This is a genomic window from Micromonospora sp. NPDC049004, from assembly GCF_040649315.1.
Classification (GTDB): domain Bacteria; phylum Actinomycetota; class Actinomycetes; order Mycobacteriales; family Micromonosporaceae; genus Micromonospora.
Genome location: NZ_JBEZFG010000003.1, coordinates 691765 through 748845 on the forward strand (window position 1 = coordinate 691765; position 57081 = coordinate 748845).

Consider the following 57081-nt stretch of genomic DNA (forward strand, 5'->3'; position numbering starts at 1 on the left):
GCTCACCGGCCTCGATGCCGACGCGCTGATCCTGCGGATCCAGCCGAACGAGGGCATCTCGCTGCGCTTCGGTGCCAAAGTGCCGGGCCACTCCTTCCGGGTCCGCACCGCCACGATGGAGTTCTCCTACGACCAGACGTTCGTCGAGGAGTCCCCGGAGGCGTACGAGCGTCTGCTCCTGGACGCGCTGATCGGTGACGCGTCGCTGTTCATCCGCAGCGACGAGGTGCAACAGTGCTGGCGGATCGTCGACCCGATCATCGAGAACTGGGAGAAGGACAACTCGCCGATCCCGACCTACGAGGCCGCCTCCTGGGGCCCGACCGACGCCGATCGGCTCATCGGCCGGAACGGCCGCAAGTGGCGCAACTCCGCGTGACCCTGCCACAGTGCCGATGCTGCCCTCCCCGCAGTGGATGGGCAGACCAGAGAAACATCCCCGCCGGGCCGTCCTCGACGCCATCGTGTCGAGCGTGAAGGGCACCGGCACCGCGCCCGGACAGGCAAAATGACGAGGGAGCACTAAAGTATGGAAATGCACGATGAACTCCGGCTCGCCCCGACAGATGGCACTGACGGCACCACCGAGCAGCGGCTGATCGCGTTGCTCGACGAGGGACGCGCCGACTACCGTTCCCTCGATCACCGGCCGGAGGGGCGCACCACCGAAGTCAGCGCCTTGCGGGGCCACCCCGCCGGGCAGGCGGCCAAGTGCATAGTCGTGCGTCTCAAGATCACCAAAAAGGAATCCCGGTACGTCCTGGCGGTCGTGCCCGGGGACCAGCGCCTGAACCTCGACCGGCTGAAGGAGCAATACCAGGCGCGGCACGCCATGTTCGCCGATGCGGCGACGGCCGAGCGGTTGACCGGGTCGCCAAGCGGCACCATCGTGCCCTTCACCTTCGGTGCGGCGCTGGACCTGATCGTCGATCCCGGGCTGCTGGAGCACGAGAAGATTTTCTTCAACGCGGGCGCGCTGGAACGCTCCGTCAGCCTGCGGACCGCCGACTACGTCCGACTGGCGCAGCCTTCGGTGCACGCCATCGCCGAGCCGGAGCCCGGGGTACAACGGAACGGCGAGCCGTCCTTGTAGAGGGCGGCCTACGGCAGACGCCGCGCCGTGAGAACCGGAACGGCGTCGTCGGTTCCGCCGACCGGCACGATGGCTTCGGACGACGCCTGCCGCGGGAGGCGCACCGCACCGACCGCGACCCCGGAGATGACCAGCACGCTGGCCAGGATCGTGACGGCGGTAAGGGGTTCACCCTGGAAGACGGCCGCGGCGCCCAGACCGAACACCGGTATCAGCAACGCGTAGGGGGCCACCGAGGTGGCTCCGTGGATCCGGATCAGGTATCCCCAGATCGCGTAACCTAGCAGGGTCGCGACCCAGGCCACGTACACGGCGGCGACCACACCGGACACCGACATCGAGCGCAGCGCGGCGAGGTCGTCCTGAACGCCCTCGAAGACGGCCGAGAGGATCAGCAACGGAAGGGGAGGAACCACGCTCACCCAGACCATGAACCGGAACATGTCCGGCGGGTTGGCCTTGCGGGTCGCGATGTTCGCCAGTCCCCAGCAGGCGGCAGCAGCCAGCACCAACAGGAACCCGGCGACCGGCGTCGTCCCACCGAGCCGCGTGCCCACCAGGACGATCCCGGCCATGGCGACGCCCAGGCCGACCAACTGCACCGCCCTGGGCCGCTCGCGCAGCAGCAAAGTGGCGAGAACAATGGTGAACGCCGCCTGACTCTGCAACACCAGGGAAGCAAGTCCGGCGGGCATGCCGACGTGCATCCCGATAAAGAGGAAACTGAACTTCAGCACGCCGAGCACTATTCCGACGATGAGAACCCACCGCCAGGCGACCCGCGGCGAACCGACGAAGAAGACCGCCGGTATCGCGGCGAGGATAAAACGCAGTGCGGAGAAGAGCAGCGGCGGGAAATCTTGCAGACCTACATCGATGACAACGAAGTTCACGCCCCAGACCGCCGCGACGAAAACGACCAGCCCGACATGAGTCGGCTTCATCGTTATCTCCTCACCGCCCATCCTCCTACCCGGCACGCGCCACCGGACCGGACCCATGATGTCTCATCCGGCGCCGCCGCCAAGGACCCGAAGGCTGACACTTTCTAATGGGAGTTCGTTAGCATGGCTTCACTACACGATCTGGGCCGGCTGCGTGCGCTGCACGCCGTGGCGACCTTCGGTTCCATCAGCGGGGCCGCGTCGGCGCTCGGCTACACGCCGTCCGCCGTGTCACAGCAGATCGCCAAGCTGGAGCGGGAGGCCGGCGCCCCCCTTCTCGACCGCGAGGGCCGCCGGGTGGCGCTGACCCCCGCTGGGCAGATCCTCACGCAGACGGCGGGGGAGGTGCTGGCGGCCCTGGAGCGGGCGGAGACCCGACTGAAACTCCAGCACGGAACGCCGACCGGCCGCCTCACGCTCGCCGCCTTCCCGACGGCCTGCCGAGGACTCCTGCCGGACGTGCTGGTGGAGCTGACCCGCCGGCACCCCGGCCTGGACCTCCGCGTGTCGGAGGTGGACCCGCTCCGCGGCGTCGACCTGGTGGCCGAGGGAGAGGTGGACGTCGCCGTCGTGCACGACTGGCACAACACCCCGCTGGTCCTCCCCGACGGCTTGCGGTGCACCCCGTTGGGCGACGACGTCGCCGACGTGCTCCTGCCGGCCGGGCATCCATTGGCAGGCCGGGACGAGGTCTCCGCCGATGACCTGGTCGCCGAGCGGTGGATCAGCCAGCGTCCCGGATCGATGTGTCACGCGTGGCTACTGCGGACTTTCGCCGAGCGGGGCCGGCAGCCCGACATCACCTGCCAGGTGGACGAGTACCAGTCCCAGGTGTCGTTGGTGGCCGCCGGGCTGGGCGTCGCGTTGCTGCCCCGGCTGGGCCGTGGGCGCCTGCCGTCGGAGGTCGTGGCACTGCCGCTGCGGCCAACCAGCTCCCGGCAGATCATGGCCGTGTGGCGGGCGAGCACCAGCGACCGGCCGGCGATCACCGCCGCCCTCGACGCGTTGCACGAAGCATCCGCTGCTCGGACCGCCCACTCTGATTCCCCGAATGTCGCGACGTCCGCACGACGTTCGACGACTGGCTGACCAGGAGCCTTTCGGCCATTTCCGATAGGTCGAAGTGATGCGCTTGGGCGGGGCCAGGTTCAAACTACGAGATTGCGGCTTGACCACCTGGCACCCCCTCCCCCATTGTAGGGATCGAACGGGTTGCCGGACGGGGGCGCAATTGAGGTTCAATCACAGGGCCGCTCCATGGTGGGCCGCCGATGTCATTGCCGATGCTAAACGAAGTCTTATCCGATAGCTGTTCGGCTTCTCATTTCCCGGGTCCGGTCGTGACGGACGACGACAATCACCCGATGCCAGGAACACAGTAAAGGCACGCCATATCCGTACGCCTGGGCAATTCCACCTTCGCCCGGTCGTCGGTCATATGCGCCTGCCCTATCGCGTGCGGTCCCTGACGGGACGGCCACAGGGAAGGTGATCGATCTCAATGGTGACTCCGACAGTCGAGCGCTCCCCCAGCCGGGTCGCAACCCGGCGGGACGCGTTGACCGCCCTCCGCTCCGCGATGTCCCGCGAGAACCTGACCAGCGCGGCGCGTTGCGCGATGCGCCTGTACGCCGCGCTGCCCGAGCCGGCGTCGCTGAACCGCAACGTCGTCCTCGTCGCCTACGGCGGCGGCAAGGACAGCTCGTACACCCTCGCCTTCGTCCGGGCGATGCAGCTCGTCCTCGCCGAGATCTACGGCAGCACCTTCCGGATGCGGGTGGCGACGAACCGGCATGCGGGTATGCCGCGCGCCGTCATGGAGAACATCGACCGGGCGTACCGGGCGCTGGGCCTGCTCGACGACCCCGACTGTGAACTACTGGTGGTCGACGGGTCGGTGGTGTCGACATTCGACGTCGACCTGCCGCAGCGGCGCGAGGTCGTCGAGCGCAATCGGGTCGACATCCTGATGACCGGCCACCGCACCGCCGCGGACGCCAGGCCCACCTTCTGCAACGCCTGCAACCTCAGCATGGTCAACGCCTTCGGGCTCGCCGCCGCCCACGACGGCGGGGTCAACGTGATCATCACTGGTGACTCGCAGACGGAGCAACGGGACTACTTCCTGTGGGTCACCCGCCTCGCCCGGCGCTTCGGCCTGCAACCGTCGCCCGACCACCGGAGCGGCTTCAAGGGCTTCCTGTCCTCCCTCGACAAGATCTCCGGTGCCTACTTCGCGGACATCCACGGTGCGGACGCGACGGCCACCATCGCCGAGCGGGCCATCACCACCGACGTCCGCACCGATCTTCAGTTCTTCTCCATCTACGACGACACGGCATACGCCTCCGGGGACCACTGGGATCTGCTGACGGAGTTCCTCGGCTTCGTCTTCGACGACGTCGCCTTCAGCTTCACCGAGTCCGACTGCGGCAACCCGGCGCTCATGGCGCACCTGCGGGCACTGAAGACCGAGCGACGCCACGGCCGGACGTACGCCGAGGGCCTGGCCGAGTACGTCGACTTCGCTCTGGGCCTGATGCACCAGAAGGAGTTCCCCGACCGCCTCATCACGGTGATGCGGGAGCGCTACGCCGGTGCGGCAGCCGTAGCCCGGATGCGCTCGGCGATGCAGGCGTACGCGATGGAGGCGTACGGCCTGACCGACGAGCAGCTCGTCGCCATGGTGTACGCGCCGTTCACGGAGAAGGGCCTGCACCTGGACCGCTACCTGAGCAATGAGCAGCCGGATCTGGTGAGCTCGACCGAGACCATCCACGATCTGCTCGCCGAGGACGTGGTGCCGCCGGCCGGGGACGTGGCGGCCCTCGCCGGCCGGCTTCAGCGCGTCACCGGACTCACCCTCGCACAGCTGCGGTTGCTCTATCGCAGCTCGCTGCGGCTGCCGTCCACCACGCCGGTCAAGGGCGAGCTGATCGACGCGATCCTGGAGGGCGATCCGCACAAGAAGGTCGTCCTCAGCCTGCGGGGAGCCGACGGCCACGCGGTTCCCGAACTGCTTTCCGGGCGATGACCGGCGTGGCGCCGCAGTCGGGTGGATCCGACTTCGTACAGGTGGGGGCCACCCGGGACGGGCTCGACCCGTACCTGGACTGCGCCCGGTCCCGGCGGATGCGGGCGGTGCTGGTGGAGACGGCCAGCTACCTGCGCCGACGCCGCGACCTCGGCCGCCGGCAGTTCGACGTGGAGCTGGCGGTGTCGCGCCCGGAGGACCCCCGGCAGGTCATCGCCGCGTTGGCGGAGGCCGGCATCGCACCGGCCCTGCTGCTCACCGGTTTCGAGCGTTACGTCGACGCCGCGTTCACCGCGGCGCGGTCCCTCGGCACGGCGCCGTGGCCGCGGATGGGAGCCACGTTCGAGCCACTGCACAAGCAGGAGCAGCGGGCCGCGCTCGCACGGGTCGCGCCGGAGCTGCCGCAGCCCCGCAGCGCTGTGCTCGCCGCCGACGGTGGCGTGTCCCGGACCGACCTGGCCTACCCGCAGGTGGTCAAGCCGGTTGACGGCGGCGGCGGCCTGGGGGTGTTGCTGGCCGCCGACGAGGCTCAGCGTCGGCAGGCGTTGTCGGTGATCACCGGCTTGCGCAACTACGGCGGCGCCTCGTTCGAGGCGGTCATCACGGAGGAGTTCGTACGCGGTCCCGAGGTCTCACTTCAGGGCGTGGTGCGGGCCGGACGCGTGTACCTGCTCAGCGTCTGCCACAAGTTGACCGCTGTGGAACCGCAGGACGCCCCGGGTGCCACCGGGCTGTCCGGATTCCGCGAGATCGGCCACGTCGCCGAGCATGGTGACCACGCGGACGCCGCGCTGCACCGGCTGGCGCGGTCCGCCGTCGAGGCGGCCGGCTACCGGGAGGGCCCGTTCCACCTCGACGCCATCCTCGGCGACGCCGGACCGGTGTTCGTCGAGATGGGTTTCCGGCTCTCCGGTGGCGGGCTGGTGGCGCTCGTGGCCGCCTCGACCGGCATGGACTGGGCCGACATCGCCGTCCGGTGCCATCTGGACGACACGCCACCGGCCCTCCTGCCGCCGCGCTCGCGTCGCGGGGTGGCCGGTCAGGTGTCTCTCACCTCGCCGCAGGAACTCGCCGTCGCGGAGGCGATGGCCGACGTCGACCCCGATGTACGGATGCTCCATCTGCCCGCGCCGCCCGAGCGGGACCTGCCGGCGGTGGACCGCGCCGCCCTGGCCTCGGACGTGCTGCGGCATGCCGGCGCCCTGGGCCGCCTGTTGATCACCGGCGACCACGTTGACGAGGTGCTCAAGAACCTGCGGTCCGTCGTCGCCGACCGATGGGAGGGCTGATCGCTCATGTGCCGACTACTGCTCTGCGTGGGAGACTTCGACGTCCGTGAGATGGTGGACGCCGCCGTCGCGATGGCCTGCGGGCGCACCGCCACGCACGAGGGTCCGGTGCGGGTCCACCCCAACGGCTGGGGTGCGGTGTGGAGCGCCCCCGACGCGCCACACCTGCGGACGCATCGCGACGTGCGGCCGATCGAGGAGAGCGTCGGTGAGTCACCCCTCATCGGCCTGCGCTCCACCTTCCTGGCCATCCACACCCGCCATGCCACGCTCCCGACCAACCATGGCCTGGAGTTCACCCACCCGTTGGAACGTGCCGGGGACTTCCCCTGGTACTTCATGCACAACGGGTTCATGCCCACCGTGTACCGCCGGCTGGGCCTGCCCGCGTCCCGGTTCGACTCGCTGGAGTACTTCGACTACATCGTCCCGCCCGGGGCCGAGGCTCTCGACCCGGTGGAGACCCTGACCAGGCTGCGGGCCGTCCCGACCGGAGGCACCTCCGGCAACGCGATCGCGGTCAACCTCAACGCGGCCTACGTCGTGCACTGGAGCCCCGCCGACAACGACCGCCCGATCTACTTCGGTATGTCCCGGCTGGACCGTCCCGGAGCCACCATCGTGTCCTCGGAGATCATCCCGGCGCTGGGCGCGGTGGACAGGTGGACTCCCCTGCCGACGGACCACGTGCTGGAACTGCCGCTGCCCGCTGCCGCCACCGCATCCCGACCCGAAGGAGAACGTCAGCATGTACGAGTCTGAAAACTGGAATCGCGTCGTCGTCGACGTCCGCACCACCCGCCCGTCCGGGGACCTACTCCGCCGGCTGGTGGACGGCGACGTGGCCGTCGTCGTGCTGCGCAACCTGCTTCCCGACGAGGTCTTCGCCGAGAATCGAGCTCGGCTCCGGGAGGTCTTCGATTCGGCCTCCACCACCACGTACGCCAACGGCGCGCTCACGACCATTGGCCCGTACCTGGCCAAGTACCTCGACGACTTCGAGGGTTACCTCCAGGCCGCGAAGGAGGCGAAGGTGATGCTGGAGGGCGTCTCATTCGACCTGGCCCAGCACGTCCGGGACGGGCTGCGGGTGCAGTTCGGGCTGAGCAGCCTCGAGCCGGCGGCGCAACCGGGGCGGGGCGAGTACGCGGAGTCGGTGATCCGCATCCACGCCGACGGCGTCCGCAATCCCCTGCACAACGACAACATCATGCGCGATGCCGCGGGCACCGAGGTGGCCCTTCAGGATCTGGCTTACCAGCTCAGCTGCGTGGTGTGCATCCAGGAGTGCGACAGCGGCGGCGAGTTGCGGATCTACCGCAAGCCCTGGGCGGCCGCCGACGAGCAGTACAAGATCCAGAGTGGGCTGGGCTACGACGAGCAGGTGGTCAGGGACGTGCCCGGCCACGAGTTCCGCCCACAGGCGAACGACGTCTACCTGATCAACCCCACCCGGTACCACTCGATCGAGCGGGTCTCCGGCTCCGACCGGCTCACCATGGGCTTCTTCATCGGTTTCGCGGACGACTCGCTCGACTCTGCGGTGGTCTGGGGATGAGTCCCGAGCCCTCGGACAAGCATCATCCGGTGCCCACCGCGGCGGACCGGCTGCTGAACCTGCTCGAGGAGGGCGGCGCACAATACCGGCTGATCCGGCACGCCCCGGAAGGCCGGACGGAACGGGCGAGCCTGCTGCGCGGGCACCCTCCGGAGCAGGCGGCGAAGTGCATCGTCGTCCGCGTGAAGATCAGCAAAAGGCAGGTTCGTTTCGTCCTGGCCGTGGTGCCCGGCGACCGGCGCGTCGACCTCGACCGGATCCGCGAGAGCGTGGGCGGCCGCGACGCGGGCTTCGCCGACCGGCAGACCGCCGAACGGCTCGCCGGCACCGTCAGCGGAACCATCATGCCGTTCGCCTTCGACGCCGAGTTGGAGTTGATCGTGGATCCGGCCCTACTGGAGACAACCGACATCTTCTTCAACGCCGCGGCGCTGGACCGCTCCGTCGCCCTGCGCACCACGGACTATCTCCGCCTGGCCAGACCCACCCTGCTCGACATCGCGCAGGGGCCGGGACTCGACCGGACCGCCCCGATCGAACAGGTGGCGTAGGCGATCCGGCCGGTGGCGCCGGCTCCCGATGCGGTCCGATCCGCTCGGACCGGACCCGGCGCCAGCGCCATCGGCCGGATCGCCGACCGGCGGCACCCGTCAGCCGACGCTGATCGCCGCGGCGAACCGTGCACAGTGGTTGATCACCTCACCGACCCAGACCGCCGGGCGGGCCCGGTCGGGCCGGCCATCGTCACATCTTTCAGTGCCGCTGGAAGGTGGAACTGGGCGGCGAAGCTCAGGGCGGCAGTGGTCTTACCGGCCCCGTCGGCACCTTCGACGGCAAATAGCCGTGCCATTTTCTCGACCGACGGGCCCTTGCCGTCGGCTGCGTCGCCGACGGTACCGGTACTCCCGGGAATCTCCCCCGACAGGGCATGTGATCCAGTCCCTGGAATTGTTGTGGCGGTGAATTCGAAAGTCGACAAATCCGTTATCGACGTCGGCTGTCACCCTCGTGGCCGTGAAAAGACATCATCCTCACCACACGGCGACGGCCGATATCCGCATAGCGGTCCTGCCTGCCGATAAGTTGTTGCGCGGTTGCATCGGCGGCGGGCTCAAGCCGGCTGGGGTGTCCGCATGCTGGACACCCAGCCCGGATGCAGCACCCGCCCGGCCTCGTCGAGCCCGGCCACCCACCGGTCCGGCCCGCGAAGCCCGTCACGGGCAGATGCCGCACCCCACGTCCAGACGAGGCGAGCGCCCGCGGGCAGCAGTGTCATCACGGCTCCGCCGCGGCGCCGGCCCTGGCCTCCCCGCCTCGCGGGGCGTCATCCGTGGCCGCCTCGTGGTCGTAGTCGAGCACGCCGGGCAAGCTGCCGGCGCGGCGGGCACCGGGACATGACGTGCGGCCCGCAGGCACGCTCAGCCGGCGGACGACATGGCCATCGAATCGCTGCCCAGGTAGCCCAGCAACGGCAGGCCAACCCGGTCCAGCTCGTACAGGACCCGGATGCCCGCCCGCCGGCGCTTGACCACTCCCGCCGCCACCAGCACGGCCAGGTGCTCCGACACCGTGCTGACGGCGAGGCCCAGCTCAGCGGCGAGAGCCGAGGTGGTGGTCGGCACGGTGACACCGCGCATGATTGCCGCCCGGCTGCGGCCCAGCAGGATCTCCAGACGGTCCTTGCGCCCCGTGCCGTCCGCCCGGCCGGGCTCCAGAGCGGCACCGCTCAGCACGGCCGCACCGCAGGCCTGGTAGGAGAAGCACACGACGCCGTGCGGGGCGGTCGCCGTCAGCGACGGTCCCCGGCCGAAGAGCAACGGGACGATCAGGACCCGCGACATCGGCTCGGACGCCGACGGCGGCGCCCCGACGCCAGGCGTGCCCACCTGCGGCAGTTGGGCGTGCAGGCTGTCCAGCAGGCTTTCCGGGCCCTCCGTGGCCAGTACCCGCGACCGGGCGAAGATCTCCGCCTCATAGGTCGAGCGTATGGCGGTGGCATACCGGCGCAGTGCCACCTCCCAGTAGACCGCCACCATGTCCGCGAGCTGGTCGAGGGCTTGCTCGGGGCACTCATGAAGGGAGCGCAGGGCACGCGACTGGAGCCCGCCGCCCCACTGCTCGAGCTCGGCACGCACCTGCGCCGGCGGCACTGCCCGGAGGTCCGCCAACTCCTCATCGAGGGTGGGCGACGCCGATCTCGGCAAGGGCGTGACGAACGACGGCAACATGCCGCCGTGGATCTGCAACAGGTCCCGCAGCCAGGGCGTGAGTTCCGGTCCGTCTCGCTTGATGGAACGCCGGGTGGCCTGCAGCCAATTTCCGTAAGGCCACGGTGCGGCATTTCGAGCACTGTAGACCAATCGGATACTGGCGAGAGATTCCCACAATGAACTGCAGGAGATTCTGACCGAGCAGTGTTTACTTTCACTCAACGCGAACGTCGACAACGAATTCCTCCAAGCCCCCGTGTCCGCCGACAACTCCCGGCGGAACCCACACCAGCTTTAATCAATCCGGATCGATCAGGCAACATTCTCCCGCGTGCTGGGATAACTACGGTGCGCAACAATCCGCGCTAAGTCCATTCGGCTGTGACTTCCACCTCACCGGCGCGGCGTACCAGGTCCATGTTGGCCTGTGGGCGCCTGAGCGCGAATCGGCGCACCAGCACGCTGACGGGAGCCCGACCAGGACGATGGCGGCGTGGTCTGTCGCAGTGACGAGTCCGATCTCGACCCGATCGGCCACGACATCACCAGGGATTCTCCGGGGTCCCGCCGCAGGGGCAGCCGGTCTAGGTCAGAGCCGGACCGCGGCGTGGAAGCCCCGTTCGTACCAGAGCAGGGGCCGTCGAGCCGCATCCCGGAGGACCATGCTCACCTCACCGACCACGAGGTCGTGGTCGCCGACCGGTACCACCGCCTGACGGGTGCAGCGGTACTGGGCGATCGCCTGATCGATGGCGGGGAGACTGGTACCCGGGAAGGTCGAGTCGGTGTGGTTGGCGAACTTGTCCGGTCCCAGACGCGCGAACCGGGAAGCGAGTTCGCGGTGCTGCTCCGCCAACACGTTGACGACGAACTCCTTCGCCAGCACGAAGGCTCCGTGCGACCGGCTCGCCCGATCGATCGCCACCGAGACCAGCGGTGGACTGAGGGACAGCCCGGTCACCGCGCTGGCGGTAAAGCCCCAGCGGCGCCCGTCAAAAAGAGTGGTCACGATGGCCACCGGTGCTGCCAGCAGCGCCATCGCGTTGCGGAACTCATCCGCGCTCACCGGAGGTGCCGCCGCTCGGTCCGGCGCGTCCGCCGTCATCTCGATCCCCCACTCACGTCCGCACGGCCGCGGGCCGCACTGTCCGGTGGTGCGAACACCTCATGGAGCAATGGGCCGCCGTTGGTCCGGATATCGGTTCCGGACATGCGCAGCGACGGACCAAGGTCAGCAACCGGGCGGTCCTGGCGGCACTGCGCAGTCTCGTGACCAGGTAGCCCGCGGGCAGGTTTCCAGGGCGTACGTGGCGGCGAGGTGTCGGATGTCGCGCTCGACCTCCGCAGTGCTCGCTCCGGCCAGCACGAACCTGCCCGCACTGGGGAAAGCCGTGATGTCGTCGTTCAGCGTCTGGCCGATGTTGGGGATCTCGGACAGCACCACGGAGTCCGGGCAGGTGTCGAGGCCGCGGATGCGCTTGACGACGCAGGGCCGCATCTCCGGCAGGGCCGGGTAGAGCCAACCGGAGGCTCCGACCTCTGCGTACCCCAGGATGTCGGTGACGGTCCCGACCTCGGACGGCAGGCCCATACAGGCGAGGACGGACTCGCGGACCAGGTCCACGCCGTAGACGGCGCGGATGGCCTCACCGATGTAGGCGCCACCGAAGCGGTTGGCGACCTCAAGGAAGATCAGCTCATCGTCGGGGGTGAGGAACAGCTCCAGATGGAAGGTGCTGGTGTGCAATCTCAGCGACTTCAGCACGAGGGCGGTGAAGTCGCTGATCCGCGCCAGCGTCGCCGCGTCGTCGAACGTGACGGACGAGAGGTGCTCCGTGCCGGTCCGGAAGTTGAAGCAGTCGCCGATGTACCGGGAGGCGCTGATGAAGCGGATCTGACCGTCCCGGACCACGCCGTCGACGTGGCACACCTCGCCCGCGACGAACTCCTCCACCTCGTGATCGTCGGGGATGCCGTGCGCCTGGGCGTACGTGAGGAACTCCGCCGCGTCGCGGAAGACCCTGATGCCGAAGCTGCCGGCCTGGCGTTGCGGCTTCAGGACGATCCCGCCCGGCACGGCGGCCGCGATCCTCTCCAGGTCGGCGTACGGGGTGGCTGCGCCGACCGCCCAGAACGCGGGAACGCGTACCCCGCCGCCCCGCATCGCCTCCTTCATGCGGACCTTGTCGCGGCAGAGCACCGCCGTCTCGACGCCGACGCCCGGAATGCCGAAGTGCTCGCGCAGCCGGGCCGCCGGCAGGGTGACGTGCTCGTACATGGCGACGACGGCGACCGGCGGACCCAGTTCGACGGCGAACTCCTCGACCAGCGGGATCATCTGGTCGAGCGCCCGGTCGTAGTCCTCGAAGTCCAACGTGTGCGGCACGTCCAGTACGCCGATGCGGACGAACCGCTGCCGCGCGGCGGGTGACATCTGCTCGACGACGTGCCGGTGCACCAGCAGGGACACCTGGTGGTCGCCGAACTCGATCGAGTCGAGGTGCTGCTCGGCGAAACCGAGATGGACAACGTGGCGGCTCGTGTTCTGCACGGCGTCAGGCTCCTTCGGAGGTTCTCCTCCCACAGGTGGGAGATGGGCGGGCCGGCGCTCAGTCGGCGTGCAGGCGTCCGAAACGACGCACGGCGATCCAGAGGGCGCCCAGGGTCAGGGCCACCAGATAGGCCACTTGGAGCAGTTGGGCGACACCGACCCGCCCGACGCAGAACGCCCTGACCAGTTCGTTGGACGCGTACAGGGGCGAGAGCTCGACCAGGTGACCGATGGCCGGCGGGTAAGCCGACGTGGGGAAGAACGTGCCGCTCGCGAGGAAGAGCACCAGCGTGCCGAAGCGGACCGGGTCGAGATCCTGCCAGTTGCGCATCACCGTGGCGATCGCGACGCCGATGGCCGCGAAGGCGAATCCCACCACCAACGCGGCCGGTACGGCGAGTGCGGCCCAGGGGGATCTGAGGCCGCCGCACACGCCGATGATCACCAACATCACTACCGCGTAGACCACACCCCGGAGCTGCGCCCAGACGATCTCTCCGGCGACTATGCCCTTGATGTTCATCGGCGCCGACAGGAGCTGCTTGTAGAGGCGTCGGTAGCGCAGCTTCCAGAAGAAGTTCACTGTCGAGTCGTACAGGGCGCCGTTCATGGCGGATGTCGCGATGAGGGCCGGGGCGAAGTAGACGAGGTACGGCACCGTCTCGCCGCCCACCTCCACCGGCCCGAGCAGCGAACCGAGACCTAGTCCGATGGAGAGCAGGAACAGGACCGGTTCGATCATGCCCGACAGCAGGACCGACCAGGTCTTCCGGGCGACCAAAAAGTTCCGCTCGACTACCGCGCTGACATCCGTGAGAATTGCCGACTTCATAGGGTCAATCGCCTCTTGAACATCCGCTCGGCCGCGACAGTGCCGAGCAGCAGGTAGCACCCGAGGACCAACAGGTGCAGCAGCGCCGGCCGGAGGTCCGCGTGGCCCGTCATCAACTGCCGGCAGAGTTCCGCCCCGTTCCAGAGCGGCGTGACGGAGATCAGCCACTGCAGCACGGTGGGGAAGACGCTGACCGGGTAGAAGATCCCGGAGAACAGGAACAGCGGCGTCACGACAAGGCGCGTGAGAGTCGTCAGGCTCGCGTCCCGCGTGATCGCGGCCGAGAACGCGAGGATGGGCGCGGCACACGACATGCCGGTGAGCACCGCCACGAAGAGCGCGACCACCGCCCACCACGAGGTGACGATCCCGAGGGCGCCCAGCACCGCCAGGAAGATCGCACAGTTGATGGCGACACGCAGCGCGATGAAGGCCAGGTGTCCCGCGTACGCTCCGCGGTAGCCGACCGGTGAGGACGCCATGCCGTGATACGTGCGGTCCATCCGCATCGCGGTGGCTACCGGGTACGCCGACACTTCGGCCGCGGTCTGCAGCGCCCAGCCGGCCAGCAGACCCGGGGCGACGAACACGACGTAGTCAACCCGCTGGGTGTGGGCCTGGACCTGCAGATCGAAGCTCGCGCCGAGGCCGAGCCCGAGCGTCGCCAGGTAGAGCAGCGGCGCGAGAATCGAGCTGGTGAGCGTACCTCGCCAGGTGCGGCGGTACTGGAGCAGCCAGTGTTCGCAGGCGACAAGGATCGAGGGCATCGTCACCCCAGCAGGCTCCGGCCGCTGAGCCTTAGGAAGACGTCTTCCAGCGAGCCACGCCGGACCAGGCAGGCCCGGGGGTCGACGCCGAGGTCGATCACCGCGCGCAGGGCGAGATCACCGTCGTCGACGTGGAGCAACAGCCGGTTGGGCAGCTGCTCCATCCGATTGCTGATCTTGCCGACCAGCTCCGCTAGCGCGGACACGTCCGCTGCGCCGCTCGCGCGGATCTCCACGACGTCCTTCGACGCATAGCGCGTGACGAGCTCCTGCGGAGCGCCCTCGTCCCGGAGGCTCCCCCGATCCATGAGCAGAATCCGGTCGCACAGCTGCTCGGCCTCGTCCATGAAGTGGGTCGTCAGGATCAACGTGACGCCACGAGTCTTCAGCATCGCCAGCCGGTCCCAGAGCACGTGCCGCGCCTGCGGGTCCAGGCCGGTCGTCGGCTCGTCGAGCAACAGGACTTCCGGCTTGCTGACCAGGGCACGGGCGATACTCAGTCGCCGCTTCATCCCTCCGGAGAGGGTCTCTACGCGGGAGTCCGCACGATCGGACAGCTTGGCGAACTCCAGCAGCTCGGCGCTGTTCTCGCGGATCACCGCACGGGGCATCCCGAAATATCTGCCGTAGATGTAAATGTTCTCGGCGACGGTCAGCTCCGAGTCGAGGATGTCTTCCTGATGCACGATGCCCAGCCGCCGCCGGATGTCGCGGCTCTGCTTCGCGGCATCCAGCCCGAAAATGCGCAGCGAGCCGGCCGACGGGAGGGAGACACAGCTCAGCATGCGCATGAGCGATGTCTTGCCGGCACCGTTGGGGCCCAGGATCCCGACGGACTCACCGGCCCAGATCTCCAGGTCCACCCCGTCGACGGCAGCCGGGCCGCCGTAGGACTTGGTGAGGCCCCGGGCATGCACAACCGGTGCCGGCTGCCCCCAGGACAGCGCCTGCGTCATCTCGTCTCCCCGTGAATGATGCTCCCGCCAGGTCCGGTCCGCTTCGCCGGTCGTCCGACGGCGTCAGCGGATCAGGCCGGCTTCGTCGGGCTGAATCTTCATGGCGTCCTCCGCCCAGCGGACGACCCGCTCCATCTCGGGCCGCAACCCGTCGTAGGTGGGGGTGGTCAGCGTGACGTCTCCGATGGTGTCGAACCAGCTCGTGGGAAGGGGGATCGTCGCGCCGGGGACCAGCCACTCCGGCAGGACGAACTTGAGCACCGAGGGGAGTTCGCAGCGGTCGGGCAGCGTCACCACCCTGCCCGCGCGGTACGGCAGGCCGAATCCGGCCACCGGCCGGATGTGTTCCTCTCCGACGAAGCCCAACTGCTCCGGCTTCATGCCGGCGGCGAGCCCGAGGCACAGCTTGTCGGGGAGGAGACCGGTCGCCGCACCCGCATTTGTCATGGTGAAGTGCCCGCCGGCGCGCGCGGCGATCTCGTTGAGCTGGAGCCTGCCGTTCACGTCGCCCCACACCTCGGCGTGGAACGCGGAAGTCCGGGCGTTGGGCAGGGCCGCCACGACCGCCTCGACGAACTCCACCAGACCACGGCCGACGGCCGAAGCCGGGTCGAGCATGACGGAACCGAAGGAGCCGACGTGCTCGCCCACAGCGCGCCCGGTCCCGAAGCCGTAGTACTGCGACGGGATGAGGTAGAGGAACTTCCCGTCATGGCGCACTCCGTCGACGTGGTACATCACCGAACCCGCCATCGGCTCGGCGACGCTGTGCGCGGGCACATCGGCGGAGAGCCGGCCGAAACAGTCCGACGCTGCCTGCCGCGCGCCTGATTCGTCGTAGACGAAAGCCGCGGTCTCGCCGGCCCAGGCGGACCGGGACTTGAGGACGAGGGGATATCCCAGCTCGTCGACGGCATTCCAGAAGTCGACCGCGTCGTCGACGCGGTACGAGGGCCAGACGTCGAGACCGGCGGCGGCCACCCGCCGCTTCATCTCCAGCTTGTCGCGGTACGCCCGTGCGCTCTCGACGTCCTGGCCCTCGATACCGAATTTCTCCCGGATACGCGCGGCTCGTACGACGTCCCCCTCCCGCGGGGCGAACAGGAGGTCGTACGAGGAGTTCCGGAGCAGTTCCATGGCCCGTCGCTCGACGGCGCCGGGCGTGAAGTAGTCGGGCACCTCCTCGAGGAGTTCGACCTCCTCCGGAACCCCACCCGCCAACCTGTCCCGCACACCCTCCCTGGTCAGCACGGTCAGGCTGAGATCACCGTGTCGTCGGGCGACATCGGCGTAGTCAGCGATCATGGCGGCATTGACGTCCAACGACAGGGCGCATTCCAGGACGAGGACCCGCACCGGGCTTCCTCCAAGACGATGGCGAGATGGCTGCGCGGCCCGGCACGCCGAGCAGCGCTCTTCATTCCAGCACGCCCGGACAGCGGCCAGTAGTGACGTTTTCTTGGGGCAGACATAAGTACGGCTTTACGGCCGATCCGCCCGAAGCGGCGTCCCCAACTGGTCGCCCGCGGGCTCCGCCTCTTCCGACCGACTCCCCGCCGACGGCCGTCGAGCGGCCACGCAGAAGATTTTTTCTTTGCGGCCGGTTTCACCATCCAAGACGGCGCAGCAGAGCGGCGGTGACCGGACGATGCAGGCGTATATGCTCCCGCCATGGATCGTCCCGTGAACGTGGGTATGCTCGGTTGCGGCAACGTCGGAGCGGCTTTCGCCGAATTTCTCCTGGGTCGGGCTCCCGATATCCAGGAAATCAGCGGCATCGATCTGATACTCAAGCGCATCGCCGTACGGGACGCGGGGAAGAAGCGCTCGGGCCTGCTGACCCCGCTCATCACCGACGACGTGCGGGCGATCACCGACGCCGATGACATCGACGTGGTGGTCGAGGTGATGAGCGGCATCGAGCCCGCCCGCACGTACGTGCTCGCCGCGCTTCGCGCCGGCAAGCCGGTCGTCACCGCCAACAAGGAACTGATCGCCAAGCACGGCCCGGAGCTGTACTCCACGGCCGACGCCAGCGGCGTAGATCTCTTCTTCGAGACTGCCGCCGTCGCGTCCGTGCCGATCCTGCGCGTACTCCGGGAATCGTTCCTCGGCGAGGACATCACAAGCGTGCTCGGCATTGTCAACGGCACGTCCAACTACATGCTGACGCGCATGTCCGAAGAGGGGCTCGGCTACGCCGAGGCCCTGCGCCAGGCACAGGAGGAGGGCTACGCCGAGCCCGACCCCACGAACGACGTGACGGGCGCGGACTCCGCGTCGAAGCTGGCCATCCTCGCCTCGCTCGCCTTCAAACGCGCGATCGCCGTCGACGACGTCGAGCGCGAGGGTATCGACAAGCTCGATCGCGACGACTTCGACATCGCGGCGCGTTTCGGATACGTGATCAAATCGATCGCCAAGGCCGAGGTCTTCGGGGCGGCCGGCTCCGGCGAGCGCGAAATCGGCGTCCAGGTCTTCCCTGCCCTGGTGGACAAGAACCATCCCCTCGCCAACGTGCGCCACACGTACAACGCGGTGTTCCTCAAGGGCGGCGCGGCCGGCGACCAGATGTTCTACGGTCACGGCGCCGGACGGTTGCCCTCCGCGTCCGCTCTGCTCGGCGATCTGGTCACCGCAGCGGACCACCTGCGACGCGGCACCCACCGGAGGGTTCCGCTCGGCAGTTCCGCGGTGCTGCGACCGACCGAACGGCTGGCGCACCCCCACTACCTCAAGTTGGAGGTCACCGACGCGCCGGGCGTCCTGTCCGAGGTGTCGGGGGTGTTGGGCCGCCACCAGGTGTCCATCCGCTCCATCACCCAGGAGGATCGTGCCTCGAAGGCGCGCGTCGTCTTCATCACGCACCGTGCCGAGGAAGGCGCGATGAGGCAGGCCGTGGCGGAACTGTGCAGTCTCGACAGCGTCCTCGGCGTCGGCGGCATCCTCCGCATCGTGGAGGCGTGAGCTGTGCCCCGCTCAGAGAGTGGGGCACAGCGACCAGGCGTCAGGACCGGGGGATGCCCGGCGGGTTGACCTCCGACTTCGGTAGGGCCTCCGCCTGGAGCCCCCACCTCTTGAGCACCTCGGTGTAGGTACCGTCGGCCATGACGACGTTGAGCGCCTTGGCGACGGGCTCGATCAGGCCGTTCTCCTTGCGCACGGTGGCACCGATCCGCCCCTCCAGACCATCGCCACTGCTGGAGAACGTGCCGATCACCTTGGTCTTGCCGCTCGCGGCGGCGTGGTAGGCACCCGCCGGACCGGGGCCGAGGTAGGCGTCGACCCGGCCGGAACCGAGCGCCAGGTAGTAGTCGGCGGGATTCTGGAAGTTCTTCACGGTGACCGGATCGAGGTTCTTCGCGCGGTTCTGCCGGTCCCACGTCCGCAGGAGCTGTTCCTGGTTGGTACCGGCGGTCACCGCGATGGTCCGGCCGGCGACGTCGTTCGGGCCGCGCACGGTCCAGTCCGCGTCCCGGGACGCCTCGAAGGCGACCTCGTCGGCCCGGTAGGTGGCGAAGTCGTACTTATCCTTGCGTTCCTCGGTCACCGTCACGTTGGTCATGGCGAGTTCGTACTTGCCGCTGTCCAGGCCGATGAAGATGTTCTCCCACGACACGGTGTGGAAGCGCGGCTTCAGGCCAAGCACGTCCGCGACCAGGGTCGCCAGATCGGGCTCCACACCAATCACCGTCTGGTTGTCGGTGGCGTAGAAGCTCAGTGGCGGCTCGGTGCCGGCGAGGTTGACGATGTCCAGGAACCCGTCCTCGCGGACCGCCTCAGGCACCGAGTCGGCGATGGCCGCGATGCGCTGGGCGTGCAGTCTGTCCTGGCTCGGGGACAGGTTCATCTGGGTGCCGTCGGCAGCCTTCGCCGGGGGCGCGGTCTTCTCGGACTCGGGGTTCGCACAGCCGGTCACCATTAGGGCGAGGCAACAGGAGAGGGCGGTGAGGGCTGCGGCGACGCGCCCTGACGGGTGTCTCATTCGCGGGTCCTGACGTGGGTGTCGGATGGTACGGGTCATGGGGGGTGGAGCGGTCAAAGGACCTTGGCGAGGAACGCCTGGGTGCGTGCGTGGCGAGGAGCGTCGAGGAGTTGCTCGGGCGGACCCGCCTCGACGACGACACCGCCGTCCAGGAAGATCACCGTGTCGGCGATCTCGCGGGCGAAGCCCAGTTCATGCGTGGCCACCACCATCGTCGTGCCGTCCCGGGCGAGGTCCTTGATCACCGTCAGCACCTCGTTCACCAGCTCCGGGTCGAGCGCCGAGGTGGGTTCGTCGAAGAGGAGGAGGACCGGCTCCAGGGCGAGGGCCCGGGCGATGGCGACGCGCTGCTGCTGCCCGCCCGACAGCTGACGCGGATAGGCCCCACCCCGGTCGGCGAGACCCACGCGGGCAAGCAGCCGGGCGGCCCGTTCCCGGGCCCGGGCGGGCGGCACGCCCAGCGCGCCCACGGGGGCCTCGATGATGTTCTCGGTCACCGTCAGATGCGGGAACAGGTTGAAGTTCTGGAAGACGAAGCCGATCCGGGTACGCTGCCGCAGCAGCTCCCGGTCCCGGAGCGCGACCAGGACGCGGCGGTGCCTGCGGTAGCCCATCAGCTCGCCGTCGACCAGGACGTGTCCCCGGTCGGGGGCCTCGAGGTGGTTGATGGCGCGCAACAGGGTCGACTTGCCCGCGCCGGACGGGCCGATCACCGCCGCGCTCTCGCCGCGCCGTAGTCGGAGGTCCACACCACGCAGCACCTCCGTCCCGCCGAACGCCTTGTGCACGCCGCGTACGTCCAGGGCCGGGGTCTCGTCCTTCACGCGGCGGCCCGCCCGTCGCCGTCGGAGCCGACCCAGGCGAAACGGCGCTCCACCCGGTGCTGCACAAGGGTCAACACGGTGGTGAGCGCGAGGTACCACACAGTGGCGACCATCAGCAGCGGTACGACACGACCGTTGCGTCCATACAGGATCTGGACGCGGTAGAAGAGTTCACCGATCGCCATCACCGACACCAGCGACGTGGACTTCAGCAGGGAGACGATCTCGTTGACGGCGTTCGGCAGGATCGCGCGCATCGCCTGCGGCAACAGGATCCGGCGCCACTGGCGCAGCCGCGGGATGCCCAGGGCTTCCGCCGCCGCCATCTGCCCGGGGTCGACGGAGGCCACCCCTCCGCGGATGATCTCCGCGGCGTACGCGGACTGATGGAGCGTCAGCCCGATGACGGCGGCGGCCATCGTGCCGATGAGATGCAGCGTGTCGACGGACACGAGGACCGGGCCGAACGGGATGCCCAGACCGATCCGGCGGTAGAGGTAGGCCAGGTTGAACCAGAAGAGCAGTTGCACCATGAGCGGGACCGAACGCAGCGCCCAGACGTACGTCCCGGCCACACCGCGCAGCATCCGGCTGCGGGACAGCCTCATCGCCCCGATGAGGCTGCCGAGCGCGAACCCCAGGACCCCGGACACGAGCACCAGTTGGACGGTGACCCACACCGCCGAGACCACTGTCTCGCTCAGCAGGTAGTCGAAGAAGGTCCCCCACTCCCAGGCCGGGTTGGTCACCAGGCCGTGCCCGAACTGAGCCGCGAGCACCAGGCCGACCGCACCGGCCACCCATCGCCACGGTCGGGGCGCAGGTACGCGCGGCAGCGCGTCCAGGTCGTCCGGCCCGTCCGGAAGGTTCGCTCGCCGCGCCTCGGCCAGCGTCGCGCCGGGCCGGCGAGGCCATCGTGCACCGAGATCCAATGGGACTCCTCGTGGTAGTGCGGGGCGGATCACCCGCGGTCGGCCCGGCGCGTACCTGATGCGGTCAGGCCGAGGAGCAGATCGGTGACGAGGTCGGGGCGGCTGAGCACGGGGCAGTGCCCCACCGGCCACTCGTGGCGCTCGGCGCACCGCGCGGCCATCGCGCGCTGCACCGCCGGGTCCAGGGCCCGGTCGGCCGCACAGACGACGTAGCTGGACGGGGTCTCACGCCAGGCGTGGCGCGTCGGACGGGCCCGGCCGTACCCGGGGCCCTGCGGACGCAGCCAGGACACGGCGCTCGCCGCGAGGTCGTCGGCGCAGTCGTGGTAGAGCACCTCCACGGCCCGGTCGGGCAGCAGCCGGGTGGTGCCGTCGGGGCTCTCCGTCACGGCCGCCGCGAGCCGGGTGCTGGTACCGCCCACGTCGGCGGTCGACTCCCCCACGTCGAGCGCGAATCCGGCGACGTACACGAGATGGGCCACCCCGCGCAGCCCGGTCGCCACCGAACCGCCGTAGGAGTGGCCGAGGACCACGGGCGGCTCGGGCAGCGTGTCGACGAGCCGCTGGACGTGGACGGTGTCGGCGGCGAGCGAGCCGCGCTGGAGCCGCGGCGTGTGGACGGGGATCCGGTGGCGCCGCAGCGCGGCGCGCAGCGGCCCGAAATGGCGCGGGGTGTGCCAGCGCCCCGGCAGCAGGACGACGGGAGTCATCCGCTCGGCCGCTCCGCGAACCGCTGCCGCAGTAGCCCGCCGAAGGTCAGCAGCACCGCGTCCGTGTCGGCGAGTCCGTGCAGGACCACGTCGGCGCCGGCCGCCGTCAGCCCTCCCGCGTCTGCCGGGTGGCACGCCACTCCCACCGCCCGGACCCCGTGCTCTCTGGCCACGGCCATGTCGCGGGGGGTGTCCCCGACGATGATGACTCGAGCCGGCGGGCAGTCGACGCCGAGGGCACGCCGGGCCCGCTCCCGAGCCGGCGGCAGCAACGCGGCCCGCTCCTCGGCCTCGTCGCCGTACGCCCCGATGGCCAGGTCCAGATACCGGTCGAGGCCGAACGCGCGCAGCTTTGCCGCAGCCGACCGGCGGGTGTTGCCGGTGAGCACGGTCTGTCGGACGCCGGGGCAGCCGGCGAGCGCGGTGAGCGCTCGGGCAGCGCCCGGCATGGCCCGTCCCGCTGCCGTCAGCTCCTCCCCCAGCCGATCCAGTTCGTCGTCGACCGCGTCGAGCAGTCGCCGCACGAGGGCATCGGCTGTGCACGGCCGGTGCCTGGCGAGCGCCCGCACCGCGATGTGCCGTGCGGTGGCTCCCGCGATGTCGGAAACGCGGCCGAGCGGCTGGCCGGTGATCCGTCGGAACGCCCGGTCGTACGCACCCCTGGTGACGAGGGAACAGTCGACCAGGGTGCGGTCGATGTCCCACAGGAGCAGGGCCGCGGGCGGAGGCGGGTTGTCCACCGAGGCGTCAGGCCCAGGTGACGGCGTAGTCGAGCAGGTCGTCCCGGAAGCCGAGGCAGAACTCCACAGTGACGAGTTCCCCGGCGCTGACCGGGGTGACCCGGTGGTACCGGTCCGGGTTGAAGAGGATCACGTCACCGTCGCGGGGGACGTACCGGTCGGCCCGCGTTCCCGCCACCACGTCGGTGTAGCCCGTGCCGTCGACGGTGCGGTGGGCCTCGTCGCCGGGTTCCCAGGCACGGTCGTGCACGACCAACTCACCGCCGCCCGCGGCGGCGCGTACGACCACGACGCACTGGAGGTGGTAGGCGAGGTAGGTGAGCGCGATGTTGGTGCCGTCGCCGTCGCGCATGATGTTGTGGCTGGCGAGCCCCGCGGCCGGCCCCGGAACACGGGTCCGGACCGCGGCCTCCCCGTAGGCGCCCTGACCGTCCTCGACGGCCACCTCCACCGAGCTGAGCCCGAAGGACTCCCGCAGGGCCTCCCGCGTCCGGGCCGGCAGGTCGACGCCCGAGCGCGCCAGCGCCGCGCGGGCCTGCTCGGCGCGCTCGTGGTACGACTCGATCTCGTCGAGAAAGTCGGCGACCGGAGCGTGCAGCAGCCGCGCGGTCTCCGGGACGGCGAGCAGTTCCTGGATCCGGGCCGCCTGGTCGGCGACGGATACGGCCGGGAAGAGATCGCGCAGGACGACGATGGCCGTGTCGCCGTGGGTCAGGTGGCGCAGCGACTCGAACTGTGCGTGCTCGCGCCCGGTGTCTATGACAGTGACTTCCCAGTCCTGGGCAGTCGGCATGCGCCGGTCTCCTTGTACGTCGGTCCGTGTTCACGCCGGCCCGGTGCCGGACATTCCGATGGCAGGAGACGGCGGCCCCTGCATTAACGCAGGCGAGCCGCTCATTCATCGGGATTCCGGGCGCTGTTCTGTAAATGGTGCCGCGAGCACGTGGCGTGAAAGGCGTGGTCTGGCGAACCTACACGGCACACACCCGGCGGTGTCAATGACCGTTCCCAGCATATGAATTGTTTGATGAAAGGGACCGTGACGGCTGTTGGCGACATTTTCTTAAACCTGCTTCACCGGCTTATGCCGGAGTCGTGGCCGACCTAGTGTGAAGGCATGGCCGAGTCCTCGAATACGCGTTCCCCGCTCGCTGGCGAGACGGAGGTGCGCAGCCGCACGCTTGTCGTCACCGCGCATCCCGACGATGTCGACTACGGCGCCGCGGGCGCCGTCGCCCGGTGGGTCGCCGAGGGCGAGGACGTCCGCTACTGCGTGGTGACCGACGGGGACTCCGGTCACTCCGACCTCGCGCTGCCCAAGGCCGAGGTCGCCGCCGCACGCCGGACGGAGCAGCAGGCCGCGGCACGGGCGGTCGGCGTCCGGCACGTGGATTTCCTGGGGCTTCCGGACGGGCGGTTGACACCGTCTCCGGCCCTCCGCCGCTGCTTGACCCGGGTGCTGCGCACGCACCGTCCACACCGGGTGGTGACGCATTCACCGGTACGACAGATCGACCGGATCCGCGCCTCCCATCCGGACCATCTCGCCGTGGGCGAGGCGCTGTTCAGCGCCGTATACCCCGATGCCCGCAACCCGCGGGCGTTTCCCGAACTCGCCGCAGGCGGGCTGGATCCGTGGCGGGTCGCCGAGATCTGGGTGATGACGGGGCGCGACTCGAACACGTACGTCGACATCACCGCCACCCTCGACGCCAAGTGCGCGGCACTGCGCTGCCATGCCAGCCAGCACGCCGATCCGGAGGCGCTCGACGCCGACGTACGACGGTGGGCGGCGACCATCGCCCGCGCCGGGCGGCTTCCCGAGGGACGGTACGCGGAGTCGTTCCGGGTGGTCTCCGCGGACTAGGACCGGTCCCTGGCTCGCGGAGACCACCTACGGCCGCTACCGCCCCGTCAACGCGTAGCGGCCGACCCGCTCGAACACCTGCAGCGACGCCGCGTCGTGGTGGTTGACCACGTTGACGTCGCGGAAGCAGCGGGCGAGCCTGCTGGACTCGACCACGGAGCTGGATCCGGCTGCGGTGTAGAGGATGCCGACGGCCTCCACCGCGTTCTTGGCCGCGGTCGCCGTGGCGAGCATGATCTCCGCGGTCAGCTCGTGCGGGATGTCGGCGTCCGTCGCCGCCACGCGCCAGATGTCGGCGGTGGCCGCGTGCAGGTAGGCGCGGGCCGAGCGCACCAGGGACCTGGCCGTACCCACCTTCTCCTGCACGGTGCCGCGCTCGCTGAGGGTCAGGTCGCTGCCGCGGGCGGTCTTCTTCTGCGCCAGCTCGTGGAAGCAGCCGATGGCGTCCTCGGCGATGCCGAGGGCCAGCGCACCCAACGGCGGATTGATGAAGTGCGCCATGGAGCTCCGGTAGAGCGGGCCGTCCACGACCAGTTCGGCGCCCGGCGCGATGTGCCGGTGCTCGGGGACGAAGACGTCAGTCACCCGGAAGCCGTTGCTCCCCGAGCCACGCAGGCCGACCGCGTTCCACTCGTGGATGACCTCGCTCTCCGCGGCCCGTACGAAGAAGATGTGCGCACCACTGCTGTCGGGTTCATCCGTGACGGAGGCGGAGCAGATGAGCCAGCTCGCCTCCGCGCACCCGCTGGCCAGCCGCCACCTGCCGGTGAGCCGGTAGCCGCCGTCGACCCGGACCGCCGTGCCTGCGGTGTGCAGCGATCCCGCGACCACGGTCAGCGGGTCGCCGAAGATCTCTCTGCCGCCGGCCTCGGGCAGCCGCGCCGCGAGCAGCGCCGAGTTGGCCCCGGCCATCATGGACCAGGCCACGGAGCCGTCGTGCCGGGCGATCTCCTCCACCACGTGCAGCATCACGGCGGGTGGCACCTCGTGGCCACCGAGGGACCGGGGCACCCACAACCGGTACAGCTCGGCGTCCCGAAGCCGCGCCACCAGGTCGGGTGGCAGGTGGCCCAGGGTTTCGACGGTGTCGCGGGCCTCCTGGATGGCGGGCACCAGCCCGGCCACCCGCTCCAGCCACGGCGTGATCCCGCCGGCTTCCTCCGGCAGCGGATTCATCTGAGGACCAACTCCTTATGAGGGGGTGAACAGTGCGTCGAGCGTGGTGATCCGGTGGGGGTCCGCTTCGGGGCGGTCACCCCGGCGGTCCAGGTGAAGCGCGGGCAGCCCGGCCGCGCGGGCGGCACGGACGTCCCACTCGTGGTTGTCACCGACCATGAGGACCGCGCCGGGCGGCTGCCCGAGCCGTGCACAGGCGCGCAGGAACGCGTCGGGGTCCGGTTTGGCGGCGGCCAGGTCCTGCGAGACGCAGACCACGTCGCAGAGGCCGAGCAGTCCGATCGCCCGCAGCTTCCCGGTCTGCCGCCCGGTGGAGCCGTTGCTGAGGACCCCGACGGCGAGACCTGCGGCGCGGACCCGGGTCAGGGCCCGGACGGCGTCCGGGTAGGGCCGGTAGGCCCGTTCGAAACTGTCGAGGTAGCCGGCGAAGACCTCCAGTAAGGACGGCTCGTCGACCGGGCGGTCGAGGGCGACGAGGAACTCCCGCAGCCGCCGCCTTCTGTGTTCGCTCCAGCTGATGGCTCCGCGATGTGCCGCGGGATAGTGCTCGCGTTCCAGCCTCCGCCACAGCTCCAGTACGTCGTCGGAGGGGTCGACACCCAGTTCGGGAAGCCAGCCCAGCAAGGCGTCCGTCACCGATCCGTCGTAGTCGAAGAGGGTGCCGTCGAGATCGAAGAGCACAGCTTTCACGGTATCCACAAGCAACACACTTAATCGAATCTTTCATCAGTCTTCGGCAATGCTGATACCACCGTCCAAAATGTGGACCCGGCGTGGACCTACCAGGAAACGGGCGCTAGATTCCCGTCATTACACCGCGCCAGGGGGAGTCGTGCAAGTCGATGTGAGAAGTCGGGACGGACCACGGTGTCTCTTTTGTTTTCCAGCCGCTATATCGCCCAGCCAGCTACTGGTCTCAACACCTAATTTCTACTTGTTGGCACCGGTCGGGCAGGTGGTCGAGGGCTACCTTTCCATCATGACGAGGGCATGCCATGACACGCCTTTTCGTCTGCGCTGTTTCGACGACGTTCTCGAGGAGTGGTTCCCCGAGATCGAGACGCTCCAGTCTCTGGTCACCGGCTTCTACAGCGACGTGTACGACGCGCCCCCCGTCTTCTACGAGCACGGTCGCGGCGGCGGCGGTGCGTCGGCGTTCGCCGAGGAGGACTACGCCTTCCATCCGCACCTGTGCTCGCTGCCCGGCTCGCTACGCATCCACGAGCCGCTGTCGGAGCTGTTCGCCTCATCCCCGGCACCGCTGCCGGGACTGCGCGAACAGATCGGCTTCCGGCCCTACATCTACGTCCACACGCCCTTCGACGCCGGTCACCAGGAGCCGCTCGCCTACTTCACCGCGGACGACCCGGCGGACGGGCGGGTCACGGGCTTCCGGCTGAAGAAGCTCCTCGTGGACGCGAACGGGCTGGACAGCGGATGGGACTGGCGCACCCATCCCGGCGAGAGCGAACTGAACTCGCTGATCGAGCGGTTCACCGACTGGTACACGAGCAAGTTCCGCCACTACTGACGTCCGCTCGGTGCGCCGCTCGGCGGCACAACCCGATCGACCCGAGGAGTCTTCGTTGTTGTTCCAGAACGGCAAGCAGGAGCGTCTTGACCGCACCTACCTGGAGACCGAGACCGAGCGGCTGGACCGTAAGGTGGCCAAGGAGGGCTTCGCGAGACTCGCCACCCCCGAGCGCTATCTGTTCGCCCGTGGCCTGTCCGAGCTGCCGATCGAGAGTCTCGATGAACTCGGCTCCCTGACGCCGATGGTGAAGAAGGCCATCCAGCGCCTCGACAAGACCGACAACCGCACCTACGCCCGGGTGTCCGCCAACCTGCTGGCTCTCACGGTGGCGGACGGCTCCATCTACGACCTGGACCGCAGCCCGCTGGAGGACGGTCCCGCGGCGATCTTCGTACCCAACGTCGGCGGCCAGTACCCGGTGCGCGGCGGCACGGTCGGCAACCGCTCGCGCCGCGTCCTCGGCATCCAGCCCCCGATCGGTTCGTTCTACGTGGCGTCCTGGTTGGGCCTGCTCGGCGTGGAGGTCAAGGCCTTCAACCTGGAACTCGGCGACTCGGAGTTCGAGGCCTGCGAGGCGGCCCTCGACCAGTTCGGGGAGCGCTGCTACTTCCTCTTCTCGACCTCGAACTTCTTCACCCAGACCGAGATCGAGTCGATGTACTTCCTCAACCAGCAGTGCCGCCGGCACGAGGAGCGCGGCTACGTGCCCCGCCTGGTCGGCGCCGGCTACAGCTCGTACTTCTGCCGCCGGGAATATCTGGAGTACACCCCGCTGGACGTCGTCGTCGGACCGCACGGCGAGACCAGCGAGGCGGACATGATCTTCTCCTCCGCGTACGAGGGGCCCCGGGACAACCGGCCCGCCCTGGAACTCTTCCGCGACATCCCCAACCTGCACCTGGCCGACCGGACCGGCGACGCCGTGCGGGTACACGACACCCGGGTCGTCAAGCTGACCGAGTTCGAGCGCCGGGTGTTCTCCGGCGGCCTCGACGTCAAGCTCATGGAGCTGGACACGAAGTACTGGACGCCCACCAACATCATGGACGTCTGCGCTCCCGACGACCTCAACATCCCGCTCGAACTCGCCGAACTTCCGCAGATCGACGCGGGGGCGAGCACCGACGAGTCCGGCCGGGAGACCGGCGCGCGGGCCCGCTCCACGCTCAGCCTGAGCAACTACGTGCACCGTCCGAACGCCATCAAGATGATGACGGTCTTCGGCAGCTGTCCCCGGGCCTGCGAGTTCTGCCAGCTCACTCAGTGGGGCGAGCAGCTCTACTTCTACGACGGCAGCGAGGCCGTGCGCGCCATGAACCGCGCCGCGGCGGCCTACCCCGATCTCCAGATGTACATCTTCGAGGACGACGACTTCCTGCTGCGCCGTTCACACGTCGAGTCCCTGATCTCGGCGCTGCGCGAGAACGAGCCGACCCAGGGCAAGACCATCTACGTCTCCACCGTGCCGATGGAGGTGGATCCCGACATCATGCTCGACCTGCGCGACGTCGGCTTCCGGGCCATGCTGCTCGGGCTGGAGACCCCGGTGGAGCGGGTCGCCCGCCAGATCGGCAAGTTCAAGCCCCGCTACAGCTGGGAGCACATCCTCGAGGCACCCAAGATTGGCCACGACGCGGGTCTGCACATGCGGATCACCGCCATCCCGTTCTATCCGCTGGTGCAGGAAGGCGACCTCGCCGGCGTCCTCAACGGCCTACTCGACTTCATCACCTACAAGACGGGCATCTCCGTCGCAGTGCACCCGCTGGTCAAGGCGGCACCCGGCATCGACCTGACCAAGCACGGCGCCCACCAGGTGACGACCAAGCCGTACACCCTGCCCGACGGCTCGGGCCGCTCGATTGATCTCCTCCAGTACGTCATGCCGGACGATCCGATCGTCTCGGCAGTGGCCCTCGAAGCTATCCGGACCACCGCAGACCGGGTGGACTCGATCGTCGAGACGCTGGGCACCAACGGTGGTGACCACCCGTCCGCGCTCGGTGTGGTGGCCCTTTTCGCCAGCACCGTCGAAGCCTGGCGGCGGACGCCCGGGCGCACCATCGACGACGAGGTGCTCGACGCCCTCGACCTCCGGCTCAAGGCGGCGATCGACCAGATCACCTTCAAGCACCGGGCGATGACCGACGTGCACCGGGTGCTCCGGGACCAGGGGCGGAATCCCCGTGCCCTCACGGACTACCTCAACGAGGAGAACGCGCCGTACCTGCACCTCGGACTGCGGATGGCTGCGGACTTCGGCACCCCCGAGGAGGCCTTGGCCGCCGCCCGGATCGCGACCTTCGCGCAGGCCGAGGGCTTCACCGACTGGACGGTCCAGCACAGCCTGCGCTACGCCCTCAAGCGCCGGATGCCCGAGGACGTCCAGCGCGAGCTCACCACCCTGGTGGATCGTCTGGGCGAGCCTGTCCGGCCGGTCATCGAGCAGCACGCCCCCAAGCTGCTGCGCCTGGCCCAGGCGTAGGAAGCCCGGTGGGTGCCATGGCCCGGAGCGGTGGAAGTTGGCAGTCGGAGCGGGATCGCATCGCGCACGAGTGCGAAGGGATCCGCTCCGAGGTCAGCACCCAGGTCCGGGCGGCGATGGTGGCGGCCGGGCTGCCGGCCGCCACCAACCCGCCGCTCGTCGACCGCTGGTACGACACGTGGATCGACAAGGCCGCCGACGAACAGTGGTACCTGAGTCTGGCCGACGACGAGCGCGGGTCCTTCGTCCGCGTCGAGGGTCTGCCGGAGCTGGCCGCGGCGGCCCGTACGGACCGTCCCGTGCTGCTCGTCGGTGCGCACCTGCACGCCCACACGGTGGGCCCGGTCCACCTGGACTTCCTCGGGCTGCGCCAGACCATCCTCGTCCACGAGGCGATGCTGCCCGTGATGCGCCACTACGGGCTCCGCAACTCCACGTGGACCACGCCCGGCCGAGGCTTCAGCCTGTCCTTGCGCGCCGCGCGCGACCAGGGCGGGCTGTTCGTCAGCTACGCCGATGTCGGCGTCGACGGTCTTCCGCTGCTGCCGGGGCCGGACGAGGAGAGCGCCCCGGCTCCCGTGCCACGCATGGTCAGCCTCGCCCGGGCACAGGTGTTCACCTGGCGGGTGACACCCGAGGACGGAACGGGTGGGCGCCGCCTGCTGCTGCGGCTGCGACGACGTGCGCCGTGGGAGGCGGGTGAACAGTCGGCGGACGAACCGCGCGCGTGGGTGCGCAGGAGCCTGCTGGCCCGGCCCGAGACGTGGATGCTCTGGCGGCAGGTGCGTACGACAGCGTCACGCCCCCTGAGCCTGCGCTGGCCGGGCACCGGCGACGCGTCCGTCGCTTCCTGACCCGGGCTTCGCCTGCTCGACAGACCCTACCGAGAGAGAGCGCTCGATGACCATCACCGATAGCTGCACCAGGGCCGAGCTGCTGGCCTCGATGGACGAGCAGCGGAGGCGGATCGAGTCCGTCGCGTCCGTCGTCGACGAGATCGCCGACCTGCCGACCGGGGTGGGCACGTGGACCGTCAGGGACACCCTCTGCCACCTCGCCGTCTACTATCCCGAACACGAGGTGGACGAGCAGATGGCCAAGCTGCGCCGGCTCGCCGCGGCCGGCAGCACGAACCGTCGGCCGGACTTCGACATCGACGCTGCGAACGCTGAACGACTGCGCGCCTACGAGGGCGTACCGGTGTCCAAGATCCTCGACATCGTCACGAGGGCCCGACGCCGCATCCGTGCCGAGGTGGAGGCCCTCGACGACGCATTCCTGGCGCTCCCCGTGGCCGGCACGGCCTGGGGCGATGTCGTGCCGGTGGGCCGCGTCGTCGCGGAGTCGACCTGCACGCACGACGAGGGGCATCTGGACGAGATCGTCCGGGCCGTCCGGGCCCACGACGCGGCCCTCGGGGCCATCCTGTCGTGACCACGCGCCTGACCCCCGAGGCGCTCGACGCGGCCATCCTTTCGGCCCTGCCCGGATCCGAGATCGGCGCGGACGAGGAACTGACCATCGAACCGGTGGACGGTGCGCCACACGTGTGGCGGGTGCGCCGCGCCGCAAACGCGTCCGGCCCCGGCCGCCCGGCGCGGCCGAGCAACCTGATCGTCAAGTTCCCGCCGGCCGACGACGGCGTGCGCGCGTTCAAGGAACGCCTCGGTCTGCCGGCCGTGGAACGTCACGTGCACAGCCCGGACGGCGTCCACGGCACCGAACTGCTGCGCCTGCCGAGGCTGCGCGGCTGGGGCCCTGCGACCCGCGGGACCTCTCTCGTCCTGGTCCTCGACGACATGGCCGAGGGAACCCTGCCGCCCCGCGCCGTGCTCTCCGCCGCCGACAGCGAGCGAGCGGTCCGGGCCCTCGCCTCGTTCCATGCCCGCTGGTGGGACCGCGTCCCGGACGAGTGGCGGTGGCTGCCCGACGAGGCCGCCCCGGCCCGCGCGGACTTCTTGGTGGGAACCTTTCGCTCGGCGGGACTCTCCGCCGTCGCCGAGGCGAGCTGGTTGCCCGCCGAGGTGCGGTCCGGCTCCGCACGCCTCGCCGAGCGGGCGCCGGCCCTGCTGCGGGCGCTGAGCGCGCCCCCCGTGACCGTCGTCCACGGTGATCTGCACTCGGGCAACGTGCTGTTCCCCGCCGATCCGGCGGAGCCGGGAATCCGGGTGATCGACTGGGAGGCCGCGACCCGTGCCCGCGGACCGCTGGACCTGGCCTTCCTCGTCGCCAACAGCGAGGCCGACGACGTGGAACTGCTCGAGCTCTACCGGAGGGAGCTGACTGTCGCGGTGCCTGGCATCACTGCCGACGTGCTGCTGAGCGACTACCGCTGTGCTCTGCTCTACCACTACCTGCGCCGGGTGGCGCTGCGCACGGCCTACGGGGCGGGCGTCCCCGACGACGCCGCCGTCCGCCGGGCCACGGCGGCCCTGGTGCGGCATCACGCCTTCGACGAACTCGATGCGTTGTGAACGACCCGCAGGATTCCCGCAAGGCGGCATCGGCGGCCAGGGGTGACCGTCCCCGCACCGGCGGGGCCAGTTCCACCGCGCTGGGCAACGCGTTCATGCGAGCCTTCCACACCGCTCACGAGCCAGCGCCGGTCCACGTCGACCCGGTCGCCGCGCAGCTGCTGAGCGAGCAGGAGTGGGCCTTCTTCCGCGGGAGCGTCCTCGGCTCGTCGGCGGTACGCGGTCCGCAGGCCGACCGGAACCCGGAGGGCGCCATCCGCTGGTGGATGCGCGCCGGTTCGGTGGCGGCGCCGCACGTGCTGCTGCGCGGCCGTCACACCGAGGATGCCCTGCGCCGCGCCTGCGGCCGTGGAGCGCGGCAGTACCTGCTGCTCGGCGCGGGCTTCGACAGCTTCGCGCTGCGCCGACCGGAGTGGGCGGAAGGGTTGACGGTGTACGAGATCGATCAGCCGGCCACGCAGGAACTGAAGCGGGCCCGGGTGGCCCGGCTGCGCCCCGACGGAGTGACCGGGCTGCGGATGGTCCCGGCGAACCTCGCCGAGCAGCGGCTCGACGAGGTGCTGCGGAAGGTTCCCGGGCTCGACGGCACCCGGCGCACCTTCGTGGCGTGGAGCGGGGTCACCTACTACCTGCAGGAGCAGGCGATCTCCGCCACCCTGGAGGCGCTCGGCGGGTTCTTCACCGCTGGGCTGACCGTCGTGCTCGACTACTGGGAGGCGCGGCATCTCGCTGAGCCTCGGGACGCAGCCGTCGCGAGCATGGCGGCGAGCGTACGACGCAACGGCGAACCCTTCGTCTGGGGCTCCTCGCCCCGGGAACTGGCCACTCTGGCCAGCTCCACGGGATACCAGGTGCTGGCCGATGTCAGCGCGGTCGAGGTGGCGAAGGACTGTCAGGCGAGGGGCAGCGTCGCCCTCTCACCGCACCCCATCGGCCGGTTTGCGGAGTTGGAGGGGTGAGGCCATGACGGCACCGCGGCGGTGGACGCCTGGCGAGCAGGTGCTGGTGCAGGAGGTCTGGCGGGACCGGGTGTGGTCCGCGCGGCCGATGACGGCGGTGCGGGACGACGGCGATCTCCTCGTCTTGTGGATGCCGGCGGGCACCGAGTGGCGGGCACCCGACTCCCCGCCGGAGAGGCCAGCTCCGGCCGACCGGGGCGAGCGGATCGCCGAGTGCCTCGTCCGGTCGGACTGGGTGCACATCGACCGGGTCTGGCGGATGAACACGCTCTGGCTCATGCCGCACGGCCTGCACCACGTGGTCTGGGTCTGCTGGGATCGGGAAGGCGCGCACCTCGGCTGGTACGTGAACTTCCAGCGCCCGTACGTCCGTGCGGGCGCCACCGTCCAGTACATGGACTACGCCCTTGACCTCCGGGTCGCCCCGGACGGCACGGCGACCTGGAAGGACGAGGGCGATCTCGCCCAGTTGACGAGCCGGGGTCTGGTGCCGCCGGAGAGCGTCCGGTCGATGCGCGCCGAGGGAGTGGCACTGAGCCGGGCGGCCCTGCGGCGCGATCCCCCGTTCGACGTGCGCTGGACCGACTGGCGTCCCGACCCGAACTGGCCGGTGCCCCACCTCGACCCGCGCTGGTCCCTGCCAAGACTCGGCGTCGGCGAGCACTCCGGCTGAGACCGGACCTGCATCGCCGGTCGGACCGGCGAGGCCGGACAAGGGGAACGGCCTGATCGGAGTAGGGGGCGAGGGTGCGGTCCGGTCAGTGCACCGAGGCGACGAGCGCATCCCGCGCCTCCCCAACCCCGCCGCAGGCGAAGGTCTCGCGGAACACGCTGCGGGCCGCACGCACCAGAGGCGTGATGTCCGAGGTACGCCACAGCAGGCTGATGGCATGTCTGAGCAGCGGAGCCGCGAAGGGCCGGACGCTGATCGGCGCGCGGCTCGCCCTGGCGGCCATCCTCGGCACGCAGGCGACGCCGACCCCGCTGCCGGCGAGGGCGCACGCCATCGCATAGTCCGCCGTCTCGAACGCGACCACCGGAGGGGGCATCGAACGGCTCGCGAACAGCGCCTCCAACGCCTCACGCGAAGCCAGGCCACGCCGCCCGATGATGAGGGGAAAACCCGCCAGCGCTGTCCAGTGCAGGGGCATGCGCTCCGCCGTCAGGGGATGCCCCTCGTTGGCGACCAGGAGCAATTCTTCCTCGAGGAGCACCTCCGAGCTCAGCCCCGCCGGCACGGTAGGTGGTCGGCCGTGGATGTACGAGGGGGTGAGCAGGAGATGGATGTCGCCCTCGGCTAATCGCTCGAACCCGTCGGCATGGTCGAACTCCTGCATGGACAGGGCGATGGTCGGGTGCCTGCGGCGCAACTCGGCCAGGACGTCGGGCAGGAACTGGGTCTCGCCCGTGGTGAAGGTGCCGATGCGCAGCTGACCTTCCGACACCTCGAGGAACTGCATCAGGTCGGTCTCGGTGGCCCGCAGGATCGCCTCGATCTCGCGCGCCCGCTGCACGAGCAGCTCACCGGCAGCGGTGAGCCGCGCGCCCCGGCGGTGCCGTACGAGCAACTGCATTCGAACTTCCCGTTCGAGCTTGGCCATTTGTTGGCTCAAGGCGGGGGCCGTATAACCGAGTCTTGACGCGGCCGCAGAAATCGAACCGGTTTCCGCCACCGCGACGAGCGCGAGCAGTCGGCTGAGATCCTGCACTGTTCCTCCATTTGAGCAGCGGAATGCACCTCCTGAGGGCACACGTGACGACCGAATTGCCATCGGGCATTCGGCAGGGAGGCGTCAACGACGTACGAAGGCTGACCGCGCGCTCACGGCATGGAATGGCCGTGGTCGACGTCTGGTCTCGCGGTGATTCCGCACAACGACATGTCCACGTAGCGCCCCCGTATCAGTGAACGTTCGCCCTGACGGGCAGTCGGCCTGCCAGGGCTACTCCCGGTAGTCTCCAGAGCACACCCGGCCGGCGCAAGACGATCCAGCCGACGTCTCGCGTTTCGAGATTTCAAGGTGGCGACCACCACCTGCCGACCCGGACGCCGCAGAACGGGGCACCGACCGACCGTCCAGGGACGACGGAGGGCTGCCCGACGGACTCGTGTGCGTGGGCCGACGTCTGGGCGGCGTCGACGCCGGTCAGATTTTATTAGCCACTCGAAGAGGGCCGCTTGACATTGACGTCCATCCTTCGCCTGTTGAGCGTGGACCGGTCGCCGAATCGGCTCGTACAGCCGTAGACCGCAGCCCGGCTCGGCGAGTCGACCACTCGCCGCGAACGGACGCCATTCCTGTCGACGGAATTGGGCCCCTGCGGCCAGTCACAGCCGAGCAGGCATTCCGAAATTCACAGTGCCCGGTCAGGCGGGACTCAAGGCACCCCGGAGCGCGTTGTCCCGGCTCGAAGCGCGGCCGGCGTTGGGGGTCAGTCGGCACGGGTGGTGCTTGGTGTGTCGCCGACGGCGCGTCGATACCGGTCGGCAAGCATCCTGAGGTGACCGAGGAGCTCCGGCGGCTCAATGACCTCGAAGTCGGCGCCGAGCAGACCGAACCAGACAGCGAGTTGCTCGAGGTTGTCAGATCCTGTGCGCACCCTGCAGCGATCTCTACCGATAAATTCGACGGGCCCTACTGCTGGTGGGAGTCTTTCGACGACGACTTCGGCGGGCAGGTGCACGATGATTGTCGCCCGGTGCCGCCACACGGCTCGGCCGATCCCGCGCATGACGTATGCGCCGACGTCCGGGTCCGGCAGCGGCCGGGCGAGAAACCGAGGCCCGTGCGGTAGACGCAAGGTCATACGGTCGACGCGGTAGGTGCGCCAATCTTCCCGCTGGATGTCCCAACCGACGAGGTACCAGCGTCTCCCCCAGTTGACCAGGCGGTAGGGCTCGGCCTCACGGCGAGACTCTGAGGCGTCGTGGGAGCGGTAGTCGAAACGCAGTCGTTGCCGGTCTCGGCACGCTGCGGCGATCTCGCTGAGCGCCGTTGCGGCAACCCGCTGATTGTCGTCGCCTGCCGAGACGGCGACACTGTAGGTCTGTAGCGCGTTGATTCGGTTCCGCAGCCGGGTTGGCAGCACTTGTTCGAGTTTCGCCAAGGCTCGGGCGGAGGATTCCTCGATGCCGGCTACGGACGGCGTGGCGGTGCGCAGTCTGATGGCGATGGCGACGGCTTCCTCGTCATCGAGCAGTAGCGGCGGGAGGACTGCGCCCGCGGCGAGGCGGTAGCCGCCGTCGGTGCCGAACGTGGCGTGCACCGGGTAGCCGAGAGCGCGGAGACGCTCGACGTCGTTGCGCACGGTTCTGGTGGTCACGTTCAGCCGCTCGGCCAGCTCGGTGCTGCTCCACCTGCGTGGGGTTTGCAGGAGGGACAGCAGCCGGAGCAACCGCGCCGATGTTTCCAACATGCCGGAAGTTTCCCACCCCAGTAGGAAACTGATGTTCCTACTTCGCTGCCAGAGTCTGCGGCATGGACAACACGACGCCACCGCTGGCTCGGACTCTTTGCTGTCCTCGCGGCGATGATCATGAACTTGCTCGATGCCACTGTCGTCAACATCGCGGCGCAAGCGATCAGAGCGGATCTTGGCGGGTCACATGCGAGCGTGCAGTGGATCGCCGCAGCCTGCACCTTGGCATTAGCTGGAGGCCTGCTGACAGGCGGGCGCCTGGGCGACATATTTGGCCGCAAGGTGCTTCTGCTGGTGGGCGCCGCCGGTTTCGTGGCCGCCTCCCTGGCCTGTGCGGCCGCGTGGTCGCCCGACACTCTGATCGCCGCCCGGACGGTGCAAGGCCTGTTCGCCGCGTTGATGATTCCGCAGGCCTTCGGGTTGGTCCGGACCTCTTCCCGCCCGAGGAGATCGGGAAGGCGCGTTCGGCACGTTGGGCCCCGTGATCGGCCTGTCGGCCCTGGCGCGTCCATCGTCGCGGGGTTGCTCATCAACGCAGACCTGTTCGCTCTCGGATGGCGCCTGGTGTTCCTGATCAATGCTCCGATTGGCGCGTTCACCGGCTACCGAAGAAGGCACGTCAAACAACCATGGCGGAGGTGAATCAGGAGCAGCTCGCGAGCATCTGACAGCAAGCCGAGACCTAATCCCACTCAGACCTCACCATTTTCTGGAGTAATCAATGATCCTCGTGACTGCGGCTACGGCACCCGTGGGCCGGTCCATCGTCGAGCAGCTGGTGTCGATCGGTAAGCCTGCACGGGCCCTGACTCGTGATCCGCAGCAGGCGGATCTTCCTGCCGGCGCTGAGGTCGTCGCCGGCGACATGAAGGACCCTGGGACTCTGCCGGCTGCGGTGAGGGACGTCGACGGGATCTTCGTCCTCGCCATGGGCCCTGGGGTGCCGGAGCTCATCGAGGCCGCGAAGAACGCCGGTGTCAAGCGCGTGGTGTTCCAGTCCACGGCGGAGATCGACGACAACGCGGAGCAGCAGCCCAACGACATCGCGGCGTTCCACCACGGAATCGAGCAGGCGATCATCGACTCCGGGATGCAGTGGACCTTCCTGCGACTGGACATCAACTCCGCCGACGCGCTGCACTGGGCATTCGACGTCCCTGGACAGCTCGCGGCCGGTGACGTCGTTCGAGGCCCCTACGCTGACGCAGCAGGCTCCCCGATTCACCCCGCTGACCTCGCCGGGATCGCTGTGGCAGCGCTGACCCAGGACGGGCACAGCGAGCAGCGTTACCACGTCACCGGACCACAGTCGCTTACCCACCGGGAGCAGATCGAGCTGATCGGCAGGACGCACGGCCGTGAGCTGCGATACGAGGAGATCGATCCCGCGACCGCGCGGGCGGAGATCGCCCCGCACGCGCCTGCTGACCTTTTGTTCGCCACTTGGGAGACGCACGTCAACAAGCCCGCGCCGGTCACGGACACCATCGAGCGCGTGACCGGCCGGGCGCCGCGCAGCATGCGCGAGTGGGCCGAAGCGCACGCTCGTGTCGGTTCGGATCGGTAGCTCGTGTCCCACGTGATTGGATCGCGCCGACTCGGGCGCACAAACCGTGCCCCCGAGTCGGCGCGACAATCGGCAGCCCGCTACCGGCGGCCGAACTTGACACTCACCTTTGCTACTGGTCAGGCGGGTACGAACTGCCACTGTTGGTTGGTGCCGTTGTTGGCGGTCCATTGGACGACTTGGGCGCCGTCACTGGTTGAGGCGGCGTAGACGTCGGCCACCAGTGCGTTGGCCTGGTTGACGATGGTGTAGTAGCCGTTACCGGTGGGTCGCAGGTACCACGTCTGGTTGGTGCCGCCGTTTGCCGACCACTGCTGCAGTTGCAGGCCAATCGTGGTGCTGGCGCCGTTGACGTCGAGCACCTTTCCCGAGGCGGTGTAGCGCAGGGTGTAGGCGTCCTGCGTGGCGCTGATCGTCCAGGTGGGGGTGCCGCTCTGCTGGATCGCCTTGGCGCCGTCGGCGGTGGAGTTGCCGGCGATGGCAAGGGGCTTGCCGCTGTTGCGGTTGACGATGCGGTAGGTGCCGGGAGTGGGCCCGGTTCCACCGCTCCCACCGAGGTTCAGGTATTCGACCGAGTCGGTGAAGACGGTGCTGCCGGACTTGACGGTCGACAGCTGCAGGTACACGCGGCTGCCGGTGGCGGGGGCGGTGAAGGACACCGGTTGGGTGACCCGTGAGCCGAGTGGAATGGTCAGGGTGGTGCTGCCGGACGCGACGACCGCGCCGGTCGGGCTGTCGAGCCGGGCGGTCCAGGCGAAGCCCACCGACGTGTTGGTGAAGTCGTCGTTGAACACGGTGATGGTGCGGGTCACCGTGGCGTTGCGGGCGTAGCTGGGTACCGCCTGCGGCAGCGGGAAGCTGCCGTTGGAGTCCGAATTGCCGGAGGCGGACCAGTACGGGAGGTCGACCGCGGCCACCGGGTTGAACGCCGCCTGCACACGCTGGATCTGCGGGTTGCTCCACGGGTCGGGCAGGTTGTCCGCACCGTAGATGGGGTGACCACCCTCCTCCGGGGTGAAGTCGGTGCTCCGCACGCCGGGCACGACGCTGGCCCAGGCGGACAGCAGCGTGTACGGACGCAGGTCGGTGGCGCCCTTGCCGCGCTTGGCCAGGGTCGCCGTGGCGAACCACTCGAAGCCCTGCTTGTTGTTGCACGCCGGCCAGATGTACTCGCCCTCGCCGTCGGGCCGCCCGTTCACGGTGATCAGGCCCTCCCCGTACCTGCCGAAGCCGTCGACGTAGTGCGGGATCACCGCGAAGTTGGCGTACGTCATCCCGGGATACAGGCTGACATTCCCGCCGACGCCCACCTCGGCGATGATCGGCCGGGTGCCGTCGGCGCCGTTCATCGCCGCGTACAGCTCCTTCTCGAACTGTTCGGAATCCTGGCCGCTCTGGTTCGGCTCGTTGTTCTGACTCCAGCGGATGATCGCGGGGTGGTTGCGGTCGCGCAGGACCAGCGCACGGGCGTGGTTGACCATGTTGTCGTGCCCGACGGACTCCTTCCACTCCTGCGAGGACTGGGAGCCGCGAATCGCGACCTCGTCGATGATCATCAGGCCCATCTCGTCGGCGACGTCCAACATGTACGGGCTTCCGGGCTCCTGGTGGATGCGCACCACGTTGTAGTTCAGCCGCTGGTAGTTGTCCACCGCCTGCGGCCAGCCGCCGTTGCCGGACGACGGGGGCAGGAAGCCGGGCAGGGTGTGGTACGCGTCGCCCTTGCCGCCGTTGTTGATCCGGTCATAGTCGGCACCCTGGAGGTTGTCGCCGCGGAAGTTCACCCGCACGCCGTTGAGGTAGTAGTAGTCACCGTTCTGGGTGGCCTCCCGGAACCCGAATCGGTACTCGGCGTCGCTCGTCCGGCCGTCGTCGGTGGCGGCACGCACCGTCAGCCCGTGCAGCTGCGCCCGGTACCCCGACCGGTACGGCACGTTGGGCCACCAGTACGAGGTGCTGTCGAGGTTCCACGCGACCGGCCCGACGGTCACGGTCACGGTCGAGCGGGCCGCCACGGTGACCGTACGGCTGGGCAGTTCCGGGTAGCTGAAGGCCGTTCCGTTCTTGGACGCCAGCGACCCGGTCAACGTCACCGACCGGGAACTGCCCGACGTGTTGCGCACCGTCACGTCGTAGGTCAGCGTCTTGTTCGCCACCGACGTACGCACGAATGTATCGCTGACGTACACCGCCGGGTACACCCGCAGGAACGCGGACCCGAAGATCCCCTGCGGTACCGCCTCGGACCACGTGGCGGCGTCGGGCACCAGGTACCGGCCGTTGGATGCCTTCAACGCGCCGCGGCCCTTCACGTTCACGGTGATCGTGTGGGTGGTGCCGGGCGCCGCGTAGGCGCTGATGTCGAAGTTCGACGGGGTGAACGCCGTCGTCTGGGTCGCGACCACGCGGCCGTCGACCGACAGTGTCGCCTGGTGGTTGACGGCGCCGAACTCGATCCAGGTCGACTGCGGCTGCCCCGAGTCCGGCACCGTGATGCTGCGCGAGTACACCGCCTCGGTCACGTCGGTGAAGCCCTGCTTGTACCAGCCACCACCAGGCACCGCGATCGAGGTCGTTCCCCGACCCGCGGGCGTGAAGGCCCACGTCCCGGCCAGATCGACCGAGGCGATCGCGCCGTTACCGGCCGCCACACCATCAAGTCCGGCGGCCGCGACACTCTGCGTCACGACCGGCGCGGCCAGGGCCGGCCCCGGGGTCGCCAGGGTCAGGCCACCCAGCGTCAGAGGCAGGCCGAGCGCCACAGTCGCGGCCAGCCCTCTGGCCAACGCCGACAATCGGCCACCCCAGTGGACGTTCGTGTGATGCACGGTTACCTCCTGTGACTCATCCGCCAGCTCTGCAACACCGGTTCAGGGCATGGACTCAAGGCCGATGCACGAATCGATTCGACAAGTCTGCCGGCGTCGCCGACCACCCGGGAAGGATGGTTGCGGCCCGAATACATAGATATGCATTAATGGGTGCATCGAGCGTGAAGTCAAGGTTTCAGGACGGTTACTTCCTGCTCCTGACGCCTCGCGAGCTCCGAGTGGCCGCCGACGAGTACGACCCTTCCGGAGTGCTAGGGCATCGCGCTCAGACATTCCGTGTCGCCGGCCCACCGACGCTGCGCTGATCGAGTAGCGAACCGATTCGCCCCCGTGACCCCCGGCCGCGTGACACGCTGAAGGCGTGGCCGGCACTGTGGCCCTCGGCGAAGTCGGCGGGCGGCGCGGCCTGACTTGTTCGGTTCGAAACGGAAGTTAGGGTGTTGGTGAGGAACGTGCTTCGCCAGCGTCACGGGCGGGTTACGGGCTCTTGATGGCGGGTGTCTGACTGCGTAGACATGACTACGCAATCATACAGGACTATGGCCGACGATGGGAGCTGCCGTGACGCGACTGGCGAGGCCGGGTGGAAGCCCTCCGACGCCGCGCAGCGTGGACGTCGCGCGGCTGGCCGGCGTTTCCCAGAAGACGGTGTCCAGGGTCCTCAACGACGAGCCGTATGTCTCGGCCGACGTGCGCCGGCGGGTCCTGGACGCCGCCGAGGAGCTCGGCTACCGGCGCAACCAGGCGGCCCGGGCGCTGGCGTCCGGGCGGACCCGGTCGATCGGCGTGGTGACGCTCGGCAGCGCCTTGTACGGGCCGGCGTCGTGGCTCATGGGCATCGAGCGGGCGGTCCGGGAGGTGGGCTACACGCTGCGGTTGGCCGACACGATCGAGGGCGACCCGGGCGGCATCGCGAGCGCCCTGGCGTCGCTGCTGGACCAGGGCGTGGACGGCGTCGTCATCTCCGAGCCGATCGACGAGGGCGTCGGCCTCATCAGCGTCGACGTGCCGGTCCTGGTCCTCGGCGCGCCGCCCACCTTCGCCGCGCCGCAGGTGGTGACCGCCAGGGTCGGCGCGGGCCGGCTCGCGCGGGCCGCGACCGAGCACCTGCTGGAGCTGGGGCACGCGACCGTCCATCACCTGGCCGGCCCGCAGCGGTGGTATTCGGCACGGGACCGTCTCGCCGGCTGGCGCGAGGCGCTGCGAGCCCATGGCGCGGACGAGCCGCCGGTCGTCGAGGGCGACTGGTCGGCCACGTCCGGCTACGCGGCGGGCCGGGAACTGGCCGGCGATGGCACCGTGACCGCGGTGTTCGCCGCGAACGACGACATGGCGATCGGTCTCATCCGCGCGCAGCTCGAGGCCGGGCGCCGCGTGCCCGAGGACATCAGCGTCGTCGGATTCGACGACATCCCGGTCGCCGCCTACGTCACTCCCCCGCTCACCACCGTGCGGCAGCGGTTCGACGAGGTCGCGCGGCAGGGCCTCGCGCTGCTGGTACAGGTCATCGAGAAGCCGGACGTCGAGCTTCCACCGGCGGCCGACCAACCGGTCGAGCTCGTCGTCCGCGCCTCGACGGCGCCACCACCGCCCCGGCCGATCCCGGGACCTGGCCGCCGGGAGATTCCCCATGCCCACGGTGGCCCGCACGGTCAGCCCGCCGGCAGCGAAGTCCCATCCACCCGGCCCTGATCAGCGTCGAACTGTCCACCTACGGCGGCACGTCACCCGAGGCCCGCACCGGCCGTCGCTGAGGAGCGGCGCCATCCAGGGTTCGAATTCGATCGAGGGCTACCAGGTGCCTCTGGACGACGCCGCCGCGGCCGTCGCCGGCGACGAACCGGTAGAGACCAACCCGCAAACCTGGGAGGTCATCACCGGCTACCGCGACGCCCTGACCTACGTGCAACAACTCGCCCGCTCACGCGAGTTCACCTGGCAGCAAACGTGTCCGAGACACGGCCCGTTGCCCCACCGCCGATAACGCTCAGTGCGATTCTGAAGCTCGCACAAGCCTAGCCGTGGTGGTGACCTCCGAAGAGGTCACCACCACGGACCCGCTGGTCACGGTGCCTGCGGCGGGATCGCACCAGGTAGTCAGCGACGGTGGATGGGAACTCCCGGCCTACAGGTCGGCCTTCGTCACGCGGGAGGACTCGTACGTCGTAGAGGCCTGAGGGAGGCCCGGCACGGTGGAGACGTCCTTGACGAGCATGCCGGTCGTGGCGTCGATGGTCAGCACCTCGCTGCCCTCGCCGCCGAACACCTCGGGGCCGGCGGTGATCGTCAGCGTGGCCTTGCCGTGGGTGGTCGAGTTCTTGACGCTGACCGCGGAGATGGTGGACAGCAGACGCAGCACACCGGCCCGGACCTGCGTGTTGCCGTCGCCAGCGGACAGTGCTTCGGTGCTGTACGTCCACAGGGCGTTGTCGAAGTGCCGCTGAACGGCCTGGGGGCTGTACGGCTTCGGCTCGGCGTTACCGCCCTTCTGCCTGATGATCACCTGGGCATCCGCCTGCTGCTTGTCCCACACCGCCTTCTGCGCTGCGGGGTCAAGGCCCACCAGCGGATCGTTGGCTGCCTTGAGCATCTGGGTCCGGCCATCGGCCGGGCTGCTGTCCGCTGCGGCGACGGCCGCCTTGAGGAGCGGAGCGTAGCCACCGTCCGTCATCTGGTCCTGGTGACGGGCGATCGCACGCTTGATGTCCTTCACGCTGTTGCCCGTATAGATCGCGTGACCGTCGGTGTACAGCGTGTAGACGACCTGCATGGTCTTGGTGCCGCTGACCTGCGTCGCCTTCACCAGCCACGCGTCGCCCCCCGACGGGGTGACCGTCTTGATGGACCCGGCCAAGATCATCAGCGGCGCGGGCTCGGCGGACCCGTTGACGGTGGTCGAGCCCGAGGCGGCGGCCGCCGAATCGTTGCCGGCCTCCGTGCCCCCGGTCGCCGACAAGTTGAGCACCACAGCGACAGCTGCCGCGGCGGCGGTAACCGCAACTCCGGCACCGATGCCCAATCGACCCGCGATACCGATCCTGCGGCGGCGCTGAAGCGCCGGGCTGGATTCGTGGTCCCGCGTGGTTGTCGTCGTTTCCATGGTTGAAGTCGCCTCCATAGTTGTGTCTTCCGCTGATATCGCGCCCAGCAGCCGCACGGTTCCGGGGTCGGCCATAGCCGCCCGCAGCACCGCCCGCGCCCGCTGATACGCCTCCGGGCGCAGTGGTTCTGCGCTGCCCAACGCACCGACCAGATCAAGCTCGTCGGTCATCGGTGTCTCTCCTTCGCGCTGTTGCGGTCCTTCAGAAGCGCGGACACCCCCGGGGCGTCGCGCAATGCCGCCCTGGCCTGGCTCAGCAACCGCCGCGCGGTGCCGGCCGGTATGCCGAGGGCCCGCGCGGCGTCGGCTGCGGTCAGGTCCTCCCAGGCGACGAGCCTCAGGACCTCCCGCTCTTCGGGTTTGAGCCGCGTCAGGGCCGACCGGAGCACCGCCCGGGCGTCCACGCCGAGGTCCACCGCCGACCACGGATCCCATCCAGTAGCCACGTCCGGCACGTCCGCCACCAGGTCCTCTGCCGGCCGGGCTCGCCAGTAGCGCCGCAAGCGATTCAATGCCACGCCGTACAGCCACGGCCGCGCATCGTCGTACGACCGGTCGTACGATCGCCGCGACTCGAACGCCGCAACCCAAACCTCGCCCAGGAGGTCCTCAGCCGCATCCCGCCCAGCCCGGCGAACGAGGTACGAACCGACGGCGGCCTCATGACGCTCGACCACCTCTACGAAGGCGTCGACATCGCCATCCAGCGACCGGCCTATCAAATCCGCATCCGAAGCCATGGCCCTCCTCGGCAAAGTTCGCGCTTCACCCTGACATTGCCGATCAGGCGGGAAAGTGTTCAGGCGCCGAGGGCCGACGGCAAGCGGTCGCCCAATAGCGACCTCTCGGCGGCATGAGCGGCTGCGACGCTGTCAGCGTGGGGCCCAAGCGTGGGGCCCAGGCCAAGGCCGGGAGTCGAAGCTGGGAGGTAGCGGCAGCGAGGCTCCCAGCCCACATCGGCAGTCTCCCCGCCGTTTCAGGGCTGGATCTGGTTCTCGATGGGGCTGCCAGGGGCGCCGAGACTTGCGGCTCGCCCGATTCTGGCGCGGCGACCGGGCCAACCGATCCGAGACCGCCCGACGAGCGGCCCTACCCGCCTGGCTCTTACGCCTGCAATCACCACCGCCATCACACCGCAAGCGGCGGCCCACTCGGGACACTCGCTGCTGCCGATGCACGGGTGAGCAAGTATGCGGACACTCACGGTCAGCGGGAGAACGCTACCCTCGCAGTCCACCGAGCGGGGAGGGGCCAGCATGGCGGCGCTGGTCGAGCACACCGAGCTGTACGTCAATGTCGACTATCGACTGTTCGCGATGATCGACGACAGCAACGACCGGCGCAACGTTCCACCCGCACCGCACGAGCTCGATCAATGGGTCAGCTCGGCGCCGGGCTTCGTGGTGGTCGAGAACATCGACGACGCCGTGGTGCTGGGTAGCGACACCCGGCTGGAGACCTGGGACGGGCCGGCCGACTTCGATCCGGGCGGCTGGGACCGCAGCCACGTGCTCGAGGTGGTCTTCGAGTCGGGCATCCTCGGGTTCGCCAGCGGCACGGCCGGCGGCATCGCCGACGCCTACCGCCTACCGCCGGGCCGCCGATGGCGCGTACGGCTGGCCTGGCGCACCGAGGCGCCACCCGCTCCGGACGAACTGCCGACCGCGTCGGTCCTCATCCAGTTCAGCCCCGCCTGAGCGGCCGGGCCGACACTTCGCGGTCGGGCGTGTCTGTCCCCGTGAGTTCGGCAACACCCACGGGGACGCTGACTCTCGGCGCTACTCAACGCTCGCAGCGGGCAGGCACCCACCGCCTGCGGGCCCGGGCGACCGTGGTCACGGAGATCCGGCGGCGCACGATCAGTACCGCGACACGCCCCTGGCCAAGGCCAGAATGCTGGCCGTCGGCACGGGGTTCGGCGGCGGCGACTCCCGCCTGGCGCACCCGCGGCGGGGTGCTTCCCGTACCGGGGGGTCCCACGCGTTCTGATCGAGTGGCGCAGGCGGGGCCAGGGTGTCTCGGCCGTACAGGTCGGGTCGTCGACGGAAACGTCCGAACCGCAGAGGCCCAAAGACACGAGTCCGTCCGGCTACACGAGCGGCTGGCAGTGCCCGGACCGTCGGTAGCGAGTTGCAGATGCCTCGAAAACCGACGCTGTCCGTGTTCATCACATGACTTCAAGTGATGACGGCCAAAGTTACGCTGCCCTGACGTGCGCGAGCGAGCGAGCCGAGCTTTGCCGATTCCGGAGGTGCCACCACGATGGACAGCCGAGTAGCACGTCCCGCGACTCTCCTGTTGGCGGCGCTGTGCGCACTGTTGCTGCTCGGCGTCGACGCGGTGCTGGGTACGGTCGCGCCGGTCCGCGCCGGTAACGCTGCCGCGACAGTCAGCGGCACTCTGACCGAACGGTCCGGCCGACCGGCTGGCCAGGTCAGGGTCACCCTCGCGCCGGACTCCGGCGCCGAGCATCCGACCTACTCGACCACCACGGACCGGGCCGGCCGGTGGCGGGTGTCCGGCGTGTCGGCCGGGCGCTACCGGATCACCAACCAACTGCCCGGCGTGTTCCGGCCCCGCTACTACCCGAGCCGGCTCGGGTTCCCCTGGGGAGCTGTGACCGTGCCGACCCGTGGCCGGCTCGTCGTCGACGACGTGCTTCCTCCGGCCGGTCGGATCCGGTTCGTCGCGGCCGACGCGGCCACCGGCGCCGAGGTGCGGAACTTCTGTGTGCAGGACCCGATGGAACTCGGCCTCATCTGCACCAGCCCCACCGGGACCTTCCCGAACGGGTACGTCGACCTGGAGGTGCCGCCCGGCCACTACCGATTCACCGGCGCCGCGAACGACGGCGTACACGAGGGCGGGATGGTCGAGGCGACCGCGGTCGCCGGGCGGGTGACCCACGCGACGCTGCCGGTCCAGCCACCCGGTAACGAACTGCGCGTGACACTGCGAGACCGGGCGACCGGCACGCCGGTGCCCAACGCGGGAATCATCGCCATCTCGGTGGACAAGCGGTTCCCCGACATCTATGACGCCAACGAGATCTCCGACGAGAACGGGGTGGTGCGGTTCCACAGCCTCCACCCGGACCGGTACAACATCTGGGCCGGCGGCTCGGCCGAGGGGCACGGCGCGCAGTGGGTCGGCCCGAGCGGTGGCACCGGCGACCGGACCAAGGCACTGACGGTCGCGCCAGGGCCCGGGATCACCACGCTGCCCGACATCCTGTTGGACCGGGCTGGGTCGATCACCGGGTCGATCACCGACGCGGTCACCGGCCAGCCGGTGTCGGTGACCGTCGCGCTGACGACCTACGATCCGTTCTGGTACGAGACCACCCGGAAGGTTCCCGGCGACGGCTCGTACACCTTCAGCGGGCTCGGCCCGTACGAGTGGTCACTGGCGTTCATCCCACCGGGCAACGGCGGCGCCAACAGCGTCTACGCCACCCAGTGGTCCGGTGGGGCGCCGAACAGCGTCAAGGCGACCCGGATCAAGGTCGTCGCAGGCGGCACCACCGTGGCGAACGAGCGGATGAGCGCCGGCACCGCCATCTCCGGCCAAGCCAACGGCCTCCCGGTGTACGGCTACGGCTACCCGGTCCACGTCTACAACGCCGACACCGGCGACATCGTCGCGGTCGACGAGAACGTCGAGGACGGCCGGTACGACGCCCGACTCGTGCCCGGCCAGCGGGTCCGGCTCTGCCTGCACCCCGACCGCTGCTACCCGGACTACGTCCGGCAGGTCGACGCGTCCGCCATCCGGGTGGGCACCTCGCCGTTCACCGTCAACTTTCCCGGCCGGCGGAGCTGAGCCGGGACGAGCACCGGCGCCGCCCGCGCACCCCGGTCCGGGCCGGGTCAGCGTTCATTGCCGACTTCCGCCAAGCGAGTGCGCAGGTCGGCAAGCTGGGACAACGTGTAGGCGCAGGTAGGGGTGGGTGCAGTTGAGGACCTCGGCCGGCGTAGGGCCGCAGGCGACCCCGATCTGCTCGTGGCACGCATCTGGGTGGAGTCCGCGCCAGCGTTGCCACCCGGCGCAACCGGGTCGGTCCGCTTGGCCCACTGTCCCCCGCCCTCTGGCGTGACCCGCGGCCGGGCATGACGATTACCATGCACGAGGGCCGGCCCGCGGTAGGAACGGCAACCGTCATCGAGGCATCGAATGCGCGTTGACATCAGCACGACCGGCGCAGGGTTGCTGGACCGTCGAAGTGCCTGGCAAGATCCGGACACGATCGGAGGAATCGAGTCCTCCGTCCGCCGGTGAGCGTGACACCCGAGCCTGGACCCGCCTCTGCTGATGTAGTCCGTTTCGCGGAACAATAGTTGACGTTGACCGTTGCCGATCTTCCGGTCGGGATCTCCGGCCTGTCGACCAGTGGCACCGCGACGGTCACCGCCACTCGCGCCCAGCTGCTTGCCTGACCTCCCGAGGCGCTCTGCCGCCCGGCAGCGCACCGCAAGCCGTTCAGCTGATTCGGCCGACTGAGGTCGGGAGGCCGGCGAACAGCCCAGCCTCTGTCCATATCGATTTCCGCCAGCGCTACCGAGGCCCCCACCTGCTTAAACGCAGGTCGGGGCCTCGGTATATATCGGGCCGCGGCAGACGATCCGAACTACGCCTTGACCCTGACCTGGTGGTTCTCGCAGGCAGAGGTCATCCGCGGAACAGCTTGAGCCAACTGGGCACGGTAGAAGTCACCACCGGGGCCGGTGTTGCGAGCATCTTGCACCCTCTCCACCAAGCCCGCCGCAGTTACGCCAGCGGACTTCAAGTCATCGTGAGCCGAGCGTTCGAACAGGGCGCCCAGCCGCTGAACCTCGTCGGCCGGCACAACCTTCCCTTGCCCTGCCCGAACCAGCACCCCAGCCGACCGACACCCCGTCAATCCCGGATCCTCATCCCCACGGTTAGCGAACTGCCAATAAGCTGCTCCGCCGCCTAGCAGGGCCAGGAGCACGACAGACCCGGCCGCCACCCAAACCCATCGACGCGAAGACGTGGAGCCAGCGGAGGAACCGGTGTCGGTTTGGGAGTCGACCACGCCAAATCTCGTTTCTCGTCAACAAAGGGGTCGGTAAGGTACCACCCGCCGAGCGCCCAAGGCCGCGACTGCCCATACGTAGTGCAGTCCGTACGAACAGGTGATGAAAGTGGGACCTCCGCGCTGGTGCCCAGTTGGTCGCCGAAGCGCAGATCAGCTCCAGGTTCAGCGATGGTGCCGATAGGGATCGCAGGCCCGACGCATTCGGGCCGCAGCAGGCCAGCAGGACGCCCCAGCCCGAAAGGAACCACTGCACACCCGCAGGCTCGGTCAACGCGGCATCGACGGCGCCGGCCGGGACCACAGCGGTCAGCGACGCGACCGCCTGCTCGCTGCGACGCCGGCTACCGATGATGTCGGCGCTGCTAACGCCTGAGGTCACCCAGGTGCTGCCGGTGACATGCTTCGACGCTGGCGTCGGCGCGCGATCTCACGCTTGCCCCGAGCCCGAGGAGCGGCACTTCCTCCATCGGTAAACCCAGCCGAGGCCATAGCTCCGCCAACCGCGCCCAATGCCCCCTCGCCAAAGGGCCCTGGCTGCTCGACGTATCCCAGGGCGACCAAGAGTCCGGCTCCTGTCGCCATGACGCCCGCAGCCATCAACGCAAGGTAGAGAAGTAGACGGGCACGCACTTTGTCAGTAGAGCAGGCCATCACAACCTGCACCGCGAGCTGCCGCCGGCCTTCAAGCAGTGGCCTTGCTGGATCTGCTTCGCCGATCCTCGATGTCGTCAAGCCGATCTCTCGCCGTGATCGGTAAGTGACCGTCGGTGCTCACGCTGATTGGATGCGACGGACAGGGCTGCTGGGAGTGATCTGCACGTTGGTGCTGGCCGGGCTGACAGGCTGCAGCCCAGCCACCGAGGGTGCGGTCGGGGTACGGCTGGACGCCGACGGCCGGCTGGTCGGGGTTTTCGACTGGTGCCACGGCGGGACCGACAAAATTGCCCTTTTTCTCGGCCAGGACGACGGCTCGGTCGGCGACGGCGTGATCGATCTCGAGCGGGGTCCTGGCCGGGCCCGCGCCGCAGAGGAAATCACGCTACTCGACCCGGGAGCCGGCTGGCAGACGACGCCGGCTCCGTCCGGTTTAGACGACCACAGGATCTACGATTTGCGCGCGTGGAACAGAGGTGGCGGCACAGTGGATGATTTCCCGTTCCGGATCAGCGAACTGCGCGGTCGGACCGGCTCCGCCGTGATCCTCAGCAAGCGGTGGGAGGGCGAGGCGCGCGGCGGCTTCGTCGCCGCGTTCTACACGCCCGAGGACTTCGCTCGCTACGCGGACGAGGTGTGCGACGGCTGACGGTGCGGCTGCTGCCCGTTCTTCGCCCGATCGCGACTGCTGTGGGCTGACGCTGAGCATCGCCGCTAGGCTGTTCGGCTCGTCGGCTGCGGTCGCTCGCTGTCTTGCACGTCGGCTCGGGTGTGGATGTACGGCTGGTTGTGCCAACGGCACGAGAGTCACGGGTGGCTGTCGATGACGACGGCGAATTCCTTTGGGTAACGCTCCAAGTCCTCAAGGTCGATCCAGTCCTCGCCTGACCGGATTTGGCGAAATCGGAACGCGGCAGTGGTGTCGTTGGCCAGGATGGAGCGCCGCCAGGTGTCGGGAGTCACCGCCGTTTGCACCTCGGCTGCAACGCAGTACTTGAAGAGGTACCGGAGGGGACGGGTGGGATGTCGGTACACGGGTCTGCGGTGACGTAGACGATGACTTCGTAATCGCGAATGTAGTCGGTGTACCCGTGATGCACGATCGCGCCGTCGAAGACGTCATCCAACGCCTGGATTAGCCGCGCGATCTCCATGCCCCGTTTTATCACCGCCGGACTCTGCCCCCGTGAGGCGGTCGGGCACCGGTCGATGGCGACCCTGGTCTTAGGAGAGCCAACGGGTACAAGTCGAACTCAGCACGCCCGCCGCCCGAAGCCGTACCAGCCCTGGGGAGTGAGAAAACCGACCAACTGCCCGCCCTCGCTCGGAGATCGACTGGGCTAGGCTTCCGCGACATCTTCTTGATCAGAGGAGCACCATGGCGACGATCCGCCGCAACGGGAGCGCCCGGATAGCCGCCGCAGCACTGTCGCTAGCCGCAGCAGCAACACTCCTGCTGTCAACCGCATGCACTGCACTAGCACCTACCGTGCCGGCACCGGCCAGCACGCCATCGCCTCGCCAGCTGCAAACACCAGAAACCCTCCTCGGGAAGCCCAAGAATATGAGCCGAGGTCTGACTAACAGACCAATCTCGCTGATCGAGAAGCTAAAGCAGGAGGTGGGAACACCCACCAGCGCGGTCGCCTGGGCGTACGGGGGTGAGACCGAAACCGCCGACGCGGTGCTCGTCACCGGCGCGTCGGGAACCGTCGATGACCCGGCAGCAACCCTCAAACGCATACTCACCCTCTACGGACGCGTCGAGACCAAGGCGGTTGACACAGGCCAATTCGGAGGAGAAGCCCGCTGCGGGAAAGGACGCGGGGAACGCGGCGGCTACATGACCATCTGCGGCTGGGCGGACAGTCAAACGGCCGGGCTCGTTGTCTTCGTCTCCGACCTCCCACAGGGCGACCCCACCGTCAACTTCCTCACCGCGCGAAGTGAGCTCGAACGCCGGACCACCTAACCTCAAGAGCCCACCCCGCGTTAACCCACAAACGGGTCTGCTGCACGAACAAATGAAAGTGTCAGTCACGCGGCCTAACTGGCTGGTCTGGTCCTGATGGTCTCGCAGCTCGATAGGGTCAACCGGAACCGGTCTGTTGCGTTGCTCGTGCCCAGGGATCGACGCAGGCTTGACGGGTGCAGCGGTCGAGTCTTCGTCGTCCCTGGTCGCCGCCGAAGTCGGCGTTCACCGGGTTCCGGTTCCCCGCGGGGGTGACCGTCGTGGCGGTCCGCTGGTACCTGCGCTACAACCTCTCCTACCGGGACGTGGAGGAACTCCTGGCTGAGCGCGGTGTCGAGGTCGACCACGTCACCATGTTCCGGTGGGCGCAACGGTTCACCCCGCTGCTGGCCGACGCTGCCCGGTTCGCCCGCCACTCCCCGGAAGGTGTCGTCCGCCCGGAAGGGCTGGTCAGGGCATTGCGCGTGGGATCGGCGTCTCAGATGACGGAACCGTGGCGGAGTCCGTCAAGCTTATTCGCGACGCTCCACATCGACCTGCTGCACGCCTGCAGACGTGGCCTCAGGCGAACCGAGACGCCTGCCGGCGCCAGCCATCCCCGGAGGCGGAAACGCCTGACCACTTCGACCTCTACTGGGAGTCACAGCGGTGAAGAAGCGGGGGGCTGGCCGGGAACGTCCCGAGCGCCGGTATCGGATCTCGCAGCTTGCAGACGGGTTCTGTCGCAACCTGCTGGTCGGCGCGCGTCGGCGCACATGTGCCGACGATCCGGTCCGGCAGCTCGGCTCAGAAACCGAAAGATCCTGGCCCGGGGATGCTTCGATGGGGAGGCTCTGGGGTCCTTGTGGACAGTTCGTCGGCTGGATTCGGCGGGTGAACCTGCGGCGGCGCTGGGCTCGGCGGTATGTACGGCTTCGGCGCCTCGCTGCGATTGACGAAGATGGGGGTGACGGCGCTCTTCGGGCCGATGGACACTCCGTCGATGTCCCGGACGATCAGGGTCTGGCCCGGCTCGGGAATCGGCAGGCGGACGCTGTGGGGATTGGTGAGGGTGATCGGCAGGTTGCGCATCGTGCGCTGCAGGTCTTCGCGGAAGGTGCTGAAATCACCGACGGTGCCGGAACGTGGGCAGAGATAGTCGGCCAGGCTCCTGGCCAGTGCGCGGTCGTAGTTCAGGAGATTTTGGGCCGCCGGGACGTCGGTCACGCAGCATTTGAAAGTGTTCCGCTGGGTGTTGCCGTTGCCGACCTGCAATCCTTCGACGGAGAAGACCCGCTCGAGGAAGCTGGGCGGTCGGCTCGTGGCCGAAAGCACCAGCGGCTTCGCCTTGACCGCCCAGCCCGAGATCCGTTGGAGCGACTCGACGAAATCGGTGCGTCGCGCCGCGTTGGTCGGGTCGGCCAGCAGCGCGGTCCGGGCGGCCTTGACTTCGAGACGAGACAGCACCCGCTCAAGGTCGAGGCTCGGCGTCGGGCCGCGGACTTCGAAGCGGTTGATCTGAACGTTGTGGTGGCCGACCTGGGCGCCCCGGGTCCGTTCAAACTTGATCGCAGGCGGAAGGCACTCCCGCAGCGCTGGCGCCGGCTCCTCGGCGGGTCTGGCCGGCGGTGGCACGTCGGTCTTCGCCAGGTTGACGCTCTGCAGCGCCGCCCGCAGCACTGGCAGCAGCGGCTGGGCGACCAGGTGGCGCCCCGGCGCGTTCAGGTGGCCACCGGCCGCCTGAAGCACGCCGTCGGTCTCCTCGAACTGCGTGGTCACGCGGGCGAACAAAGTCGCGGGAGCGGCGGTACCGGCGAGGCTCTCGAGCGCATCGGCGTCCAGGAGGCGCAGGACGAGCTGAGCTTTGGCCGTCACCACGGTGAGTTTCAGGACTGCCATGCCGGCGAGCAACCGCTGCCATTCAACCGTGGACTGTGCCGCATGATCGACGGTCGCGATCTGGATCTCGTCGACTGAACCGGACGCCCATATCTCGTCGACCGGTTCGTCGCCGCCGGACCAGGTCATCCGCCGCCGCGCCACCAGACGGCCGGTGGTGCCGGTGCGGAGCCAATAGAGGGTAACGTCGATGCGGTTGGTCATCGGTCTCCCCCTGGTCCGTACCACTCCTCCACGTCATCCGTGGTCGCCCGGCCGGCCTCGATCAACCGCACCACGTCGGCCCGAAGATCGTCGTCGCGGCTCTTCGCCGCATCGAGCGATGCGGCCACCCGGTCGAGCGCCAGGCGGGTCGCCCGTATCCACATCGCCAGGCCAAGTGCGACGATGATCACGACGAGGGTGAGGACAAGGGCAAGCCATGCCAGCCCGCGCCCAGCGTCCCGGCCCGGCGGGCCTTTGACCAGGATGGGAACGACCGACGGGGCAAGCGCCGGAGTCGCCGAGACACTCGTGAGGCCCTGCAACTCGGCGGCCGCCTCGGTGTCGCTGTGGTCGATGGCCAGGGCGGCCCGGAACGACGCGGTGGCGGCCGGGAGCTGTCCCGCCCGCCGCGCGGCGCGGCCTTTGGCGACGTAGGCGCTGGCCTTCGCTCGCAGCTCGCCGACGTGCTTGAGGCCGTCGTCGGCGCAATCGCCCTCGTCCGAGCGCTCCGCGGTGGCGTAGGCGTCCGCCGCCTGAGTTAGCTGCGCTGACTTGACCAGGCCGTCCGCGTAGTCGCAGAGGGGGGTGGCTCGCGAGCATGAAGCAATAGCCGCCGACAACAGGAGCAGCGGAACTAGAGCACTCAGACGCCGCAACCAGCCTCCCTACACGGTAGTCATGCGTACACACAAGGTAGTGATCGATGGCCATAGCTGGCAATGCCAGCCGTAGGTCGCAGCCCGCCGGGGCCCGTGAGTACGGCGTGCCGCTCGGCGACCGGCAGCGCGGTCAGCTCGGCGCGGGCGCGCAGCATGCTCAGCTTGGCCGGAATCTCCGTCTGCCGCCCGCGCGCTTCGGCGTGGGCGTAGTCGAACAGCGCCCGCTGCCGCTCGGGGGCGCTGGCGAGCCAGCTGTCCGGCGAGCCGTCGAAGTCGGCCGGCGGTTCGAGCACGTCGGCGTACGTCTTCCGGTCCGGGTGGGGCAGGTCGAGGATGTGCGGTCCTCGGAGACTTCATTCCCGTGCGCAACAATTACGCCAGGAGGGCATCGGTACGTGGAGAAGAGGGGGCTCGAACCCCTAAACTGCGGCCTGCCGGACCGCTGCTCTGCCAGTTGAGCTACAACCCCGTGGTCCGGGACCGGGGTGTCAAACCCCGCTTCTCTCGCTTCCAAAGCGAGCGGGTCAGGCGTCTCCCTCGTCGCGGAGGTGCTGCCCCCGGCCGGGGCGTGCAGGCGCCGGCTGGAGTCTTGCTATGCCATCCACCGTGGAGTTGAGAATCATCAGCGGTGGCCGTAGCCGGGACGAGAGCAGGGGCGACAGGATCCGAACCTGCAACCTTCAGTTTTGGAGACCGGTGCTCCGAGCTACGCGCCTGTGAGGTGTTTCGGTAACGAAACGCCGCCCTTCCCTGGTGAGGTGGGCAGCTTCGCGTATCCGTCTGCGCTATCCAAGCCGCCACCGCACCGGAATGCCGACGGCGGACCGATCGCAAGCAGCCTGCCCGTGCTTTGGCTCGCACCAGCACTGGCTCTCACAGCCGCATCGATCCAGGACGCGCTCGTGATTGCGCGCGTGGCCAGCGGCAGGGAGCGGACTTCTGGTAGCTGGAGGCCGGAGGTCCGGCAGTGCCCAGGAGATGGGCGCGAATCGCCCTCGCGTTGCTCCGGACGCGACTACGGTTGGACCAGTGGTCGACGACTCCAGAGCGGTGGAGGCACTCAAGGCGGATCCGACCCTGTCCGGGTTGCGCCGCTCCCTGGAGGCGTACTACGGCGACCCGGCCCGCGAGGCGGCGATGGACGCGTTCTACGCGCCCCTGGTTCGCCCAGGGGACCTGGTCTTCGACGTCGGCGCGCACGTGGGTGACCGGCTCGGCAGCTTCCGGCGGCTGGGCGCACGCGTGGTGGCCGTCGAGCCGCAACCGCTCTGCACCCAGGCCCTGCGCGCCCTCTACGCGGACGACGACCGGGTCACCGTGGTGGAGGCGGCGTGCGGGGCGCGTACCGGGCCGGTGCGTCTGCACGTCAACTCGGCGAACCCGACGATCTCCACGGCGTCGGCGGATTTCCTGCAGGCCGCCGAGGGAGCCGGCGGCTGGGAGGACGAGATCTGGGACGTCGAGATCGAGGTGGCCGGAACTACACTCGACACCCTGGTCGCGGCGCACGGCGTGCCGGGCTTCGTCAAGATCGACGTGGAGGGATTCGAGGACGCCGTGCTGGCCGGGTTGAGCCGCCCCCTGCCGGCGCTGTCCTTCGAGTTCACCACCATCGAACGGGACCTGGCCGCGCACTGCTTGGACCGGCTCACCCGCCTGGGCTTCACCAGGTTCACCGTTGCGCTCGGCGACGAGATGGCGTTCGCACTCAATGGCTGGCGGCCGGCGGACGAGGTGGCGGCGTACCTGCGGGCGCTGCCCCACGAGGCCAACTCGGGCGACGTCTACGCCCGCGCCCGGCCCGCCTGACCCTGACCCTGACAGAAACCTCGTCCGCCCAGGTCACGCAGCATATTCATACTCGTGAAGGATGCCACCCGACGGGTTTATGGCTACGCATGTTGAGGCAGGTGGTCTGGCCTGGATCGGTGATCGCCCGAGGCAAGGGGGGCGGTCGGGCGTTCACGATGCCCTGACGCGGCCGATCGGAGATATAGAACCGTCACCACAAAGGACTCGCCAGTATCCGCGCTGCCGGTGGGATCGGCGTCTCAGCTGACGGGAGCGGCCATTAGTCCGAGCTTCGCGGCTTCGACATGCCTCACCCATGGCCCGGCCACCTGCCTCGGTGGCGCCATCGCCAACAAACACCACAACTACCCGCCCGCCACTTCGGAAGACCGGTCCGCCGGCCAGCCCTTTCGCCCCCCCTGAGAGAGAATCGAAGAATGTTTGTCATCAGGGAACGGTTCTTTTCGATCGGCGACGACTTCGACGTCCTCGACGAGCACGGCACCAAGGTCTTCCACGTCGACGGCAAGGTGCTCAGCGTCCGCAACAAAGTCGTCATCGAGGACGCCTCCGGCCATGAGGTCGCCACGCTGCACCGGCACCTGGTGGCGCTGCGTCCCACCTACGAGATCCGGATCGGCGGCGAGAAGGCCGCAGAAGTCCGCAAGAAGCTCCTCACGCCGTTTCGCGACAAGTTCACCATCGACGTGCCCGGGCCCAACGACCTGGAGATGAAGGGCGACCTGCTCGACCACGAGTACGTGATCGAACGCGACGGCACCGACGTTGCCGTGGTCTCCAAACGGTGGCTGACGATCCGCGACACCTATGCCGTGCAGGTCACTCCCGATGTCGACCCACTACTCATCATCGGCAGCGTCCTCGCGCTCGACCTGGCCCTGGACCGCGACAAGAAAAAGGGCGACGAGGACTGACCCGTTGGACGCCAGCAGCGCTGCTCCGGGCCTGCTCGTCGCCGCCGCGGTCACCGAGATCGTCGGCGGCGGATCGCCGATCAACGAGGTG

52 protein-coding genes and 1 pseudogene (1 of these 53 only partly in view) are annotated in these 57081 nt (G+C 69.0%); 27 read left to right on the forward strand and 26 right to left on the reverse strand.

Features of this window, described 5'->3' with window-relative positions; translation table 11 throughout:
- Together zwf and AB0B97_RS12395 are read left to right on the forward strand one after the other, a co-directional pair.
- On the forward strand, positions 1-379 hold the final stretch of the coding sequence (gene zwf / locus AB0B97_RS12390) for a glucose-6-phosphate dehydrogenase (RefSeq protein WP_357493084.1). The gene continues 1115 nt to the left of window position 1, outside the view; only the last 379 of its 1494 coding nucleotides appear in the window; the start codon falls outside the window, past its left edge; the stop codon is at positions 377-379.
- A gap of 156 nt (positions 380-535) precedes the next feature.
- On the forward strand, positions 536-1093 hold the full coding sequence (locus AB0B97_RS12395) for a YbaK/EbsC family protein (protein WP_357493086.1): 558 nt from the start codon (positions 536-538) through the stop codon (positions 1091-1093).
- Positions 1094-1101: 8 nt separating this feature from the next.
- Here the strand turns inward: AB0B97_RS12395 and AB0B97_RS12400 are convergent, their stop codons facing one another.
- Positions 1102-2058 (reverse strand): EamA family transporter, encoded by a 957-nt coding sequence (locus AB0B97_RS12400; protein WP_357493088.1) that lies wholly within the window; start codon positions 2056-2058, stop codon positions 1102-1104.
- Positions 2059-2160: 102 nt separating this feature from the next.
- Between AB0B97_RS12400 and AB0B97_RS12405 the strand changes: the two genes are divergently transcribed.
- From AB0B97_RS12405 to AB0B97_RS12430, 6 genes are all read left to right on the forward strand, one after another.
- Positions 2161-3126: a LysR family transcriptional regulator gene (locus tag AB0B97_RS12405; RefSeq protein ID WP_357493090.1), complete on the forward strand. Its 966-nt coding sequence runs from the start codon at positions 2161-2163 to the stop codon at positions 3124-3126.
- A 412-nt stretch (positions 3127-3538) separates the two neighbouring features.
- Positions 3539-5071: a hypothetical protein gene (locus tag AB0B97_RS12410; RefSeq protein ID WP_357493092.1), complete on the forward strand. Its 1533-nt coding sequence runs from the start codon at positions 3539-3541 to the stop codon at positions 5069-5071.
- A complete protein-coding gene (locus tag AB0B97_RS12415; protein ID WP_357493094.1) occupies positions 5068-6360 on the forward strand; it encodes an ATP-grasp domain-containing protein in 1293 nt (430 codons plus the stop codon). The genes AB0B97_RS12410 and AB0B97_RS12415 overlap by 4 nt, the downstream gene beginning before the upstream one ends.
- Before the next feature lie 6 nt (positions 6361-6366).
- Positions 6367-7122 (forward strand): hypothetical protein, encoded by a 756-nt coding sequence (locus tag AB0B97_RS12420; protein WP_357493096.1) that lies wholly within the window; start codon positions 6367-6369, stop codon positions 7120-7122.
- Positions 7109-7918 carry a hypothetical protein gene (locus tag AB0B97_RS12425; protein WP_357493098.1) on the forward strand — a complete coding sequence of 270 codons (810 nt, stop codon included), beginning with the start codon at positions 7109-7111 and terminating at the stop codon, positions 7916-7918. Before AB0B97_RS12420 ends, AB0B97_RS12425 begins: the two co-directional genes overlap by 14 nt.
- Positions 7919-7947: 29 nt before the next feature.
- Positions 7948-8469, forward strand: a complete 522-nt coding sequence (locus tag AB0B97_RS12430) for a YbaK/EbsC family protein (protein ID WP_357493100.1) — start codon at positions 7948-7950, stop codon at positions 8467-8469.
- 560 nt (positions 8470-9029) lie between these two features.
- Here the strand turns inward: AB0B97_RS12430 and AB0B97_RS12435 are convergent.
- From AB0B97_RS12435 to AB0B97_RS12470, 8 genes are all read right to left on the reverse strand, one after another.
- Positions 9030-9194: a hypothetical protein gene (locus AB0B97_RS12435; protein WP_357493102.1), complete on the reverse strand. Its 165-nt coding sequence runs from the start codon at positions 9192-9194 to the stop codon at positions 9030-9032.
- Positions 9195-9336: 142 nt separating this feature from the next.
- Positions 9337-10365, reverse strand: coding sequence for a winged helix-turn-helix domain-containing protein (locus AB0B97_RS12440; protein WP_357493104.1), 1029 nt, complete (start codon positions 10363-10365; stop codon positions 9337-9339).
- Positions 10366-10717: 352 nt separating this feature from the next.
- Complete coding sequence (locus AB0B97_RS12445; protein ID WP_357493106.1) at positions 10718-11194, reverse strand: flavin reductase family protein; 477 nt, start codon at positions 11192-11194, stop codon at positions 10718-10720.
- Positions 11195-11359: 165 nt separating this feature from the next.
- Positions 11360-12679 carry a hypothetical protein gene (locus AB0B97_RS12450; protein WP_357493108.1) on the reverse strand — a complete coding sequence of 440 codons (1320 nt, stop codon included), beginning with the start codon at positions 12677-12679 and terminating at the stop codon, positions 11360-11362.
- Between the two features lie 58 nt (positions 12680-12737).
- Positions 12738-13511 carry an ABC transporter permease gene (locus AB0B97_RS12455; RefSeq protein WP_357493110.1) on the reverse strand — a complete coding sequence of 258 codons (774 nt, stop codon included), beginning with the start codon at positions 13509-13511 and terminating at the stop codon, positions 12738-12740.
- Positions 13508-14278, reverse strand: coding sequence for an ABC transporter permease (locus AB0B97_RS12460; protein WP_234581252.1), 771 nt, complete (start codon positions 14276-14278; stop codon positions 13508-13510). The genes AB0B97_RS12455 and AB0B97_RS12460 overlap by 4 nt, the downstream gene beginning before the upstream one ends.
- Before the next feature lie 2 nt (positions 14279-14280).
- Positions 14281-15234, reverse strand: coding sequence for an ABC transporter ATP-binding protein (locus AB0B97_RS12465; protein WP_357493112.1), 954 nt, complete (start codon positions 15232-15234; stop codon positions 14281-14283).
- Positions 15235-15297: 63 nt separating this feature from the next.
- Positions 15298-16590: a hypothetical protein gene (locus AB0B97_RS12470; protein ID WP_357493114.1), complete on the reverse strand. Its 1293-nt coding sequence runs from the start codon at positions 16588-16590 to the stop codon at positions 15298-15300.
- 315 nt (positions 16591-16905) lie between these two features.
- On the opposite strand from AB0B97_RS12470, the gene AB0B97_RS12475 reads away from it, so the two are divergent.
- Positions 16906-18201 carry a homoserine dehydrogenase gene (locus AB0B97_RS12475; protein ID WP_234580912.1) on the forward strand — a complete coding sequence of 432 codons (1296 nt, stop codon included), beginning with the start codon at positions 16906-16908 and terminating at the stop codon, positions 18199-18201.
- 40 nt (positions 18202-18241) lie between these two features.
- Here the strand turns inward: AB0B97_RS12475 and AB0B97_RS12480 are convergent, their stop codons facing one another.
- The 6 genes from AB0B97_RS12480 to AB0B97_RS12505 are packed head-to-tail and all read right to left on the reverse strand — an operon-like array spanning position 18242 to position 23218.
- Complete coding sequence (locus AB0B97_RS12480) at positions 18242-19219, reverse strand: ABC transporter substrate-binding protein (protein ID WP_357493117.1); 978 nt, start codon at positions 19217-19219, stop codon at positions 18242-18244.
- 53 nt (positions 19220-19272) lie between these two features.
- On the reverse strand, positions 19273-20043 hold the full coding sequence (locus tag AB0B97_RS12485; RefSeq protein ID WP_357493119.1) for an amino acid ABC transporter ATP-binding protein: 771 nt from the start codon (positions 20041-20043) through the stop codon (positions 19273-19275).
- Positions 20040-20975, reverse strand: coding sequence for an amino acid ABC transporter permease (locus AB0B97_RS12490; protein ID WP_357493121.1), 936 nt, complete (start codon positions 20973-20975; stop codon positions 20040-20042). Before AB0B97_RS12490 ends, AB0B97_RS12485 begins: the two co-directional genes overlap by 4 nt.
- A gap of 29 nt (positions 20976-21004) precedes the next feature.
- Entirely contained in the window at positions 21005-21685 is a 681-nt protein-coding gene (locus AB0B97_RS12495) for an alpha/beta hydrolase (RefSeq protein WP_357493123.1), read from the reverse strand.
- A complete protein-coding gene (locus tag AB0B97_RS12500; protein WP_357493125.1) occupies positions 21682-22425 on the reverse strand; it encodes an HAD family hydrolase in 744 nt (247 codons plus the stop codon). The genes AB0B97_RS12495 and AB0B97_RS12500 overlap by 4 nt, the downstream gene beginning before the upstream one ends.
- A 7-nt stretch (positions 22426-22432) precedes the next feature.
- A complete protein-coding gene (locus tag AB0B97_RS12505; protein ID WP_357493127.1) occupies positions 22433-23218 on the reverse strand; it encodes a hypothetical protein in 786 nt (261 codons plus the stop codon).
- A gap of 324 nt (positions 23219-23542) precedes the next feature.
- Between AB0B97_RS12505 and AB0B97_RS12510 the strand changes: the two genes are divergently transcribed.
- Positions 23543-24292: a PIG-L deacetylase family protein gene (locus tag AB0B97_RS12510; protein WP_357493129.1), complete on the forward strand. Its 750-nt coding sequence runs from the start codon at positions 23543-23545 to the stop codon at positions 24290-24292.
- Between the two features lie 36 nt (positions 24293-24328).
- Here AB0B97_RS12510 and AB0B97_RS12515 read toward each other — a convergent pair whose 3' ends face one another.
- Together AB0B97_RS12515 and AB0B97_RS12520 are read right to left on the reverse strand one after the other, a co-directional pair.
- A complete protein-coding gene (locus tag AB0B97_RS12515) occupies positions 24329-25468 on the reverse strand; it encodes an acyl-CoA dehydrogenase family protein (RefSeq protein ID WP_357493131.1) in 1140 nt (379 codons plus the stop codon).
- Between the two features lie 15 nt (positions 25469-25483).
- Positions 25484-26149: an HAD family hydrolase gene (locus tag AB0B97_RS12520; protein ID WP_357493133.1), complete on the reverse strand. Its 666-nt coding sequence runs from the start codon at positions 26147-26149 to the stop codon at positions 25484-25486.
- A 298-nt stretch (positions 26150-26447) separates the two neighbouring features.
- Here AB0B97_RS12520 and AB0B97_RS12525 point away from each other — a divergent pair, with 298 nt between their 5' ends.
- The 7 genes from AB0B97_RS12525 to AB0B97_RS12555 are packed head-to-tail and all read left to right on the forward strand — an operon-like array spanning position 26448 to position 33593.
- Positions 26448-26999, forward strand: a complete 552-nt coding sequence (locus tag AB0B97_RS12525) for a hypothetical protein (protein WP_357493135.1) — start codon at positions 26448-26450, stop codon at positions 26997-26999.
- A 55-nt stretch (positions 27000-27054) separates the two neighbouring features.
- Positions 27055-29487: a radical SAM protein gene (locus tag AB0B97_RS12530; RefSeq protein ID WP_357493138.1), complete on the forward strand. Its 2433-nt coding sequence runs from the start codon at positions 27055-27057 to the stop codon at positions 29485-29487.
- 17 nt (positions 29488-29504) lie between these two features.
- Entirely contained in the window at positions 29505-30341 is an 837-nt protein-coding gene (locus tag AB0B97_RS12535; protein ID WP_357493140.1) for a hypothetical protein, read from the forward strand.
- A 46-nt stretch (positions 30342-30387) separates the two neighbouring features.
- On the forward strand, positions 30388-30921 hold the full coding sequence (locus AB0B97_RS12540) for a hypothetical protein (protein ID WP_357493142.1): 534 nt from the start codon (positions 30388-30390) through the stop codon (positions 30919-30921).
- Positions 30918-31961 carry a phosphotransferase gene (locus AB0B97_RS12545; protein WP_357493144.1) on the forward strand — a complete coding sequence of 348 codons (1044 nt, stop codon included), beginning with the start codon at positions 30918-30920 and terminating at the stop codon, positions 31959-31961. Before AB0B97_RS12540 ends, AB0B97_RS12545 begins: the two co-directional genes overlap by 4 nt.
- Complete coding sequence (locus AB0B97_RS12550; protein WP_357493145.1) at positions 31958-32920, forward strand: class I SAM-dependent methyltransferase; 963 nt, start codon at positions 31958-31960, stop codon at positions 32918-32920. Before AB0B97_RS12545 ends, AB0B97_RS12550 begins: the two co-directional genes overlap by 4 nt.
- Positions 32921-32924: 4 nt before the next feature.
- On the forward strand, positions 32925-33593 hold the full coding sequence (locus tag AB0B97_RS12555; protein ID WP_357493147.1) for a DUF402 domain-containing protein: 669 nt from the start codon (positions 32925-32927) through the stop codon (positions 33591-33593).
- A gap of 85 nt (positions 33594-33678) precedes the next feature.
- Here AB0B97_RS12555 and AB0B97_RS12560 read toward each other — a convergent pair whose 3' ends face one another.
- Positions 33679-34629, reverse strand: coding sequence for a LysR family transcriptional regulator (locus AB0B97_RS12560; RefSeq protein ID WP_357493148.1), 951 nt, complete (start codon positions 34627-34629; stop codon positions 33679-33681).
- Between the two features lie 724 nt (positions 34630-35353).
- Positions 35354-36337 carry a YafY family protein gene (locus tag AB0B97_RS12565; protein WP_357493150.1) on the reverse strand — a complete coding sequence of 328 codons (984 nt, stop codon included), beginning with the start codon at positions 36335-36337 and terminating at the stop codon, positions 35354-35356.
- 114 nt (positions 36338-36451) lie between these two features.
- On the opposite strand from AB0B97_RS12565, the gene AB0B97_RS12570 reads away from it, so the two are divergent.
- Positions 36452-36982, forward strand: coding sequence for an MFS transporter (locus AB0B97_RS12570; protein WP_357493152.1), 531 nt, complete (start codon positions 36452-36454; stop codon positions 36980-36982).
- Between the two features lie 79 nt (positions 36983-37061).
- Positions 37062-37907 carry an NAD(P)H-binding protein gene (locus AB0B97_RS12575; RefSeq protein ID WP_357493154.1) on the forward strand — a complete coding sequence of 282 codons (846 nt, stop codon included), beginning with the start codon at positions 37062-37064 and terminating at the stop codon, positions 37905-37907.
- 119 nt (positions 37908-38026) lie between these two features.
- Here AB0B97_RS12575 and AB0B97_RS12580 read toward each other — a convergent pair whose 3' ends face one another.
- Positions 38027-40735, reverse strand: coding sequence for an RICIN domain-containing protein (locus AB0B97_RS12580; RefSeq protein WP_357493155.1), 2709 nt, complete (start codon positions 40733-40735; stop codon positions 38027-38029).
- A 564-nt stretch (positions 40736-41299) separates the two neighbouring features.
- Here AB0B97_RS12580 and AB0B97_RS12585 point away from each other — a divergent pair.
- Positions 41300-42430, forward strand: coding sequence for a LacI family DNA-binding transcriptional regulator (locus AB0B97_RS12585; RefSeq protein ID WP_357493157.1), 1131 nt, complete (start codon positions 41300-41302; stop codon positions 42428-42430).
- A 433-nt stretch (positions 42431-42863) separates the two neighbouring features.
- Here AB0B97_RS12585 and AB0B97_RS12590 read toward each other — a convergent pair whose 3' ends face one another.
- Both AB0B97_RS12590 and AB0B97_RS12595 read right to left on the reverse strand, forming a co-directional pair.
- Positions 42864-44009 (reverse strand): hypothetical protein, encoded by a 1146-nt coding sequence (locus AB0B97_RS12590; RefSeq protein WP_357493159.1) that lies wholly within the window; start codon positions 44007-44009, stop codon positions 42864-42866.
- Positions 44006-44578, reverse strand: coding sequence for a sigma-70 family RNA polymerase sigma factor (locus AB0B97_RS12595; protein ID WP_234580869.1), 573 nt, complete (start codon positions 44576-44578; stop codon positions 44006-44008). The genes AB0B97_RS12590 and AB0B97_RS12595 overlap by 4 nt, the downstream gene beginning before the upstream one ends.
- A gap of 516 nt (positions 44579-45094) precedes the next feature.
- Between AB0B97_RS12595 and AB0B97_RS12600 the strand changes: the two genes are divergently transcribed.
- From AB0B97_RS12600 to AB0B97_RS12610, 3 genes are all read left to right on the forward strand, one after another.
- Positions 45095-45535, forward strand: coding sequence for a hypothetical protein (locus AB0B97_RS12600; protein WP_357493161.1), 441 nt, complete (start codon positions 45095-45097; stop codon positions 45533-45535).
- A gap of 565 nt (positions 45536-46100) precedes the next feature.
- Positions 46101-47660 carry a carboxypeptidase-like regulatory domain-containing protein gene (locus AB0B97_RS12605; protein ID WP_357493163.1) on the forward strand — a complete coding sequence of 520 codons (1560 nt, stop codon included), beginning with the start codon at positions 46101-46103 and terminating at the stop codon, positions 47658-47660.
- A 2021-nt stretch (positions 47661-49681) separates the two neighbouring features.
- Entirely contained in the window at positions 49682-50200 is a 519-nt protein-coding gene (locus AB0B97_RS12610) for a hypothetical protein (protein ID WP_357493165.1), read from the forward strand.
- A 158-nt stretch (positions 50201-50358) separates the two neighbouring features.
- Here AB0B97_RS12610 and AB0B97_RS12615 read toward each other — a convergent pair whose 3' ends face one another.
- A complete protein-coding gene (locus tag AB0B97_RS12615) occupies positions 50359-50514 on the reverse strand; it encodes a hypothetical protein (RefSeq protein ID WP_357493167.1) in 156 nt (51 codons plus the stop codon).
- Between the two features lie 415 nt (positions 50515-50929).
- Between AB0B97_RS12615 and AB0B97_RS12620 the strand changes: the two genes are divergently transcribed.
- Both AB0B97_RS12620 and AB0B97_RS12625 read left to right on the forward strand, forming a co-directional pair.
- Complete coding sequence (locus AB0B97_RS12620; RefSeq protein WP_357493169.1) at positions 50930-51523, forward strand: hypothetical protein; 594 nt, start codon at positions 50930-50932, stop codon at positions 51521-51523.
- A 251-nt stretch (positions 51524-51774) separates the two neighbouring features.
- Positions 51775-51888, forward strand: a pseudogene (locus AB0B97_RS12625) (IS6 family transposase); the annotation flags it as partial.
- Positions 51889-52309: 421 nt separating this feature from the next.
- On the opposite strand, the gene AB0B97_RS12630 reads toward AB0B97_RS12625, so the two are convergent.
- Genes AB0B97_RS12630 through AB0B97_RS12640 form a run of 3 tightly spaced genes read right to left on the reverse strand, consistent with a single transcriptional unit; the run spans position 52310 to position 54557 of the window.
- Positions 52310-53605, reverse strand: coding sequence for a hypothetical protein (locus AB0B97_RS12630; RefSeq protein ID WP_357493171.1), 1296 nt, complete (start codon positions 53603-53605; stop codon positions 52310-52312).
- Positions 53602-54261 (reverse strand): hypothetical protein, encoded by a 660-nt coding sequence (locus tag AB0B97_RS12635; protein ID WP_357493173.1) that lies wholly within the window; start codon positions 54259-54261, stop codon positions 53602-53604. The genes AB0B97_RS12630 and AB0B97_RS12635 overlap by 4 nt, the downstream gene beginning before the upstream one ends.
- 20 nt (positions 54262-54281) lie before the next feature.
- On the reverse strand, positions 54282-54557 hold the full coding sequence (locus tag AB0B97_RS12640; protein ID WP_357493174.1) for a hypothetical protein: 276 nt from the start codon (positions 54555-54557) through the stop codon (positions 54282-54284).
- Between the two features lie 736 nt (positions 54558-55293).
- Here AB0B97_RS12640 and AB0B97_RS12645 point away from each other — a divergent pair.
- Positions 55294-56073, forward strand: coding sequence for an FkbM family methyltransferase (locus AB0B97_RS12645; protein WP_357493176.1), 780 nt, complete (start codon positions 55294-55296; stop codon positions 56071-56073).
- A 419-nt stretch (positions 56074-56492) separates the two neighbouring features.
- On the forward strand, positions 56493-56990 hold the full coding sequence (locus AB0B97_RS12650; RefSeq protein WP_357493178.1) for an LURP-one-related family protein: 498 nt from the start codon (positions 56493-56495) through the stop codon (positions 56988-56990).
- Positions 56991-57081 lie beyond the last annotated feature (91 nt).

Excerpts from the sequence above, each read along its gene's own strand:
- AB0B97_RS12505 (WP_357493127.1), bottom strand. The coding sequence starts at position 23,218 with ATGCCGACTGCCCAGGACTGGGAAGTCACTGTCATAGACACCGGGCGC.
- AB0B97_RS12525 (WP_357493135.1), top strand. The coding sequence starts at position 26,448 with ATGACGAGGGCATGCCATGACACGCCTTTTCGTCTGCGCTGTTTCGAC.
- AB0B97_RS12425 (WP_357493098.1), top strand. The coding sequence starts at position 7,109 with ATGTACGAGTCTGAAAACTGGAATCGCGTCGTCGTCGACGTCCGCACC.
- AB0B97_RS12465 (WP_357493112.1), bottom strand. The coding sequence starts at position 15,234 with ATGACGCAGGCGCTGTCCTGGGGGCAGCCGGCACCGGTTGTGCATGCC.
- AB0B97_RS12570 (WP_357493152.1), top strand. The coding sequence starts at position 36,452 with ATGATCATGAACTTGCTCGATGCCACTGTCGTCAACATCGCGGCGCAA.
- AB0B97_RS12590 (WP_357493159.1), bottom strand. The coding sequence starts at position 44,009 with ATGACCGACGAGCTTGATCTGGTCGGTGCGTTGGGCAGCGCAGAACCA.
- AB0B97_RS12555 (WP_357493147.1), top strand. The coding sequence starts at position 32,925 with ATGACGGCACCGCGGCGGTGGACGCCTGGCGAGCAGGTGCTGGTGCAG.
- AB0B97_RS12565 (WP_357493150.1), bottom strand. The coding sequence starts at position 36,337 with ATGTTGGAAACATCGGCGCGGTTGCTCCGGCTGCTGTCCCTCCTGCAA.
- AB0B97_RS12435 (WP_357493102.1), bottom strand. The coding sequence starts at position 9,194 with ATGACACTGCTGCCCGCGGGCGCTCGCCTCGTCTGGACGTGGGGTGCG.
- AB0B97_RS12575 (WP_357493154.1), top strand. The coding sequence starts at position 37,062 with ATGATCCTCGTGACTGCGGCTACGGCACCCGTGGGCCGGTCCATCGTC.
- AB0B97_RS12415 (WP_357493094.1), top strand. The coding sequence starts at position 5,068 with ATGACCGGCGTGGCGCCGCAGTCGGGTGGATCCGACTTCGTACAGGTG.
- AB0B97_RS12410 (WP_357493092.1), top strand. The coding sequence starts at position 3,539 with ATGGTGACTCCGACAGTCGAGCGCTCCCCCAGCCGGGTCGCAACCCGG.
- AB0B97_RS12510 (WP_357493129.1), top strand. The coding sequence starts at position 23,543 with ATGGCCGAGTCCTCGAATACGCGTTCCCCGCTCGCTGGCGAGACGGAG.
- AB0B97_RS12495 (WP_357493123.1), bottom strand. The coding sequence starts at position 21,685 with ATGACTCCCGTCGTCCTGCTGCCGGGGCGCTGGCACACCCCGCGCCAT.
- AB0B97_RS12600 (WP_357493161.1), top strand. The coding sequence starts at position 45,095 with ATGGCGGCGCTGGTCGAGCACACCGAGCTGTACGTCAATGTCGACTAT.
- AB0B97_RS12540 (WP_357493142.1), top strand. The coding sequence starts at position 30,388 with ATGACCATCACCGATAGCTGCACCAGGGCCGAGCTGCTGGCCTCGATG.
- AB0B97_RS12400 (WP_357493088.1), bottom strand. The coding sequence starts at position 2,058 with ATGGGCGGTGAGGAGATAACGATGAAGCCGACTCATGTCGGGCTGGTC.
- AB0B97_RS12535 (WP_357493140.1), top strand. The coding sequence starts at position 29,505 with ATGGCCCGGAGCGGTGGAAGTTGGCAGTCGGAGCGGGATCGCATCGCG.
- AB0B97_RS12480 (WP_357493117.1), bottom strand. The coding sequence starts at position 19,219 with ATGAGACACCCGTCAGGGCGCGTCGCCGCAGCCCTCACCGCCCTCTCC.
- AB0B97_RS12605 (WP_357493163.1), top strand. The coding sequence starts at position 46,101 with ATGGACAGCCGAGTAGCACGTCCCGCGACTCTCCTGTTGGCGGCGCTG.
- AB0B97_RS12595 (WP_234580869.1), bottom strand. The coding sequence starts at position 44,578 with ATGGCTTCGGATGCGGATTTGATAGGCCGGTCGCTGGATGGCGATGTC.
- AB0B97_RS12650 (WP_357493178.1), top strand. The coding sequence starts at position 56,493 with ATGTTTGTCATCAGGGAACGGTTCTTTTCGATCGGCGACGACTTCGAC.
- AB0B97_RS12630 (WP_357493171.1), bottom strand. The coding sequence starts at position 53,605 with ATGACCAACCGCATCGACGTTACCCTCTATTGGCTCCGCACCGGCACC.
- AB0B97_RS12405 (WP_357493090.1), top strand. The coding sequence starts at position 2,161 with ATGGCTTCACTACACGATCTGGGCCGGCTGCGTGCGCTGCACGCCGTG.
- AB0B97_RS12455 (WP_357493110.1), bottom strand. The coding sequence starts at position 13,511 with ATGAAGTCGGCAATTCTCACGGATGTCAGCGCGGTAGTCGAGCGGAAC.
- AB0B97_RS12395 (WP_357493086.1), top strand. The coding sequence starts at position 536 with ATGCACGATGAACTCCGGCTCGCCCCGACAGATGGCACTGACGGCACC.
- AB0B97_RS12515 (WP_357493131.1), bottom strand. The coding sequence starts at position 25,468 with ATGAATCCGCTGCCGGAGGAAGCCGGCGGGATCACGCCGTGGCTGGAG.
- AB0B97_RS12610 (WP_357493165.1), top strand. The coding sequence starts at position 49,682 with ATGCGACGGACAGGGCTGCTGGGAGTGATCTGCACGTTGGTGCTGGCC.
- AB0B97_RS12420 (WP_357493096.1), top strand. The coding sequence starts at position 6,367 with ATGTGCCGACTACTGCTCTGCGTGGGAGACTTCGACGTCCGTGAGATG.
- AB0B97_RS12475 (WP_234580912.1), top strand. The coding sequence starts at position 16,906 with ATGGATCGTCCCGTGAACGTGGGTATGCTCGGTTGCGGCAACGTCGGA.
- AB0B97_RS12460 (WP_234581252.1), bottom strand. The coding sequence starts at position 14,278 with ATGCCCTCGATCCTTGTCGCCTGCGAACACTGGCTGCTCCAGTACCGC.
- AB0B97_RS12620 (WP_357493169.1), top strand. The coding sequence starts at position 50,930 with ATGGCGACGATCCGCCGCAACGGGAGCGCCCGGATAGCCGCCGCAGCA.